This is a genomic window from Croceicoccus gelatinilyticus (assembly GCF_018398395.1).
GTDB lineage: Bacteria > Pseudomonadota > Alphaproteobacteria > Sphingomonadales > Sphingomonadaceae > Croceicoccus > Croceicoccus gelatinilyticus.
Genome location: NZ_JAHCBF010000005.1, coordinates 113,468 through 168,574 on the forward strand (window position 1 = coordinate 113,468; position 55,107 = coordinate 168,574).

At 64.1% G+C, this 55,107-nt stretch carries 56 protein-coding genes (2 of these 56 only partly in view); 21 read left to right on the forward strand and 35 right to left on the reverse strand.

The features are described 5' to 3' along the window. The 3 genes from KIH45_RS11890 to KIH45_RS11900 form a co-directional block, all read left to right on the forward strand. Positions 1-625, forward strand: partial view of a sodium:calcium antiporter gene (locus KIH45_RS11890; protein ID WP_225899882.1) — the 3' portion only. It extends 410 nt beyond the left edge of the window; only the last 625 of its 1,035 coding nucleotides appear in the window; its start codon lies off the left edge, out of view; it ends in the stop codon at positions 623-625. Between the two features lie 52 nt (positions 626-677). Next, a complete protein-coding gene (locus KIH45_RS11895; RefSeq protein ID WP_213176223.1) occupies positions 678-1,757 on the forward strand; it encodes a PA0069 family radical SAM protein in 1,080 nt (359 codons plus the stop codon). A 77-nt stretch (positions 1,758-1,834) separates the two neighbouring features. After that, the gene (locus tag KIH45_RS11900; protein ID WP_213176224.1) at positions 1,835-2,440 is read left to right on the forward strand and encodes a hypothetical protein; all 606 of its coding nucleotides are present in this window, start codon (positions 1,835-1,837) and stop codon (positions 2,438-2,440) included. Positions 2,441-2,516: 76 nt separating this feature from the next. On the opposite strand, the gene KIH45_RS11905 is transcribed toward KIH45_RS11900, so the two are convergent. The 6 genes from KIH45_RS11905 to KIH45_RS11930 form a co-directional block, all read right to left on the reverse strand. Further along, on the reverse strand, positions 2,517-3,236 hold the full coding sequence (locus KIH45_RS11905; protein ID WP_213176225.1) for a hypothetical protein: 720 nt from the start codon (positions 3,234-3,236) through the stop codon (positions 2,517-2,519). 154 nt (positions 3,237-3,390) lie between these two features. Beyond that, on the reverse strand, positions 3,391-6,873 hold the full coding sequence (gene dnaE / locus KIH45_RS11910; RefSeq protein WP_213176226.1) for a DNA polymerase III subunit alpha: 3,483 nt from the start codon (positions 6,871-6,873) through the stop codon (positions 3,391-3,393). Positions 6,874-6,996: 123 nt separating this feature from the next. Further along, positions 6,997-7,281: a hypothetical protein gene (locus KIH45_RS11915; RefSeq protein ID WP_213176227.1), complete on the reverse strand. Its 285-nt coding sequence runs from the start codon at positions 7,279-7,281 to the stop codon at positions 6,997-6,999. 76 nt (positions 7,282-7,357) lie between these two features. Beyond that, positions 7,358-7,954: a hypothetical protein gene (locus KIH45_RS11920; protein WP_213176228.1), complete on the reverse strand. Its 597-nt coding sequence runs from the start codon at positions 7,952-7,954 to the stop codon at positions 7,358-7,360. A 25-nt stretch (positions 7,955-7,979) separates the two neighbouring features. Next, positions 7,980-8,669: an ABC transporter ATP-binding protein gene (locus KIH45_RS11925; RefSeq protein ID WP_213176229.1), complete on the reverse strand. Its 690-nt coding sequence runs from the start codon at positions 8,667-8,669 to the stop codon at positions 7,980-7,982. Beyond that, positions 8,662-9,903: a lipoprotein-releasing ABC transporter permease subunit gene (locus tag KIH45_RS11930; RefSeq protein WP_213176230.1), complete on the reverse strand. Its 1,242-nt coding sequence runs from the start codon at positions 9,901-9,903 to the stop codon at positions 8,662-8,664. Before KIH45_RS11930 ends, KIH45_RS11925 begins: the two co-directional genes overlap by 8 nt. Before the next feature lie 272 nt (positions 9,904-10,175). On the opposite strand from KIH45_RS11930, the gene purF reads away from it, so the two are divergent. From purF to KIH45_RS11945, 3 genes are all read left to right on the forward strand, one after another. Next, positions 10,176-11,654: an amidophosphoribosyltransferase gene (gene purF / locus KIH45_RS11935; RefSeq protein ID WP_213176231.1), complete on the forward strand. Its 1,479-nt coding sequence runs from the start codon at positions 10,176-10,178 to the stop codon at positions 11,652-11,654. After that, a complete protein-coding gene (locus KIH45_RS11940; RefSeq protein ID WP_213176232.1) occupies positions 11,654-12,382 on the forward strand; it encodes an SDR family NAD(P)-dependent oxidoreductase in 729 nt (242 codons plus the stop codon). The genes purF and KIH45_RS11940 overlap by 1 nt, the downstream gene beginning before the upstream one ends. Positions 12,383-12,511: 129 nt before the next feature. Then, a complete protein-coding gene (locus tag KIH45_RS11945) occupies positions 12,512-12,859 on the forward strand; it encodes a PilZ domain-containing protein (protein ID WP_144098047.1) in 348 nt (115 codons plus the stop codon). Between the two features lie 25 nt (positions 12,860-12,884). On the opposite strand, the gene KIH45_RS11950 is transcribed toward KIH45_RS11945, so the two are convergent. Next, positions 12,885-14,144 carry an SAM-dependent methyltransferase gene (locus KIH45_RS11950; RefSeq protein WP_213176233.1) on the reverse strand — a complete coding sequence of 420 codons (1,260 nt, stop codon included), beginning with the start codon at positions 14,142-14,144 and terminating at the stop codon, positions 12,885-12,887. 33 nt (positions 14,145-14,177) lie between these two features. Continuing rightward, the gene (locus tag KIH45_RS11955) at positions 14,178-15,563 is read right to left on the reverse strand and encodes a cryptochrome/photolyase family protein (protein WP_213176234.1); all 1,386 of its coding nucleotides are present in this window, start codon (positions 15,561-15,563) and stop codon (positions 14,178-14,180) included. An 86-nt stretch (positions 15,564-15,649) separates the two neighbouring features. Here KIH45_RS11955 and KIH45_RS11960 point away from each other — a divergent pair, with 86 nt between their 5' ends. Further along, positions 15,650-16,357: a phosphatase PAP2 family protein gene (locus tag KIH45_RS11960; RefSeq protein WP_213176235.1), complete on the forward strand. Its 708-nt coding sequence runs from the start codon at positions 15,650-15,652 to the stop codon at positions 16,355-16,357. Here KIH45_RS11960 and KIH45_RS11965 read toward each other — a convergent pair. The 4 genes from KIH45_RS11965 to KIH45_RS11980 form a co-directional block, all read right to left on the reverse strand. Continuing rightward, complete coding sequence (locus KIH45_RS11965; RefSeq protein WP_213176236.1) at positions 16,345-17,295, reverse strand: metal-dependent hydrolase; 951 nt, start codon at positions 17,293-17,295, stop codon at positions 16,345-16,347. The genes KIH45_RS11960 and KIH45_RS11965 overlap by 13 nt on opposite strands. A 100-nt stretch (positions 17,296-17,395) precedes the next feature. Beyond that, a complete protein-coding gene (locus tag KIH45_RS11970; protein WP_213176237.1) occupies positions 17,396-18,502 on the reverse strand; it encodes an NADH:flavin oxidoreductase in 1,107 nt (368 codons plus the stop codon). 6 nt (positions 18,503-18,508) lie between these two features. Further along, positions 18,509-19,543 carry a 2-oxoacid:ferredoxin oxidoreductase subunit beta gene (locus KIH45_RS11975; protein ID WP_213176238.1) on the reverse strand — a complete coding sequence of 345 codons (1,035 nt, stop codon included), beginning with the start codon at positions 19,541-19,543 and terminating at the stop codon, positions 18,509-18,511. A gap of 12 nt (positions 19,544-19,555) precedes the next feature. Further along, positions 19,556-21,496: a 2-oxoacid:acceptor oxidoreductase subunit alpha gene (locus KIH45_RS11980; RefSeq protein ID WP_213176239.1), complete on the reverse strand. Its 1,941-nt coding sequence runs from the start codon at positions 21,494-21,496 to the stop codon at positions 19,556-19,558. Between the two features lie 183 nt (positions 21,497-21,679). Here KIH45_RS11980 and KIH45_RS11985 point away from each other — a divergent pair, with 183 nt between their 5' ends. Beyond that, a complete protein-coding gene (locus KIH45_RS11985; RefSeq protein WP_213176240.1) occupies positions 21,680-22,162 on the forward strand; it encodes an RNA pyrophosphohydrolase in 483 nt (160 codons plus the stop codon). A 17-nt stretch (positions 22,163-22,179) separates the two neighbouring features. Here KIH45_RS11985 and KIH45_RS11990 read toward each other — a convergent pair whose 3' ends face one another. The 6 genes from KIH45_RS11990 to KIH45_RS12015 form a co-directional block, all read right to left on the reverse strand. After that, the gene (locus KIH45_RS11990) at positions 22,180-22,689 is read right to left on the reverse strand and encodes a tetratricopeptide repeat protein (RefSeq protein ID WP_213176241.1); all 510 of its coding nucleotides are present in this window, start codon (positions 22,687-22,689) and stop codon (positions 22,180-22,182) included. A gap of 72 nt (positions 22,690-22,761) precedes the next feature. After that, positions 22,762-23,943, reverse strand: a complete 1,182-nt coding sequence (locus KIH45_RS11995; RefSeq protein ID WP_213176242.1) for an RsmB/NOP family class I SAM-dependent RNA methyltransferase — start codon at positions 23,941-23,943, stop codon at positions 22,762-22,764. Between the two features lie 4 nt (positions 23,944-23,947). Further along, entirely contained in the window at positions 23,948-24,241 is a 294-nt protein-coding gene (locus tag KIH45_RS12000; protein WP_213176243.1) for a hypothetical protein, read from the reverse strand. Continuing rightward, positions 24,241-25,725 (reverse strand): IMP dehydrogenase, encoded by a 1,485-nt coding sequence (gene guaB / locus KIH45_RS12005; RefSeq protein ID WP_213176244.1) that lies wholly within the window; start codon positions 25,723-25,725, stop codon positions 24,241-24,243. Before guaB ends, KIH45_RS12000 begins: the two co-directional genes overlap by 1 nt. Positions 25,726-25,795: 70 nt before the next feature. Further along, the gene (locus KIH45_RS12010; RefSeq protein WP_213176245.1) at positions 25,796-26,815 is read right to left on the reverse strand and encodes a M28 family peptidase; all 1,020 of its coding nucleotides are present in this window, start codon (positions 26,813-26,815) and stop codon (positions 25,796-25,798) included. 45 nt (positions 26,816-26,860) lie between these two features. Next, complete coding sequence (locus tag KIH45_RS12015; protein WP_213176246.1) at positions 26,861-27,646, reverse strand: 3-hydroxybutyrate dehydrogenase; 786 nt, start codon at positions 27,644-27,646, stop codon at positions 26,861-26,863. A 61-nt stretch (positions 27,647-27,707) separates the two neighbouring features. Here KIH45_RS12015 and ypfJ point away from each other — a divergent pair, with 61 nt between their 5' ends. Further along, on the forward strand, positions 27,708-28,553 hold the full coding sequence (gene ypfJ, locus KIH45_RS12020; RefSeq protein WP_213176247.1) for a KPN_02809 family neutral zinc metallopeptidase: 846 nt from the start codon (positions 27,708-27,710) through the stop codon (positions 28,551-28,553). Continuing rightward, positions 28,523-29,185 (forward strand): hypothetical protein, encoded by a 663-nt coding sequence (locus tag KIH45_RS12025; protein WP_213176248.1) that lies wholly within the window; start codon positions 28,523-28,525, stop codon positions 29,183-29,185. Before ypfJ ends, KIH45_RS12025 begins: the two co-directional genes overlap by 31 nt. Before the next feature lie 18 nt (positions 29,186-29,203). Here KIH45_RS12025 and creD read toward each other — a convergent pair whose 3' ends face one another. From creD to KIH45_RS12040, 3 genes are all read right to left on the reverse strand, one after another. After that, complete coding sequence (gene creD, locus KIH45_RS12030; RefSeq protein WP_213176249.1) at positions 29,204-30,601, reverse strand: cell envelope integrity protein CreD; 1,398 nt, start codon at positions 30,599-30,601, stop codon at positions 29,204-29,206. Positions 30,602-30,681: 80 nt separating this feature from the next. Further along, a complete protein-coding gene (locus KIH45_RS12035; RefSeq protein WP_213176250.1) occupies positions 30,682-32,322 on the reverse strand; it encodes a M56 family metallopeptidase in 1,641 nt (546 codons plus the stop codon). Further along, complete coding sequence (locus KIH45_RS12040) at positions 32,319-32,705, reverse strand: BlaI/MecI/CopY family transcriptional regulator (RefSeq protein WP_213176251.1); 387 nt, start codon at positions 32,703-32,705, stop codon at positions 32,319-32,321. Before KIH45_RS12040 ends, KIH45_RS12035 begins: the two co-directional genes overlap by 4 nt. Before the next feature lie 142 nt (positions 32,706-32,847). On the opposite strand from KIH45_RS12040, the gene KIH45_RS12045 reads away from it, so the two are divergent. Continuing rightward, positions 32,848-33,516, forward strand: a complete 669-nt coding sequence (locus KIH45_RS12045) for a peptidylprolyl isomerase (RefSeq protein ID WP_213176252.1) — start codon at positions 32,848-32,850, stop codon at positions 33,514-33,516. Between the two features lie 3 nt (positions 33,517-33,519). Here the strand turns inward: KIH45_RS12045 and KIH45_RS12050 are convergent, their stop codons facing one another. The 5 genes from KIH45_RS12050 to sdhC all read right to left on the reverse strand — a co-directional run bounded on the left by KIH45_RS12050 (position 33,520) and on the right by sdhC (position 38,177). Continuing rightward, a complete protein-coding gene (locus KIH45_RS12050; protein WP_213176253.1) occupies positions 33,520-34,929 on the reverse strand; it encodes an amidohydrolase family protein in 1,410 nt (469 codons plus the stop codon). 31 nt (positions 34,930-34,960) lie between these two features. Continuing rightward, on the reverse strand, positions 34,961-35,479 hold the full coding sequence (locus tag KIH45_RS12055; RefSeq protein ID WP_213176254.1) for a hypothetical protein: 519 nt from the start codon (positions 35,477-35,479) through the stop codon (positions 34,961-34,963). Between the two features lie 93 nt (positions 35,480-35,572). Further along, positions 35,573-37,393, reverse strand: coding sequence for a succinate dehydrogenase flavoprotein subunit (sdhA, locus tag KIH45_RS12060; protein WP_213176255.1), 1,821 nt, complete (start codon positions 37,391-37,393; stop codon positions 35,573-35,575). A 4-nt stretch (positions 37,394-37,397) separates the two neighbouring features. Further along, positions 37,398-37,775, reverse strand: coding sequence for a succinate dehydrogenase, hydrophobic membrane anchor protein (gene sdhD / locus KIH45_RS12065; protein ID WP_213176256.1), 378 nt, complete (start codon positions 37,773-37,775; stop codon positions 37,398-37,400). A 12-nt stretch (positions 37,776-37,787) separates the two neighbouring features. After that, a complete protein-coding gene (gene sdhC, locus KIH45_RS12070; protein ID WP_213176257.1) occupies positions 37,788-38,177 on the reverse strand; it encodes a succinate dehydrogenase, cytochrome b556 subunit in 390 nt (129 codons plus the stop codon). 188 nt (positions 38,178-38,365) lie between these two features. Between sdhC and KIH45_RS12075 the strand changes: the two genes are divergently transcribed. From KIH45_RS12075 to KIH45_RS12095, 5 genes are all read left to right on the forward strand, one after another. Continuing rightward, positions 38,366-39,094: an SDR family NAD(P)-dependent oxidoreductase gene (locus KIH45_RS12075; protein ID WP_213176258.1), complete on the forward strand. Its 729-nt coding sequence runs from the start codon at positions 38,366-38,368 to the stop codon at positions 39,092-39,094. Then, complete coding sequence (gene bla / locus KIH45_RS12080; RefSeq protein ID WP_213176259.1) at positions 39,084-39,977, forward strand: subclass B3 metallo-beta-lactamase; 894 nt, start codon at positions 39,084-39,086, stop codon at positions 39,975-39,977. Before KIH45_RS12075 ends, bla begins: the two co-directional genes overlap by 11 nt. After that, positions 39,974-40,879: a 50S ribosomal protein L11 methyltransferase gene (locus KIH45_RS12085; protein ID WP_213176260.1), complete on the forward strand. Its 906-nt coding sequence runs from the start codon at positions 39,974-39,976 to the stop codon at positions 40,877-40,879. Before bla ends, KIH45_RS12085 begins: the two co-directional genes overlap by 4 nt. Next, on the forward strand, positions 40,852-41,562 hold the full coding sequence (locus KIH45_RS12090; RefSeq protein WP_337925479.1) for a DUF2459 domain-containing protein: 711 nt from the start codon (positions 40,852-40,854) through the stop codon (positions 41,560-41,562). The genes KIH45_RS12085 and KIH45_RS12090 overlap by 28 nt, the downstream gene beginning before the upstream one ends. 90 nt (positions 41,563-41,652) lie before the next feature. Beyond that, entirely contained in the window at positions 41,653-41,919 is a 267-nt protein-coding gene (locus tag KIH45_RS12095) for a hypothetical protein (RefSeq protein WP_213176261.1), read from the forward strand. 4 nt (positions 41,920-41,923) lie between these two features. Here KIH45_RS12095 and KIH45_RS12100 read toward each other — a convergent pair whose 3' ends face one another. The 5 genes from KIH45_RS12100 to ligA form a co-directional block, all read right to left on the reverse strand. After that, complete coding sequence (locus tag KIH45_RS12100; protein WP_213176262.1) at positions 41,924-42,493, reverse strand: GNAT family N-acetyltransferase; 570 nt, start codon at positions 42,491-42,493, stop codon at positions 41,924-41,926. 50 nt (positions 42,494-42,543) lie between these two features. Further along, positions 42,544-43,374, reverse strand: coding sequence for a transporter family protein (locus KIH45_RS12105; protein WP_213176263.1), 831 nt, complete (start codon positions 43,372-43,374; stop codon positions 42,544-42,546). Between the two features lie 100 nt (positions 43,375-43,474). Then, positions 43,475-43,942 (reverse strand): hypothetical protein, encoded by a 468-nt coding sequence (locus tag KIH45_RS12110; RefSeq protein WP_213176264.1) that lies wholly within the window; start codon positions 43,940-43,942, stop codon positions 43,475-43,477. A 144-nt stretch (positions 43,943-44,086) separates the two neighbouring features. Then, positions 44,087-44,608 carry a hypothetical protein gene (locus tag KIH45_RS12115; RefSeq protein WP_213176265.1) on the reverse strand — a complete coding sequence of 174 codons (522 nt, stop codon included), beginning with the start codon at positions 44,606-44,608 and terminating at the stop codon, positions 44,087-44,089. A 5-nt stretch (positions 44,609-44,613) separates the two neighbouring features. Next, positions 44,614-46,707, reverse strand: coding sequence for an NAD-dependent DNA ligase LigA (gene ligA, locus KIH45_RS12120; RefSeq protein ID WP_213176266.1), 2,094 nt, complete (start codon positions 46,705-46,707; stop codon positions 44,614-44,616). 53 nt (positions 46,708-46,760) lie between these two features. On the opposite strand from ligA, the gene KIH45_RS12125 reads away from it, so the two are divergent. Together KIH45_RS12125 and KIH45_RS12130 are read left to right on the forward strand one after the other, a co-directional pair. Beyond that, entirely contained in the window at positions 46,761-47,255 is a 495-nt protein-coding gene (locus KIH45_RS12125; RefSeq protein ID WP_213176267.1) for a DUF2165 family protein, read from the forward strand. Beyond that, positions 47,255-47,953, forward strand: coding sequence for a hypothetical protein (locus tag KIH45_RS12130; protein ID WP_213176268.1), 699 nt, complete (start codon positions 47,255-47,257; stop codon positions 47,951-47,953). Before KIH45_RS12125 ends, KIH45_RS12130 begins: the two co-directional genes overlap by 1 nt. Positions 47,954-48,210: 257 nt before the next feature. On the opposite strand, the gene KIH45_RS12135 is transcribed toward KIH45_RS12130, so the two are convergent. Further along, positions 48,211-48,432 carry a tautomerase family protein gene (locus KIH45_RS12135; protein WP_213176269.1) on the reverse strand — a complete coding sequence of 74 codons (222 nt, stop codon included), beginning with the start codon at positions 48,430-48,432 and terminating at the stop codon, positions 48,211-48,213. Between the two features lie 194 nt (positions 48,433-48,626). Here KIH45_RS12135 and KIH45_RS12140 point away from each other — a divergent pair, with 194 nt between their 5' ends. After that, positions 48,627-50,192, forward strand: a complete 1,566-nt coding sequence (locus KIH45_RS12140) for a winged helix-turn-helix domain-containing protein (RefSeq protein WP_213176270.1) — start codon at positions 48,627-48,629, stop codon at positions 50,190-50,192. A 3-nt stretch (positions 50,193-50,195) separates the two neighbouring features. Here the strand turns inward: KIH45_RS12140 and recN are convergent, their stop codons facing one another. Continuing rightward, entirely contained in the window at positions 50,196-51,872 is a 1,677-nt protein-coding gene (recN, locus tag KIH45_RS12145; protein WP_213176271.1) for a DNA repair protein RecN, read from the reverse strand. A gap of 226 nt (positions 51,873-52,098) precedes the next feature. On the opposite strand from recN, the gene KIH45_RS12150 reads away from it, so the two are divergent. Both KIH45_RS12150 and KIH45_RS12155 read left to right on the forward strand, forming a co-directional pair. Next, positions 52,099-53,004: a UDP-2,3-diacylglucosamine diphosphatase gene (locus KIH45_RS12150; protein ID WP_213176477.1), complete on the forward strand. Its 906-nt coding sequence runs from the start codon at positions 52,099-52,101 to the stop codon at positions 53,002-53,004. 11 nt (positions 53,005-53,015) lie between these two features. Continuing rightward, complete coding sequence (locus tag KIH45_RS12155; RefSeq protein ID WP_213176272.1) at positions 53,016-54,101, forward strand: glycosyltransferase family 4 protein; 1,086 nt, start codon at positions 53,016-53,018, stop codon at positions 54,099-54,101. Between the two features lie 9 nt (positions 54,102-54,110). Here the strand turns inward: KIH45_RS12155 and KIH45_RS12160 are convergent, their stop codons facing one another. After that, on the reverse strand, positions 54,111-54,899 hold the full coding sequence (locus KIH45_RS12160) for a class I SAM-dependent methyltransferase (protein ID WP_213176273.1): 789 nt from the start codon (positions 54,897-54,899) through the stop codon (positions 54,111-54,113). 65 nt (positions 54,900-54,964) lie between these two features. Beyond that, positions 54,965-55,107: the 3' end of a cytochrome P450 gene (locus KIH45_RS12165; RefSeq protein WP_213176274.1), read on the reverse strand. It continues 1,066 nt past the right edge of the window; 143 of the gene's 1,209 nt are visible here — the last part of the coding sequence; its start codon lies beyond the right edge, outside the window; its stop codon occupies positions 54,965-54,967.

Here is a 55,107-nt window from a genome sequence, read left to right on the forward strand (position 1 = left end):
GGTCTTTTCGATCCACCCGATCAGCCCGCTGCTCGTCGCGATCTACCTCGTCGGCCTGCACAACGCGCACCGCATCCGGCAGGAACCGATGTGGATTCCCCGCAAGACCGAGGCGACGCGCAACGAAGACGATGACGAGTGCGAGGACGACCGATCGACCAGGATGCTCTTCGCCACGTTCGCGGCGCTTGTCGCCGTTGTTGGCGTGTGCGGCTGGGTCGTGGGCGAAGCGGGCGTCGAACTGTCGTCGCGCTATGGCATTTCGCAGGGCGTTGTCGGTGCGCTGCTGACCGCGGTGGTCACCTCGCTGCCCGAACTGGTCACGACCGTTGCTGCCGTGCGCAACGGCGCGCTGCAACTCGCCATCGGCGGGATCATCGGCGGGAACATGTTCGACGCGCTGTTCATTGCGGCCAGCGACGTCGGCTATCGTGAGGGCAGCATCTATCACGCGATCAGCGACCGTGCCGTATTCTGGATGGCGCTGGTCGTCGTGATGACGGCGATCCTGCTGCTTGGCCTTCTGAGACGCGAGAGGCAGGGACCGGCGGGCATCGGCTGGGAATCGACGCTGCTGCTGACGCTATGGCTGGGCGGTGCGGGGCTCCAGATCGCGCTGGGATAACTCGGCGCGTCGAATCGTTGCACATTGCTTTTGTTCTAGTTATGTTCCGAACATGCCGACACCACCCGCACCGCACGGGCGCGGCGCGCAATCGGGCGCGCTGTCGCGCCGCTTCAACCTTGCCGAGCGCGAGGCGGATGGCGACTGGCTGGACGATGCAGAGGCGATAGACGGCCCCGCCCCCAAGCTGCGGACAACGGTGACCGAGGAACATCCCCGCGCCGTGCTGACATTCAACAAGTCGCCCGACATTCCCTTCGACCGCTCGGTCAATGCCTACAGGGGATGCGAACATGGCTGCATCTACTGCTTTGCGCGGCCCACCCACGCCTATCACGACCTGTCGCCCGGCCTCGACTTCGAAACCAAGCTGTTCGCCAAGCCCGACGCGGCGAAGATCCTGCGCCGCACGTTCGCGAAACCCGGCTACGCGCCCGAGATCATGGCGATGGGCACGAATACCGATCCCTACCAACCGATCGAGGGTAAGTACGGTATCACGCGCGAGATCCTCGAGGTTTGCCTCGAAGCGAAGCACCCCGTCGCCATCACCACGAAATCGGCCCGCGTGTTGCGCGATATCGACCTGCTGTCCGAATTGGCAAAGCAGCAGCTTGTCGCGGTCAGCATTTCGGTCACCAGCCTCGATCCGCGGCTGTCGGGCATCCTCGAACCGCGTGCGTCCTCCCCTGCGCGCCGCGTCGATGCGCTGGCCCGGCTGGCGGCGGCGGGCGTTCCGACGCATTGCATGATCTCGCCCATCATCCCCGCGATCACCGATCACCACATGGAAGCCATCGTCGACGAGGCGGCAACGGCAGGTGTGCGCGCGGCGAACTGGATCATGCTGCGCCTGCCGCACGAAGTTGCGCCGCTGTTCCGCGAATGGCTCGACACGCATTTCCCGGACCGGGCGGGCAAGGTCATGGCCTTCGTGCAGGAAATGCGCGGCGGGCGGGACAACGATCCGGGCTTTCATTCGCGCTTTCGCCCCACAGGTGCCTGGGCCGACCTGTTCCGCCAACGCTTCGCGCTCGCCGTCAAGCGATCGGGCCTGCCGCAGCAAAGGCTGGAGCTCGACTGTTCGGCCTTCACACCGCCGCCGGTTGACGGACAATTGCGGCTTTTGTGACAATTCCTGAACGGTTTACCGGCAAGTAACCAAGTCACGCCTAAGTATTTCCCGCCATATTCAGGGGGATACTTGTCATGAAGGAAATGCTTATCGGCGGCGTAGTTGTCGCTGCTGTCGGTCTTAGCGTCTTTTTCGCGCCGGACATGAATTTCGGCACGATGGAACGCGTCGATCCGGCCAATGGCCCGCTTTATTCGCTGACGCCTGCGCAAGTATCCGAAAAGCTGACCAAGGCCCCGCTCCCCGGCAGTGCCGGTCCTTTCGGAACGCTCGACGTAAAGGTCACCAGCCGCAAAGAAGGCGTGGTGCGTTACGAGGCATCAGGTTCGCACGCCCGCATCTCCTGCAAGGCGAGCGTTCACGATGCTCGCTCAGATGCGATACAGGTACTGACATCGTGCGATCGCGCCGCGGCTGACGGCGCAGCCGCCAAGCTTGGTGTCGAAATCACCAACAATGCGTTCAACGAACTGGTCCATTCCACCCTGCAGGGCCGTGCCTATGATCGCGCGAAAGTCGAAATGCAGAACTCGGGCGCAGTGATGAAGAACCTGCCGCAGATGCAGCGCGACGCGCTCAAGATGCAGAGCGATTTCAGCAAGATGGAGCGCGAGATCGAGCAGGACCAGTTGGACCGCGAAGACCGCGCGTGGCTGGAAGGCGACGTCTCCGACTATTGAGAGACGGCAACCCAGCCGCAAACGCGAAAGCGAGGTTTCTGACCCCGGCCGCGTGTGAGTGGGGGACAGGCCGGGGTCAGAAGTCGCAGGGCTTGTCGCAATTGCCCGCCTTCGAGCAGCCGGACCGGCCAAGCCGGCGCTGCAGGATCGACAGGTTGGGCGACTTGCCCAGTGTGGTCTGCACAGGACAGGTCTCCCGCAGGACCTGATTGTCGCAGAGCCCGAAATCATACGCGACATCGACGTATAGGATGACGTCCGGCTTGGCCGAGTCATCATCCGGATCGGGCACGATGCGCACTTCTTCGAACACGAGGTCGCGAATACAGAACGCGCCGCAAGCCGAGGTTTCCTCCACGATCTTGCGGCGCACTTCGTCCAACTGCGCCTGCAAGTGCGGTCGCAGTTCGGCAAGCAGCGCGAGATGTTCCGCCGCCTGCTTGGCGACTTCCTCGATCGCGCTGTAATCTTCGATAGCGGGTTTGGGTGATCCGAAGCGGACGATACCGTCACGGAACATCAGCGAGTCCGTGTGAACTTCCAACGTCGGCATCCAGTCGCCGCCGCTGTGGCGCAAATCCTTGGGCGCAAATTCGCCCAGGCTACGCCCCTGCCCCTTCAGTGCGCCGACAAGGGCCTGGGCAAGCCGCACCCGCCATCCGCCATCGCTTTCGCACGGTTCCGGCACGGCACTGCGGGCGGCATTGATGAATTCGAGTGCGACACTGGCATAGGCCGAGCGGGGGTCTTCGGCCTTGCGGGGGTAACTGGGGTCGTCAAAATCACGATCGGCCAAAGCCGTTCTCCAACAAGAACACTTATCGCGCGACCATACCCAGATGCCGGCTATCCCAATATTATCTCAATTCCTTTGATAAAGATCAAATCGATTGGAAAATATGCATTTTAAGTAGTAAAATTGCGTCCCGTTTCGGGATTTTGCGTAGACCTCACGCAACCAGGCGCAGTGCCTTCGTCGATTTGGCCGATAGCGCGGTTTCACTAACCCCGGCAATTTCTGCAATCCGGTCAACGAGTTCGCCGTCTAGTGCGAACTTGCGGCCAAGCAGCATCGTCGCCTCGCGCCCCTCACCCAGCAGCAGACGCGCGATAACCTCGCCGGTCGCCTCGTCGGACTGCGGCAGCGCCAAAGCGAGCTCTGCCAAGGCATCGATTCGGTCGACCGTCAGGCGCAGCTCCATGCGGGCCGAACCCTTCACCGCCGAAAGCGCCCTCGCCCCGCGAACGGTGACACGCGGCGGTTCATCGGCGCTGGGCCGGTCGAGTTCGACATTGAGCAGGACGCACTCGCCCGACTTCGCCCATTCGCGGAAGCTGTCGACCAGCCCTTCCTCGAAACACGACGCGCTGAACTGACCCGACTGGTCGGAGAAGTCGCCCATGACGAAGTCCTTGCCCTTGCGGGTCTGGCGTTTGTTCGCCCCTTCGACCAGCACGGCCATGACCGCGTTCGTGCGCCCGCCTGCTCCACCTTCGGAGCCGCTGGCCATCAGGCTGGCGTAGGAACGTGCGCCCTGTGCGCTGGCGACGGCGCGCCACTGGCTGACGGGGTGCGCGGCGAAGTAGAAGCCGAAGTTCTCGCGCTCCTTCTCCATCTGGTCCTTGCGCGCCCATGCCGGTGCCTCGACCAGCCGCAGATCGGCGCTGGCGTGTTCCTCTCCGCCGAACAGGCCCGCCTGCCCGCTTTCCTTCTCGCGCACGGCGGCATCGGCCACGGCGAGCAGCATGTCGGCATTGGCGATGACCTTGGCGCGGTTGGGTTCAAGGCTGTCGAGCGCCCCCGCACAGGCCAGCCCTTCGAGCTGGCGGCGGTTCATCGAGCCTGCTGGCAGACGCTCGAACATGTCCTTGAGGCTCTCGAACTTGCCGCGAGCTTCACGCTCGGCAACGATCGCGTCCATCGCCTTTTCGCCGACGTTGCGAATGCCCGCCAGCGCATAGCGGACGCGGTGCCCCTCGTCGGTCGGTTCGACCGTGAACTCGGCCTCGCTCATGTTGATGTCGGGTCCCGCACATTCCAATCCGCCACCGGGATAGCGGCGCATGTCGTCGACAAAGACCGACAGCTTTTCCGACTGGTGCATGTCGAAGCACATCGATGCGGCGTAGAATTCGTGCGGATAATGCGCCTTCAGCCACGCGGTCTGATAGGCGAGCAGCGCGTAGGCGGCGGCGTGCGACTTGTTGAAGCCGTAGCCTGCGAACTTGTCGATCAAGTCGAACAGCTCGTTCGCCTTCTTCGCGTCGATGTCGCTGACTTCCTTGCAGCCTTCGACGAAACGCGTGCGCTGCGCGTCCATTTCGGCCTGCACCTTCTTGCCCATCGCGCGGCGCAGCAAGTCTGCATCGCCCAGCGAGTATCCGGCAAGGATCTGCGCGGCCTGCATGACCTGTTCCTGATAGACGAAGATGCCGTACGTCTCGGCCAGGATGCCTTCGAGCTTGGGGTGCGGATATTCGATTTCCGCCTGCCCGTTCTTGCGCTGGCCGAACAGGGGGATGTTGTCCATCGGGCCCGGACGGTAGAGCGAGACGAGCGCGATGATGTCTTCAAACCGCGTCGGCTTTACCGCGGCCAGCGTGCGCCGCATGCCTTCCGATTCCAGCTGGAACACGCCGACGGTATTGCCCTGCTTCAGAAGCTGGAACACGCCCGCATCGTCCCACGGCAGGCCGTCGAGATCGATCTCGATCCCGCGCCGCTTCAACAGGTCCACCGCCTTCCGCAGCACCGACAGGGTCTTCAGGCCGAGGAAGTCGAATTTAACGAGGCCCGAACTTTCGACGTGCTTCATGTCGAACTGCGTCACCGGCATATCCGAACGCGGATCACGGTAGAGCGGGACGAGTTGGGAGAGCGGACGGTCGCCAATCACCACGCCCGCCGCGTGGGTGGACGAGTTGCGCGGCAGGCCTTCCAGCTGCATCGCAAGGTCGAGCAACCGGCGCACTTCGGGGTCGCGCTTGTACTCGCCCGCGAACTCGGCAATCCCGTTCAGCGCGCGGTCCAGCGTCCACGGGTCCGCCGGAAGGTTCGGCACCATCTTGGTCAGCCGGTCGACGTGGCCATAGCTCATCTGCAGGATGCGGCCGCAATCGCGCAGCACGGCGCGGGCCTTCATCTTGCCGAAAGTGATGATCTGCGCGACGTGATCGTGGCCGTATTTCTTCTGAACGTAGCGGATCACCTCGCCGCGCCGCGTTTCGCAGAAGTCGATATCGAAGTCGGGCATCGACACGCGTTCGGGATTGAGGAAACGTTCGAACAGCAGGCCGAGCCGCAGCGGATCGAGATCGGTGATCGTCAGCGCCCAGGCGACCAGCGAGCCTGCACCCGAACCACGGCCCGGCCCCACCGGAATGCCGTTATCCTTCGCCCACTTGATGAAGTCGGCAACGATCAGGAAGTAGCCAGGGAAGCCCATGCCGACGATGATGTCGATCTCGAACTTGAGGCGGTCGAAATACTTCTGCCGCTCTTCGGGGTCCATCTCGCCATAGACTTCGAGCCGCTTTTCGAGGCCGCGCTTGGCGTCCTCGGTAATCATGCGCGCCTCGCCTTCCAGATCGCCGGCGAGGCTGGGCAGGATCGGCTTGCGATAGGGCGGCATGACGGCGCAGCGCTGGGCGACGACCATCGTGTTGGCCATCGCCTCAGGCAAGTCTTCGAAGATCTGCGCCATCATGTCTGCGGGCTTCACCCAGGCATCGGCAGGCGCGCGCGGGCGGTCGGCGGTGTCGATGTAAGTCGAGTTCGCGATGCAGAGCATGGCATCGTGCGCGGGGTGAAAGCTCGCCTCGTCGAACTGCGCGGGATTCGTGCCGACCAGCGGCAGGTCGCGCGCATAGGCCAGATCGATCAGCGCTTCCTCGCTCTCCGCTTCGTCCGGCGCGCCGGTGCGGGCGATCTCGACATAGAGGCGGCCCGGGAACAGCGCCTGCAGCCTGTCGGCATAGGCCGCGGCCTCGTCGTTCTGTCCGGCGGTGTAGAGGCGGGCCAGCGCGCCCTCGCCCGCGCCGGTCAGGCAGATCAGGCTGTCGGTGTGACCTTCCAGCGCTTCCATCTCGACATGCGGGTCGAGATGCAGCGGCCGATCGAGATGTGCGCGCGATACGAGGTGGCACAAGTTGTCCCAGCCGGTTTCGTCCTGAGCATAGAGCGCAATCCAGTCGATAGCATCACGGTTCGGTCGCTTTACGGCAAGAAACGTGCCGACAATCGGCTGCACGCCGAGGTCCTTCGCCGCGCCGGCAAAGGCAATAGAGCCGTAGAGCCCGTTGCGGTCGCAGATGGCGATGGCGGGATAGCCGCGTTCCTTGGCAAGCTTTGCCAGTTTCTTCGGATCGATCGCGCCTTCCAGCATCGTGAAACTGGAAAAGACGCGAAGCGGGACGAAGGGAGCGAAGGCCATGCCAGTAAAATAGCCAAACGGCCCGCCAAGCGCGAGGGCGTGGCGGGCCGTTTCAACAGGGGTGTCCCCTGTTTTGTCGCCCGTTCGGGGCGGGTTGTCGGTGCGTGCTGGCGGATCGCTCCGTCAGGCCTTGGGAAAGTCCTCACGCCGGGACAGCGCCTCGATCTCGCCAAGAGTGAAAGTGCGGTCGCCCGACTTCTGAATGACAAGGCCTGCCCGGTCCTTTTCCGGAAGGCTCATCACGAAGGCGATCATTTCGGCAAAAGTGCCGTCGCGGATGATGTTCAGCCCGCGCAACATGTTGCTTTCGACGCCGTCTTCACGGCGGTGGAGCGCGGCATGATCGTCCCATTCCTTTTCGGAGGGGTCATACGGTTCGCTCTGGATGGTTGAAGGATGTTCGCTCATGGGGGCCCTCCTGAGTGCAAGTGAAGTTTGTCTAAAGAACGCGCCGCACGCGTGCCTTGTTCCAGATCAAACGCGCCTATTGCGGGCAATCCCCGGCACAATCCCGGTCCTTGCGGCGATAGAGGAAATCGAACGAGGGCTCCCACACCTTTCCTTCCGCCGGTCCGTCCTTGGGCCAGAACGTGCCGCGCTGGCGTACCGAACCGTCGGGCTGGCGCGTGTATTCCATCCTGATCCAGCCATCGCGCCCCGGTCCGCCCGCGCCGGGCCACCAGCCGGTCAAGACCATCGTGCCCGGCTTTTCGGAGCCGCCGTTGAATTCAACCCTGCCGGGCGCAGAGCCGATCCATGTCTGGTGCCACTGTCCGGTCGAAGGCTCGAAACCGGACAGGCTCGAACCGCCTTCGCCCTTCAGCGGCATCCACCTTTCGCGGATGGCACAGCCCGAATGGAGGCGCTGGATCAAACTCTCGGCGATCTTTTCGTCCTTGCCGAAGGGATAGACATCCCATTCCCCCAGCCAGAAATCGAAATCGCGGAAATGGCCACCGGCACAGGCAGGTGCGGCGATACCGTCCGCCGCGTCTGCCGCCAATGCCATTGGATCGTCGGGCGAGACAGTTCCTTCGGGAGCTACCGCCGTCAGCAGGAGGATCGCTATTACTGAAGACATCCCCGTTCTCCCGACAAACCGGAGATCAGCTTAACTTGCCCTCGTGCAACCGCACAACTCTATCCATCCGCGCTGCCAGCCGCTCGTTGTGCGTCGCGATCAGCGCGGCACTGCCCTGCCCGCGCACGAGGCGCAGGAATTCCTCCAGCACGCGGTCGCTCGTCACTTCGTCGAGGTTGCCGGTAGGCTCGTCCGCCAGCACCAGTTGCGGCTTGTTCGCCAGAGCGCGGGCCACGGCCACGCGCTGCTGTTCGCCGCCCGAAAGCTGGCTGGGCCGGTGGGTCAGACGATGGCCGAGGCCGAGCGCCGAGAGAAGTTCCTCGGCCCGCGCCTCCGCCTCTGCGCGCGGCACGCCTGCCACTAGCTGGGGCAGGACGACATTCTCGCTCGCGTCGAAATCGGGCAGCAGGTGGTGGAACTGGTATACGAAGCCCAGGTGATCGCGGCGCAGCGCGGTGCGGGCATCGCCGTTCGACTTCTCCGCCTGCTTGCCGCAGATCGCGATCTCTCCGCCAAAGCCGCCTTCGAGCAGGCCGACCGCCTGCAGCATCGTCGACTTGCCCGAACCCGATGGGCCGAGCAGCGCAACGATCTCGCCGGGCATGATCGTCAGATCGATACCGCGCAGGACATCGATCGTGACGCCGCCCTGCGTGAAGGAACGGGTCAGCTGCTTCAGTTCGACGACGGGGGGCATTGTTGCGGTCTCATTCATAACGCAGCACCTGCACGGGATCGGTGCTCGCCGCCTTCAGCGCGGGATAGAGCGTGGCGAGGAACGACAGGACCAGCGCCATGCCGACGATGACGACGACTTCGCCCGGATCGGTCCGCGCGGGCAGTTCGGACAGGAAGCGGATTGAAGGGTCCCAAAGCTCCTGCCCCGTGAGCAGTTCGACAAGCTTCACCACCGACTGCCGGAATTCCAGCGCCACGAAGCCAAGGATCAGGCCTGCAATCGTGCCCAGCGCGCCGATCAGGAAGCCTGCGGTCACGAAGATCTTGAGAATGGACCGCCGCGTCGCGCCCATCGTGCGCATGATCGCGATGTCGCGCGTCTTGGCGCGCACCAGCATGATCAGGCTGGAAAGGATATTGAACACCGCGACCAGCACGATGATCGACAGCACAACGAACATCGCCACGCGTTCGACCGCCAAAGCCTCAAACAGCGATGCGTTGATCGTCTTCCAGTCGTTGACGACCGCCCTGCCCGCAAGCTTCTGCGCCAATGGTGCCAGTGTCTCACCCACCGTGTCGGGGTCTTCGGTCATGACCTCGATCATGCCGATGGTATCACCCATCAGCATCAGGGTCTGTGCGTCCTGTATCGGCATTACGACATAGGCGTTGTCGTAGTCATAGATGCCGATCTCGAAGATCGCGGCGACTTCGTAGCCGATTTCGCGCGGGACGGTGCCGAACGGGGTCGTGCGCCCTTGCGGGTTGATGACAGTGATGACGTCGCCGATGCGGATGCCAAGGTTCTGGGCAAGGCGCGAACCGATCGCGACGCGGCCCGATTCCGGCTGGAGCAGATCAAGGTTGCCCATGACCTGCTTTTCCTTGAGCTCGGTAATCGATTCCGCCGTGGACCCGCGCACAAGCACGGCCTCGACCCGGCCTTCGTAGGTACCCAGCAGCGGCTGTTCGATCAGCGGCGACGCATCGGTGACGCCCGGCGTCTCACGCACTTCCTCAAGCACGTTTTCCCAATCGTTCAGCCGCCCGCCATAGGCCTGGATCACCGCATGGCCGTTCAGCCCCACGATCTTGTCCAGAAGTTCGGCGCGAAAGCCGTTCATCACGCTCATCACGATGACGAGCGCGGCGACGCCCAGCATTACGGCCGCAAGGCTGATACCGGCGACCATGGCGATGAACGCCTCGCCCCGCCCCGGCAGCATGTAGCGCTTGGCGATGGTCCATTCGAAAGGGGAGAGAAGCAAGTTGAAGGTTCTGCCTGTTATGCGGGCGGTATACGGCAAACCTGATGCTGCCCCGCCCCTGACTTCGTCATGAACCGTTTGAGTAGGGGGCGGTTCCACGACTGGCAAGCTTTGCGAAGCTGACCGCCAGACGGCGAGACGGCAAGGCCCGCGGGAACTCGGCGGTTGTAATCGGGATGAAACATCGGCAAAGGCGCGCGTGACGCGTCGGGGCCTTTCTGCTAGGGCCGCCGCGCAAGCCAACCAAGGCAACACAGCGGAACATTATACGCATGGCGTCCACGGATTTCGGCCTCCATCCCTTCACCGACGCGGATGGTGACAAGCTGCGCGAAGAGTGCGGCGTCTTCGGCGTCATCGGCGCGCGCGACGCGGCGGCGGTCACGGCTCTGGGCCTTCATGCCCTGCAGCATCGCGGCCAGGAAGCCGCCGGCATCACCAGCTTCGACGGGACCGAATTCTTCACCCGCCGCGGCATGGGCCACGTGGCAGAGAATTTCTCGACCGGCGAGGCGCTGGCCGAACTTCCCGGCGAAATGGCCGCGGGCCACGTTCGTTATTCCACGACCGGCGGTTCGGGCCTGCGCAACGTGCAGCCGCTCTATGCCGATCTCGCCAGCGGCGGTTTCGCCATCGCGCACAACGGCAATATCTCGAACGCGATGCACCTTCGCGCCGATCTCGTCCGCAAGGGCGCGATCTTCCAGTCGACCAGCGATACCGAGGTGATCATCCACCTCGTCGCGACCAGCCGTTACCCGACGATGCTGGACCGCTTTGTCGATGCGCTGCGCCTTGTCGAAGGTGCCTATTCGCTGATCGTGATGACGAACAACGGCATGGCTGCCTGCCGCGACCCGCTGGGCATTCGTCCGCTCGTCATGGGCAAGATCGACAATGCCACCGTCTTCGCCAGCGAAACGGTTGCCCTCGACATCGTGGGCGCAAAGTTCGTGCGCGAGGTTGAACCGGGCGAACTGATCGAGGTCGACTTCGACGGTTCGGTGCGCAGCCACCGCCCGTTCGGCACGCCAGCATCACGCCCGTGCATTTTCGAACATGTCTATTTCAGCCGCCCCGATTCCATCAGCGGCGGCCGCTCGGTCTATTCGGTTCGCAAGGAAATCGGTGCGCAGCTCGCCATCGAAAGCCCGGCAGAAGCCGACCTCGTCATTCCCGTGCCCGACTCGGGCGTGCCTGCCGCCATCGGTTACGCGCAGGAATCGGGGGTACCCTTCGAACTGGGCATCATCCGTTCGCACTATGTCGGGCGTACGTTCATTCAGCCGTCGGACGGTCAGCGTACGTCCTCCGTCGCGCGCAAACACAATGCGAACCGCGCGCTGGTCGAAGGCAAGCGGATCATCCTCATCGACGATTCCATCGTGCGCGGGACAACCTCGCTCAAGATCGTGCAGATGATGCGCGAGGCAGGCGCCAGCGAAGTCCATATGCGCATCGCCAGCCCGCCGACCGAACATTCCTGCTTCTACGGCGTCGACACGCCCGAGAGGTCCAAGCTGCTGGCCGCGCAGATGGACGTCGAGGCCATGCGCGAATTCATCCAGGCCGACAGCCTTGCCTTCGTGTCGATCGACGGTCTCTACCGCGCGGTGGGCGAGGACGAGCGCAAGAAGAAGTGCCCGCAGTATTGCGACGCCTGCTTCACCGGCGACTACCCCACGCGCCTTACCGACCTTTCGGAGCGTGAGACCCCGCAGCTTCCCCTGCTCGGCGAAAAGGCCGCGTGATGACGGACAGCACTGGCGACAAGCCCCTTGCGGGCAAGCTGGCGCTCGTCACCGGGGCGAGCAAGGGCATCGGCGCTGCCACGGCGATCGAACTGGCCGCCCGCGGCGCGCACGTCATCCTGACCGCGCGCGACGACCGCAAGCTGGAACAGGTCGAGGAAGCGATCCACAAGGCTGGCGGCAGCGCGACGATCGCGCCGATGGACCTGGCGGAGCCCGACTCGGTCGCGCGACTCGCCACGGCAATCGCCGGACGCTGGGATGCGCTCGACGTTCTGGTCATCAATGCGGCCGTGTTCCTGCCCCATACGCCGGTGCAGGATCTTGATGCCAAGGCCTTCAGCAACGCGCTCACGGTTAACGTGCTGGCCACGCAAACGCTGCTCGCCGCGTTCCATCCGATGCTGAAGAAGGCCGATGCCGGCAAGGTCGTCGGCCTCACCAGCGGAGTGGGTGCGAACGCCCGTGCCTACTGGGCCGGATACGGCGTGACGAAGGCGGCTTTTGACAGCCTTCTCAAGAGCTACGCGCTGGAAAACGCGAACACGAGCCGCATCCGCACCGTGCTCGTCAGCCCCGGCGCGACCCGCACCGAAATGCGCGCCCGCGCCTATCCGGGCGAAGACCCGTCAACGGTGAAACCGCCCGAAGTGGTGGCACAATTCATTGCAAACATGCTTGGTGAAGAGCTTCCTAACGGCGAGATACTTTCCGTTAACCCCGTTTAGGAACCTCGCGCTAACCGCGTTCAGGGCACATTGGCCGAACTCAGGAACGGCCGAGTCCCGCCACAAAAGCGAAATCGGCTATGGTTGCTCCCCTTGTGGAGCGTCTCTTTTTGCAAGGGAACGTGTGCCATGACCGAATTTTTCCTCTCCGACCGCTATTTCAAGGCGTCGCAGGAAGATCGCAGCTCGCCGCGTCTTCAGCTCACCATTCCGGTGACGCTGCGCCCGGCAGGCGGACACGGCTTTTCAAGCGAGGTCCAGGACCTCTCGCTCGGCGGATTTTCGGCCCAGTGCGTCAATCGCCTCGCCGTCGGCACGCTGTGCTGGCTCAAACTTCCGGGCCTTGCCGCCCTGCAGTGCGAAGTGATCTGGTGGCAGAACAATCTGGTTGGTTGTGCCTTCCAGAACCTGCTGAGCCCGATCGTCTATGACGACATCGTCAGCCGCTATCGCAACGCGTCGGCTCGCCGGGTCTGATACGTAGTTTCGCGCAGAGGCAGAATCAGGCGTTCTTCACCAGCGTAACCTGGTGAACGTCGATCCCGCCGCCGCGGAAGCCGCCTTCGCAGTACATCAGGTAGAACCGCCAAAGTTCTACGAAGCGGTCGTCGAAACCGCGCGGCAGTTTTCCTTCCGCTGCCGCGCGGTCGAACGCATCGCGCCACAGCTTCAGCGTCTCGGCATAATCCAGGCCGAAGTCGGTCTGGTCCTCCCATGACAGCCCCCGCTCTTCGGCAAGTTGCCGGAACTCGCTGGTGCGGATCAGCAGGCCGCCGGGGAAGATGAACGCCTGGATGAAATCGGCAGAACCGGCATAGGCGTCGAACAAGTCGTCGCGGATCGAGATATACTGGATCGCGGCGCGCCCGCCCGGCTTCAGGTTGCGGGCGATGCAGTCCATGTAGGTCGGCCAGTATTCGCGGCCCAGCGCCTCGACCATCTCGACACTGGCAATCGCGTCGTAGCTACCCGCCGTATCGCGGTAGTCCTGATGCCGGAAATCAACCTTGCAGGCATCGGCAGCGTTCGCCTCGCGCGCATGAGCAAGCTGCTCGTCCGACAGACTGATCGCAGTAACATCCGCGCCGAAGTCGTTCGCCAACGTGCGCGCCAGATAGCCCCAGCCGCACCCGATCTCGAGCACCTTTGCGCCGTCCGACAGGTTCAGCCGGTTCGCCAGCGCCCGCACTTTCGCCTGTTGCGCCTGTTCGAGCGGAATGTCGGTGCCTGAAAACAGCGCGCTGGAATAGCACAGCGTCGGGTCCAGCCACGCGGCGTAGAAATCGTTGCCGAGGTCATAGTGGGCCGAGATATTGGCCTTGGCCCCGCTGATCGTATTGCGGTTCAGCCAGTGCGCCAGCCGCGATGCCATGCGCCACGGACCTTTAGCGCGCCCGACAGACCCCAGCCCTTCGGCATTTTTCATGAACAGCGCGAAGATCGGCACGGGGTCGGGACTGTCCCACTCCCCCGCTTCCCATGCACGGTACCAGCCGACCGAACCGCCGGTGACGAGCCGCACGATGGCGCGCCAGTCGCGGATGTGGATGCGGGCATCGAAACCGGGACGACGGCCACCGACCACGCGGGTCGAACCATCGGGCAGACGTGCCTCGATCCGGCCCGTTTCGAGGCCGGCATCGATCTTTTCGACCACCTTGTCGACACCGCCCGCAACAAGGCGCGCGATCAGCCCGCCGCCGTCGCCGAAACGAAAGCCGCCGTCGAGAAGATGCCGTCCGCGCGTATTTCCCTGTCCCATCAAGGCTATCTATGCGACGCGCCGCGCCGCCTTTCAACCGCCGGACTTCATCTCCTTGTAGGCAGCCAGTGCCCGCTCGCGCGCTTCCCTGTGGCCGATCAGCTTTTCGGGATAGCCATCGGGCCTGTGCGCATCGTCGGGATCGTGGATCTGGTCGTCCGGCAGATCCGCCAGTTCGGGCACCCATTCGCGGATATAGGCGGCGGCATCGAACTTCTCCGACTGGCTGAGCGGGGCCATGATGCGGCTGAACATATTGCTGTCGACGCCGGTGCCCGAAATCCACTGCCAGTTGACGCCGTTATTGCCATAGTCGGCATCGATCAGCGTGTCCCAGAACCACTTCTCGCCAAGCCGCCAATCGATCAGCAGGTGCTTCACAAGAAAGCTGGCCGCGATCATCCGCACGCGGTTGTGCATCCAGCCCGTCGTCCAGAGCTGCCGCATCCCCGCATCGACGATGGGATAGCCGGTCTGCCCCTTCTGCCAGGCGTTCAGGTCTTCCTCGATCAGGTGCCCGCGATTGGGATTGCGCCACAAGGAGTTGTCGTAATCGCGGTAGGACTGCGTCGGATAGTCGGGGAACTGGCAGATCACGTTTTGCGCATAATCACGCCACAACAATTCGCCGCGATAGGTATCGGCCCCCGCCCCCGTATGCCGCGAAAGCCGGTCCCAGACCTGCGTCGGTGAAATCTCCCCGAAATGGAGGTGCGGCGACAGGCGCGACGAGCCATCTATCGAAGGCAGGTTCCGGTCATCCTCGTAGTCCTTCACATGGTCGGTCCATTCCTCCAGCCGGTCGTGCGCGGCCTTTTCGCCGACTTCCCATGCCTCGCGAAAGCCGTCTGCCCAGTCGGGCTTTGTCGGCAGCAGGTTCCAGTCGGAAAGCTTGTCGGATTCCGGCCAGCTATCGGAGTTGGAGAACGAAGGTTCGTCCAGCACTTCGCGCGCGGGCAGGCACTGCCGCGCTGCCTTCGCGAAGGGGGTGTAGATCTTGTAGGGATCGCCCGATCCCGTCGTGACGGTGCCCGGCGGCAGCAGATAATTACCGTCGTGAAGGCAAAGCTCGACTTCTTTCGCCAGCTTCCCCTGCGCCTTGCGCCACCACGGTTCGTAATGCCGGATCGCGTGGACTTCGCAGGCGCCGGTCTCCTCCACCAGCTTCGCGATCTCCGTCGCCGCGTCTCCGCGTCGCAGGACCAATTTCGACCGGTGCCGCCCCAGCGAGGCATCGAGCGATTCCAGCGAATGATGCAGCCACCAGCGCGACGCCCCGCCCATCGCGTGATGGTCCGGCCCTTCCTCGTCAAGCACATAGACCGGGATCACCGGCCCTTCGGAAGCCGCGGCACACAGCGCGGGATGATCGGACAGGCGAAGGTCGCGGCGGTACCAGACAATGCGGGGGGCGGTCATTCAATCTCCCGGAAGCAGGACACGCCCGATTTTGTGCGGGGCGCTCCCTTCGGGAACGGGGGGCGGCGTCTGCGGGTTCCCGTTCCATGACGGTTCCACAAAAGACAGTCGTCCTGCCCGAACGCGGCTGGCGCATCGATCAGCGCAAGGCGCTAGTCGTCGCGCTGCTCTGCTGGCTGGGCTTTGCCGCTATCGCCATCGCGGTACAGACCGGCAATACGCAGGCGATCGACCGCTTCGGTCTGATGTTCTGGCGCGGGGCGGACGGCATTGTGCCGCGCGGGCCGGAAAAGCTGCTGGAAATGGTGCGCGACGTGACGGCGCTGGGCGGCGTGCTGCTGCGCAACGTGTTTGCATTGGGCGCGGTCGTCGCGCTGCTGTTCCTGAGGCTGCAGCGCGAAGCGACGCTGTTTGCCGCGACGGTCATCGTCGGCTGGCTGGTCAATAGCGGGATCAAGCAACTGGTCGGCCGCGCGCGTCCCGAAATTGTGCCGCACCTGACCGAGGCTGGCGGGATGAGCTTTCCCTCGGGCCACTCGTTCAATTCGGCGGTGGTCTATATCGCGATGGCGCTGGCCTTTGCGACGCTGTCTGCAAGGCAGTCAATTCGCCTGACCCTCATCGGCGTAGCGATGCTGGCCAGCATGGCCATCGCGTGGAGCCGCGTGTGGCTGGGCGTTCACTGGCCGACCGATGCCATTGCGGGATGGCTGGGCGGCGCGGCCTGGGCCTTTACCGCCGCCGCGCTCCTCCAACGCCCTGCCGACAGGGCCGCCGACGCCTACTCGGAATAGCACTCCTCCGCCTCTGCCGGCACGTCGACCACGACTTCGAAACGGCCGTCGAAGCGCGCATCCTTCAGCACGTCGACCATGCGTCCGTCGCGTTCTTCCCGTTCCACATAAGGCGCGCGTGACCAGAACAGAAAGGCGCGCAGTTCCGCGTTTTCGGACGCGAACATCGGCAATTGCAGCGGGTGAATGCAGGCAGGCTTGTCGGTCAGCAAAGTCTGATCGTCCGCCAGCCCCTGCCCCAGCGTCCAGCGCTGCTTCGCCTTGCCGCGATAGATCGGGCCGTCGACCTCGATAATCATGTCGCGCGCCCAGAATGCCAGCGGCACGGGGCTGGCGATCGCCTCGGCCTGCGGCGTCTGCGCGCGGGCCGTGGCGGTCACGACCATGTTGAAGTTGATATATCCCAGCACCGCGACCAGCCCCAGCAGCGCGGGCCTGCGCCAGTTTCCTGTCCCGCGCTTCTCGATCCGGCGCGAGAACACGAAGGCGAGGATCATCGCCGCCCAGATCCACACGTCGATGATGAACAGCGTGTCGCCATAGAACCAGCGGCTGGAAAACGGCTCCAGCAAACGGATGCCGTAGGAATTCATCCAGTCGAGCGCGGGGTGCGACAGGCAACCGACAAACGCCAGCAGGTAGAGCCAGCCGAAATGCACCGGCAGCCTGTCCTCGGGCCTCGTCCCGCGCTTCGCCTGCCAGCGGTCGAACCACCAGAGGAAGCCAGCCAGCAGCAGCGGAAGCAGCACCCAAGCAATCGGCCCGTGGGTCAGCCCGCGCCGCATGGCGAGGCTTTCCATGCCGTAGACGACGCAGCCCGCGTCGACGTCGGGCAGGTTAGCCCCGAAGATCAGCGCGGGCATGGCAAGGCCGGTGCGGCGCTTCAGTCCCGCCTGGCCGAGCAGCGCGCCGACGAGGCTATGTGTAAGATTGTCCATTGGCGCGCGTCATGCAGACAAAGCGCCCGCGCGGCAACGGGTAAGAAAAAGGGGAGCCTGCAGGTGGCAGGCTCCCCTCTTCATCGCGCGGACGGTCGGATCAGACCAGCTCGCCCAGCATGTCGGTTTTATACCCGTCAAGCTTGGCGATCTCGCCTTCGCGCACGCGCTTTGCCCAATCGGGGTTCGCGATCAGCGCGCGGCCGACGGCGATAAGGTCGAACTCGCCGCGGTCCAGCCGTTCTTCCAGATCGCCCAGATCGCTCGTCGCATCGGTTTCCTGTCCGGCGAACGCGCCGAAGAAGTCCTGCGACAGGCTGACCGAGCCGACCGAGATCGTCGGAACGCCCGTCAGCTTCTTGACCCAGCCTGCGAAGTTCAGGCCCTTGTCGCCGTCAAGCGCGGGGAACTCCGGCTCCCAGAAACGGCGCTGCGAACAGTGCAGCATGTCCGCGCCTGCATCGACCAGCGGCTGCGTCCACGCGGCCAGTTCGTCGGGCGTAGTGGCAAGGCGGCGGGTATAGTCCTGCTGGCTCCACTGGCTGATACGCAGGAACAGTGGCGTATCGCCGATCGCCTTGCGCACGGCGGAAACAACATCGGTGGCGAACCTGTTGCGGTCGGCCAGCGTGGCGCCACCCCATTCATCGTCGCGCTGGTTGGTGCCGTCCCAGAAGAACTGGTCGATGAGGTACCCGTGTGCGCCGTGCAGTTCGATCGCGTCGCAGCCGATCTCGACCGCCGCGCGGCAGGCATCGACGTAAGCATCGATGGTGTCGATCACGTCGTTGCGCGTCATCGCCTGCCCATAGGGCTCGCCCGGCTTGAACAGACCAGAGGGGCCTTCCGGTGTACCGGGGCGCGGCTTGTCGGGGAACTGATTGCGGACAAGTCCGGTATGCCAGATCTGCGGCGCGAACAGGCCGCCGGCGGCATGGACGGTGTCGACCACGTTCTTCCAGCCGGCCAATGCGGCTTCGCCGTGAAAGTAGGGGATGCCCGGATCGTTGCGCGCCTCGGGCCGGTCGATCACCGTGCCTTCGGACAGGATCAGCCCGACCTCGCCTTCGGCGCGCTTGCGATAGTATTCCGCCATCTCGGCGGTAGGCACGCCGTTGTCGGAAAAATTGCGGGTCATCGGGGCCATGACGATGCGGTTCGGCAGTGTCAGGCCCCGGATTGTGAACGGGGAAAAGAGTGTGCTCATGCCCCGTCAGATGGGGTCTTGCGCGGTCCCGTCAACTGTCCACGTCTGGCCCTTGGAAAGCAGCGCACCGAGGTTGCCTGCCTTGGCCGTGCGGGCCTTCGACATTTCCTCTGCGACAACAGCATCATAGGCCGGACGCGGATCATCGTAGATCACGCCGAGTGCCATCGGGAACGGGCCGAACGGCAATTCCACCAGCATGTGGGCCAGCGTGCGGTTCTTCACGTCATGAACCATGACGCCCGCTCCTTCCCAGTCGCCGTCGACGACATCGACCACCTTAAGGGTCATGTTCTCGACATCGCGGGCAAGGCCCTTGGTGCCCTTGGCGAAAAGCATCGGCTGACCGTCTTCGAGCCAGAGCTGCTGGTCCTCCGCACCCTTGGGCGCGGCGAAGTCGTTGAAGACGTCCTTGTTGTAGACGATGCAGTTCTGGAAGATCTCGACAAAGGCGGCGCCGCGGTGGGCGTGCGCTGCCTTCAGCACGTCGGGCAGGTTCTTCGACACGTCGAAGCCGCGCGCCACGAAGCGCGCGCCCGAACCCAGCGCGAAGGCGCAGGGCTGTGCCGGACGGTCGATCGAACCGCCGGGGGCCGACGGGCTCTTCGTGCCCTGGCGGCTGGTCGGCGAATACTGGCCCTTGGTGAGGCCATAGATCTCGTTGTTGAACAGCAGGATCTGCACGTCGATGTTACGGCGCAGGATGTGCATCGTGTGGTTGCCGCCGATGGACATCCCGTCGCCGTCGCCCGTCACCATCCAGACGTCGAGTTCCGGGTTCGCCAGCTTGATGCCGGTCACGAACGCGGGCGCGCGGCCGTGGATCGTGTGGAAGCCGTAGCTTTCGACGTAATAGGGGAAGCGGCTTGAACAGCCGATACCCGACACGAAAACGGTCTTGGCCGGATCGGCGTTCAGCTGCGGCAGCGTGCGCTGCACCGCCTTGAGGATCGCGTAGTCACCGCAACCGGGGCACCAGCGTACCTCCTGGTCGGTTTCCCAGTCCTTGAGCGTGGTCTGCACGGGGGTCATGTCGTTCATTGTTCGCGGACCTTAAGGATTGGCCGCTTCCGGGCTCGGAAGCTGGGTTTCGTTGACATCGACTTCGCCGCCGATCTGGCTGGGGCGCGGTTCGCCAAGGGCGTCGCAGATCGCGTCCTCGATCTCGGCGATGGCGAAAGGCTGGCCGCTGGTCTTGGTCAGCGGCTGCGCATCGACGAGATACTGGTCGCGCAGGACGGTCTTGAACTGGCCCGCGTTCATTTCGGGCACCAGCACCTTGTCGAAGCCCTTGAGCAGATCGCCAAGGTTCTTCGGCAGCGGCCAGACATTGCGGACGTGAACGTGGCTGACGTCCAGCCCGCGCTTGCGCGCACGGCGCACGGCCTGGTGGATCGGGCCATACGTCGAACCCCAACCGACGAGGACGAGCTTGCCGCTCTCGTTACCGAGGCACACGTCCTGATCGGGGATCGAGTTCGCGACGCCATCGACCTTCGACTTGCGGGCATCGGTCATCGCCTGGTGGTTGTCGGGCGAGTAATCGATGTGGCCGGTGCCCTGCGCCTTCTCGATACCGCCGATGCGGTGCATCAGGCCCGGCGTGCCCGGCTTGATCCACGGGCGAGCGCCCTTTTCGTCACGCGCGAAGGGAAGAAGCTCGTCTTCGCCCTCGGCGTTCTTCGCATTCTTTTCGGTCAGGAACTTGGCCGGGAACGGCCTGTAGTCGGCCGGGTTCGGCACCTTCCACGGCTCTGCCGCGTTGGCGATGTAACCGTCGGTCAGCAGCATGACCGGGGTCATGTACTCGACCGCGATGCGGCAGGCCTCAATCGCGCATTCGAACGCGTCGGCAGGGCTGCGAGCGGCGATGACCGGCATCGGCGCATCGCCGTTGCGGCCGTAGATCGCCTGATAGAGGTCCGACTGCTCAGTCTTGGTCGGAAGGCCCGTCGAGGGGCCGCCACGCTGCGAGTTCACGATGACGAGCGGAAGCTCGGTCATGATGGCAAGGCCCATCGCCTCACCCTTCAGCGCGATGCCCGGACCCGACGACGAGGTGACGCCAAGCTGTCCGGCATAGGACGCGCCGATCGCCGAACAGATCGCGGCGATCTCGTCCTCGGCCTGGAAGGTCTGGACGTCGAATTCCTTCAGGCGCGCGAGGTGATGCAGGATCGCGGATGCGGGCGTGATCGGATAGCCGCCGAAGAACATCGGCAGTTCGGCAAGCTGGGCACCTGCAACAAGGCCGAGACTGATCGATTCAGCGCCGGTGATCGTGCGGTAGAGGCCCGGTTCCGACGCGACGGGATCGACGTGGACCTGCTTGAGCGGGCCGGAAATCTCCGCCGTTTCGCCATAGGCGTGCCCCGCGTCCAGCGCGGCGATGTTTGCATCTGCCAGTTCAGGTGCCTTGGCGAACTTCTGCTTCAGCCAGTCGTGGATCGGTTCGCGCGGACGGTCGAACATCCAGAGCGCGAGGCCCAGCGTCCACATGTTCTTGCAGCGCAGGGCTTCCTTCTTGCCGAGGCCGAAGGGTTTCACCGCTTCCAGCGTCAGTTCGCTGATGTCGAAGGCCAGCACGTCCCACTTGGCAAGGCCGTCGCCTTCGAGCGGGTTGGCGTCATACTTCGCCTTGTCGAGGTTGCGCTTCGTGAATTCGCCCGTGTCGGCAATGATCAGCCCGCCCGGCTTCAGCGCGGCAAGATTCACCTTCAGCGCGGCCGGGTTCATCGCGACGAGGACATCGGGCGCATCGCCCGCGGTTTCGATGGCGGTCGAACCGAAGTTGATCTGGAAAGCTGAAACACCGAACAGCGTGCCCTGCGGCGCGCGGATTTCTGCCGGGAAGTCGGGGAACGTCGCCAGATCGTTACCGGCCAGCGCGGTCGACAGCGTGAACTGTCCCCCCGTCAGCTGCATCCCGTCGCCGGAGTCGCCCGCGAACCGGACGACGACAGCCTCTGGGGCGGTGGTTTTATCGGACGCCATTCACTTATCCTTGCAGTGGCTTTCGCTCACGAATAGCCGAAAATCGTTGGGGGGACCTAGGCCTCCAACTTGCGCGTTTCAATTCAGAAAAACTATTGGGGATGATAAGGCGGGCATCGCACGGCGTTGTCTTCGCACTGCAGCATAGGCCCGCAACGGCCCCCGAACGCACAAGGACCCTTGATGTCGACACCAGATCCTGCCCTTTACCGCCCCTGCGCGGGCCTGATGATCGTCAACGAACAAAGCCGCGTCTTCGTGGGCAAGCGGATCGACACAAAGGAAGGTGACTGGTGGCAGATGCCGCAGGGCGGCGTCGATCCGGGCGAAGATCTTGTCGAGGCGGCCTACCGCGAACTGCACGAGGAAACCGGCATCGCCCGCAACAAGGCGAAAATCATCGCGCGAACCGAAGAAGAGCTATTTTACGACCTGCCCGATGAGCTGAAGGGCAAGCTGTGGAAGGGCAAGTACATCGGCCAGCGCCAGTCGTGGTTCCTCATGCGGTTCACCGGCGCGGAAAGCGACATTGACCTCAACGTCCACGATCCGGCCGAGTTCAACGATTATCGCTGGACCGAGGCCGACCTGCTGCCGGACCTGATCATCCCGTTCAAGCGGGACGTCTACGCACGCGTGCTGGAACTGTTCCGCCCTCACCTTTGAAGGCGCGGGACCGCCGCTCAATTCCGGGCGGCGGGTTCCGTCGTGGTCGGCGCGGCTTCGGCCGACTTCACCTTGGGCAGCGGCCCGCGCGCGATTACGCTGGCCAGTTCGGCGGCTTCGGAACAGTTCGTGCCGCACATCGACTGCAGCTTGGCAAGGTTGCCTTCGGCCTGCGTGACGGCGCCCTTTTCGGCCATCGCAGCGCCCTCACCCGAAATCGCGGCGAGGTTGCCGGGATCGCGTTCCTGCGCCTCGCGGTAATACTTGATCGCTTGGCCCTGCATCCCCTTTGCACGAGAGACTTCGGCAAGCTGAAGATAGGCGTGCGTGCTGGCGGGGTCGATGGCCAAAGCCGCCTCAAAACGGTCTGTCGCGGCATCCAGATCGCCCGCGGCAAGCGCGGTGCGGCCGGAGTCGATAAGCTCTGCGGCCTGCGGGTTGGTGGTCGTCGGGGCTTGTCCGAAACTGCTGCTCGCACTCACTGCGACAAAAAGGGAAATCGCGGCGGCGATCGGCGTATAGCGCATCAGCAGCTCCCTGGTCCGTTCAGAACTGGCAGCGGAATATCGTTGGTTAACAACTGCCATGGTGGGCTTAACCTACCAGACCAAATCTATACGCGCGATGAAAAATCCGTCGGTGGCATCGTCATAGGGTGCCAGACGCCAGCCCTTGCCGCGCGGCGAACCGGCGGAAAGCTTGACATTACCTGCTGAGAATCGCGGATTTCGCGCAAGAAAAAGATCGAGAACCTGTGCCCCTTCGGCATCCAGAAGCGAGCAGGTGACTAAGACAATACGCCCGCCGGGACGCACGAGCCGGGCCGCGATCTCGATGATTCGCAGCTGCGTCGCGGCATATTTCGCCACTTCCGATTCGCTTAGCCGCCAGCGCGCTTCGGGATTGCGGCGCCACGTGCCGGTGCCCGAACAAGGCGCGTCGACCAGCACGGCGTCGGCCTTGCCTTCCCACGGCGCCAGCGCGTCCATCTCGCGCCCCGGATTGAGCAGCACGGTATGCGCGATCTCGGCTCCCGCACGTTCGGCGCGCGGAGCAAGGCGCGACAGGCGGTCGCGGTTGGTATCCGCCGCGATCAGCGCCCCGCCGTTCGCCATCTGGGCGGCAAGTGCCAAGGTCTTGCCCCCGGCGCCTGCGCAAAGATCGATAACGGTCTCGCCCGCTTTCGCCTCGACGACCGAACAGGCAAGCTGGCTACCGCCGTCCTGAACCTCGATCTCGCCGCTGGAAAAGGCATCCCAGCGTTCGACGGGCGTGCCGACCGGAAAGCGCAAGGCCTGCGGCGCGGCGAGCGGATCGCCCTGTTCGGGCAGTTCGATCGTATCGCGATCTGCCTTCAGCGTGTTGACGCGGATGTCGAGCGGCGCGCGTTCGAGCAGCGCGCTGGCCGCCCTGCCCGCAACGCCGCTATCGGCCAGCGCCCGTTCCAGCCATTCGGGCGCGATGCCGCCTTTTGCGATAGGCTCACCCTCAGTGATGGCGGCAGGGCCATAATCCGACCCGTCGAACAGGTCGGCGATTTCAGATTCTATTTCGGCAAGGCGCAGCATCGCCGCGCGGCCTGTTTCGGGGACGGGCCCACAAGCGCGGATCGCGGCGTATATGTGCTCGCGGATGGCGCGGCGGTCTTTCGAACCGGCATAGCGGCGCGCCTTCAGCCCCTCTGCAACGATACGGTCCGCGCTCGCCCCGTTGTTGCGTGCGGCGGTGATAATCTGGTCAAGGATCTCGATCGCGGCCTGGACGCGGGCTGCGGGGCGCATGGCTCTACTTGCCCTTCGACAGGCGGCGGCGGTTTGCCGTTACCTTGCGGCCGACGTGTTCGATCGTGCGTTCGACCGCCTTGTCGCCCACGCCGAGCGAACCGGTCATCGCCATGAACGACAGTTCGGCAGCAGCGCGCACCTTTTCGGCGACCATGCGGTTCGCCTCGCGCTGGGCGCGCGGGTCGCCCGCCATGATCATCCAGCTTCGCATGGCGATCACGTACCAGCTTTCCGCCCAGAGCCACATGGCGTCGGTGGCGAGCTTTGCCGGGTCCGTCCCGGCCTTGCGCGACATCAACCGCCGCGAGTCGGGTAGTTGGGCGCCTCGCGCGTGATGGCGACGTCGTGGACGTGGCTTTCACGCAGGCCCGCATTCGTGATGCGCACGAACTGCGCATCCTTGCGTAGCGAATCGATGCTTTCGCAGCCGGTGTAGCCCATCGCCGCCTTGATGCCGCCGACAAGCTGGTGGATCACGTCACGCGCCGGACCCTTGTAGGGAACCTGACCCTCGATACCCTCGGGCACGAGCTTCATCTGTTCCTTAACGTCCTGCTGGAAATAACGGTCCGCACTGCCGCGCGCCATCGCACCGACAGAGCCCATGCCGCGATACGACTTGTAGGCGCGGCCCTGATACAGGAACGTCTCGCCCGGCGCTTCCTCGGTTCCGGCCAGCATAGAGCCGACCATGATCGTCGAGGCACCGGCGGCAACGGCCTTCGCCGCGTCGCCCGAAGTGCGGATGCCGCCGTCGGCAATTACCGGAACGCCGTGCTTCTCGGCTTCCTCGGCGCTTTCCATCACGGCGGTAAGCTGCGGCACCCCGACGCCTGCGACGATGCGCGTGGTGCAGATCGAGCCCGGGCCGATGCCGACCTTGATGCCGTCCGCGCCTGCGTCGATCAGGGCCTTCGTCGCCTCTGCCGTGGCGACGTTGCCGGCGATGACCTGAACCGAGCTGGAGATTTTCTTCGCGCGCTCGACCGACAGGGCCACGTCCTTATTGTGGCCGTGGGCGGTATCGATGACGATGATGTCGACTTCGGCATCGACCAGCGCCTCGGTGCGGGCAAAGCCCTTGTCACCCACGGTCGAGGCCGCAGCCACGCGCAGGCGGCCCGAGCCGTCCTTGGTCGAATCCGGATAGAGAACGGCCTTCTCGATGTCCTTCACGGTGATGAGGCCGACGCACTTGTAGGCATCGTCCACCACCAGCAGCTTTTCGATCCGGCGCTGGTGCAGCAGGCGGCGGGCTTCGTCCGAACCGATCCCGGCGCTGACCGTGGCGAGGTTGTCCGCCGTCATCAGTTCCTTCACCGGCTGCGCGTCGTTGGCGGCAAAGCGCACGTCGCGGTTGGTGAGGATGCCGCACAGCTTGCCGCTGGCCTCGACCACCGGAATGCCGGAGATCGAGTTTGCCTGCATGATCGCGCGCGCCTCGCCCAGCGTGGCATCGGGCGTTATGGTGATCGGGTTCACGACCATCCCGCTTTCGAACCGCTTGACCTGGCGGACGGCGGCGCACTGTTCCTCGATCGTGAGGTTGCGGTGCAGGACGCCAAGCCCGCCCATCTGCGCCATGACGATCGCCATGTCCGCTTCGGTCACGGTGTCCATCGCGCTGGAGATGATCGGGATGTTCAGCGAAATCTCGCGGCTGACCTTGGTGCGCGTATCCGCCTGCGAGGGGACGAGCGAGCTTTCCGCAGGCCGCAGCAGGACGTCGTCGAACGTCAGGCCGAGGGGAATGTCGTTAGCGGAAAAACGTTTTGCCATGGGCCCTGCCGATAGAGATGGGGAGAGGGAGAATCGTGGCGGCCCATGTAACCACCAAGCGCCTTCGCCGCTAGGGGTCGTTTGCGCTAATTTCATCCCTTGGTGCCTGGGGCAGTGTCGCAGGGCTCGCTGCGCGCGTGATAAGGGCCACGTGAAAGGCCACCATGTCGGCTGCAGCGCCCAGTTCGACATGCTCCACCCCATCGCTCGCACGGTGATAGTCGCGGTCGAGAAAAGCGGCGAAACGCGCATCGTCGGCAAAGGCGGCGCTGACGATCACGGCGGGCACGTCGTTCACCGCAAAAGCCCAACCGTCCTGCCGTTTCAGGAAAGCCAGATTGCGCTCGTTCGGTGCGACAAGGGTGACGCCGGTATCGTTAGCGGTCTTGTCGATCAGCTCCATCAGCCCCTCCGTGCGCGGTCCTGCCAGCACCACGGCGGGTGAACTTGGCGGGGACAGCCCTTCGGTATCGAGGTTGAAGACCGCAACGAACTTGTCGAGCGGCACCGGTGGATCGGCGGTGAAATCGTATGCGCCTTTCAGCCCTGCCTCTTCCCCGCCGGATGCAAGGAAATAGATGTCGCGCACAGGCCGAGGCCCCTTGGCCAGCTGGCGCGCGATCTCGATCATCATGGCAAGACCGCTGGCATTATCGATCGCGCCGTTGCAGATCCGGTCGCCGCGATGGCGACGGCATTCGCGCCCCTGCCCAAGATGATCCCAATGCGCGACCAGGAGAACCGCGCCGAAACGTGGGCCCGTACCGGGAAGCCTGCCGATGATGTTATGGGTCTGGACCGTCTTCTTGCGCCGTCCCTCGAATGAAAACGGCTTGCGCCAATCGTGCCCCGGATCATGCGTACCCGATTCCAGCCCTGCCGCTTCCAGTTGCGCCTGAAGGTAGTCGAGCGTCAGCGCCTCGCCCTCGGTACCGACCTCGCGCCCGCCGTAACGGTCGGAGGCGAGTTCGGCGACATGGGTATGAAGCGCCTGTTCGAGCGGGGAAAGCTCCCGCGCCGGAAGCACCTCGCGCGGCGGCTCGGGGGCGTGGGCACAGGCGGCCAGCAGCGCAAATGCGCCGACCGCCATCGCCCGCAAAAACCCTCTAACCCCCATCGCAGTCCGTTCTTTTCCTTATTGAGCAGTCCAGCCGCCGTCGGCAGAGATATTGGTGCCGGTGATGTTGTCGGCAACGTCGCGGCACAGGAACAGGGCCAGCGCGGCCAGATCGTCGGGCTGCGTGAACTTCTTGGTCGGTTCGCGCTCCAGCAGGACTTCGTTGATCACGTCCTCGCGGCTCATGTTCCGGGCTTTCATGGTGTCAGGAATCTGATCCTCGACCAGTGGGGTCCAGACATAGCCGGGCGAGAGGCAGTTCACCGTGATGTTCTCCTGCGCCAGTTCCAGCGCGAGAGTCTTCGTCAGGCCCGCAAGACCGTGCTTGGCCGATACGTATGCCGACTTGAAGGGCGATGCCGTCAGTGAATGGGCGCTGGCCGTCATGATGATGCGGCCCCAGCCCTTTTCCTTCATCTTGGGAACGGCAAGACGGCAGGTGTGGAACGAGGAACCGAGGTTCAGCGCGATGATCTTGTCCCACTTGTCGACCGGGAATTCCTCGATCGGAGCAACGTGCTGCATCCCTGCGTTATTGATCAGGATATCGACCGCGCCGAACTTTTCGAACGCGCCCTGCATCAGCTCTTCGCAGCCTTCGGCAGTGGTCAGGTCGGTGTTGATGTAGATCGCCTCGGCCCCGCTCTTTTCGGCGAGGTCCTTCCTCTCCTTTTCGATCTCGTCGGCATCACCGAAACCGTTGATGACGACGTTCGCGCCTTCGGCCGCCAGCGCCTTGGCATAGGCAAGGCCGATGCCGGAGGTTGAGCCGGTGATGAGGGCGGTTTTACCGGAAAGGAACATTCGCGTCTCCTTGCGCATTGTCAGGACGGGGCCCTAATGCCCGCTATATGGAGGGCAAACGATGCGGCTCAACGATTTTTCCAAGAATATTCGCGTACGTGACCAGCGCGGCATGGGTGGCACCGGCGGAAAGCTGGGTTGCGGCGCTGTCGTAATCGCCATTTTGGGCGCGGTGGTCTTCGGTATCGACCCGATGACGACATTGGGCGTGGTCGATCAGGTTCAGCAGACACAGGGTGGTTCGCCGCAGGCCAGCGGCCGCACGGTCGAGGAAAGCTGCAACGTCAACGCCTATAGCCTTGAAACATGCTCGGCCCTCTCTTCGCTGGACGAAACGTGGGCACCGCTTTTCGCAGAGGCCGGTATCCGCTTCGAACAGCCGACGCTCAATTTCTATGACGGTCGCGGCCAGTCGGGCTGCGGCGCGGCTCAGGCGGCGATGGGGCCGTTCTACTGCCCTTCGGACCAGGGCATCTACATCGACACCAGTTTCTACGACCAGCTTGACCAACAGCTTGGCGCAGGCGGCGACTTTGCGCGCGCCTATGTCATCGGTCACGAATACGGGCACCACATCCAGACGCTGACCGGCACCTCGAACATGGTTCGCCAGGCACAACAGCAGAACCGGTCGCAAGCCAACCAGCTACAGGTCCGCATGGAACTGCAGGCGGATTGCTATGCCGGTGTCTGGGCGGCAAAGAACCCGCAACTGATCGAACCGGGCGATATCGAGGAAGGCCTTCGCGCCGCCAGCGCCATCGGCGACGATGCGTTGACGCAGGGCCGTGTCTCGCCCGACAATTTCACGCATGGCACCAGCCAGCAGCGCATGCAGTGGCTGCAAAAGGGCCTGCGTACCGGAGATGAAGACCAATGCGACACTTTCGCCGACTTGCGGGGCTGAGCGCGCTGACGCTCGCCCTCGCCCCGCTTGCGGGGGCCAGCGCGCAAAGTCCGGTCGATCCGAACGTGAAGGCAGAGGATATCCCGATGCAGCCGCTTCGGGACCTCAACATCGATAGCGAAGACGTACCCCCGCTTTTGTTCGACATCGGGAACGATCCCTATGCGACGGGCGGACTTACCTCTTGCCATCACATTGAACAGGCGATCGCCGACATCGACCTGATGCTGGGCGCGGATATCGACGATCCGCAGGAACGGTCCGATCTTCAGAAAGGTGCGAACAGCGCAGGCCGCATCGCCAGTTCGGTTGTCGGCGGGATCATACCGTTTCGCGGCATCGTGCGCGAAATTTCAGGTGCGAAAGGCAAGGAACGCCGCCTGCGCGTCATGGTCAACGCCGCAATGGTGCGGCGCGGATTCCTGAAAGGCATCGGCCTTGCGCGCGGCTGTGCTTATCCGGCGCGGCCCATCGTCGACGTTGAAACCGGCAAGGCCAGCGCGGACCTGCCCGAATTTCCCGAGCCCGGCACTTACGAAGCGCCTTTCGTGCGCGAAAAAGTGCCGGAAGGCGAAACGCCCCCCGGCACTCCGAAACGCAGGTCCACCCCGCGGGTGCAGGACGTCGATTAAGACGCCCCGCACGCTGCGTCAGGGACGGAACTCCTCGCCGCTGCTACGTCCAATGCCCTGCCAGTCGACATTGCGGGTCGCGTACATCGTCCCCGCCAGCGCGAAGAACAGCAGGACCGAACCGATCAGCAGGCTCAGCGCCTCGAGGCTGAGCAGCACGAAGAGCAGCGCGTAGAGCCCGACAAGCAGCGCGCCAATAAACTTCGCCCGCTTCCAGCTTTTCAGCACCGCAGCGCTATAGGCGGTGACAAGCCCGATGATCGCGATGCTGGCCACCGCGTAGGCCGCGGCGAAGCCGATTACTTCGGCAAACGCCAGCAGCAGCACGAAGAACAGCACCAGACCCGCACCCGTCAGCAGGTATTCGGGCGCCGAGACGCTGGCCCCTGCGACGATGTCGAACATCAGGAAGGCGAGGAAAGTGAAGCCGATGATCAGGAAGCCGTACTTCACCGACCGGTCGATCTGGCTGTAGAGATCGACCGGTTCGACCAACCCGACCGAAGCCGCCATGCTGGGCCCGACGCCGCCGCGCTCGTAGACCGGCACGATGTCAGGACCGCCGATCAGAGGCGCACCGGGATTGGTATTGGACAGCAGGTCTTCGCCCAGCGCCAGATCGCTAACTGCAAAAGTCGCGGTGAAACCGTCGTCGCGCACGTCGCTGGTCGCGGGCAGGAAGCTGCCCGAAAAGCTGGGATGCGGCCACGGTGAGGTCACGCTCCACTCGGTATCCGCCCCGCGCGGGACAAGGCTCAGCGTTTCGCTGCCGCGAAGGCCGTATGACCAGTCGACGTCGAGCGTTCCGGTGCCGTCCCAGTCGACGAAGGTGAAGAAGCCCGAATTACCGCTGGCCTGAAGCCCCGCACCCGGCTTCGTCGTCAGCGCCTTGCCGTTCGCTACGACGCGGCTGTCGTTCTGAAGCCCGCGCGCATCGGAAATGCCGAAGTGCAGTTCGGCGCGGTCGAACTTCATGTTCTCGGTCTCGATCCCGCGCCGGTCGAGGTCGTCGGGCATGGCAAAGCTCGCCTTGCCCGACAGGCTGGCGTCGTAGATCACAGATTCGTAGATCGACTTCTTCTTGCGCTCAGGCTCGATCGCGGTGGCGACGTCATGGCTCTTGGGCGAGAGGTAGAGGTTGCGCGTCACGCGCTTGACCTGACGGACTTCCTGCCCGTTGGTCACCGTCGTCTCGACGCTGTTTTCTTCATAGGGGATGACTAGCACCGGCCCCGTCACGATCTGCGGACCGCCCCACCCCTGCGTTATCGTCGCGCGCGCGGTGCGGGACTGGTCCTGCCGGTCCCAGACCAGCGCGTAGACCATGAACAAGGGCACCGCGAGCGCTGCGGCCAGCAGCACGGTGCCCAAAAACTTGATTCCAGGCGATCTTTGTCGCCTGACCGGATTTTCCATGATGTAACTCCCCAGTTCAACGCTGCGACGAAACGTGGCTCTACAGCGATGAACCGAGTGTTAATTGGATCGAGAGAGCCTTACCCCTTGCGGCGGGCAGCTTTCATTTCCTCAATCTCTGCGTCGATTTCGGACAATGCCTCGGCCTTGTCCTCGGCGCTCAGGTCCACAGATGAGGCAATGGTCGAGCGGACCTGCGTCAGCGTGTTGATGATCATGTCATGCGGCACGCCGGTGCAGATGTGGCTGACATTCTCACCCTTGTCTTGGTTCTTCCCGACCTCGCAGCTGCTGTCGATCACCATCTTGCGAACGACGCGCTTCTTCGCCTTCCCGTCACCTTCGACCTGGCTCATGCGGATGACGTGGACCTTGCCGTCCTTCGACACCTCGTGCTCGACTTCGGCCATGTCCTTCATGACCATCATGTGGACGCGGCGCTCGGTTTCTGCGGCTTGGCGCTCGACTTCGGCGGCGTGGCGTTCGACTTCGGCCATCTTGCGCTCGATCTCGATTTCCATGCGTTCGCTATCGCGCTCCGCCCGCTCGGCTTCGAGCTCGGCCAGTTCGACCTCGCGCTCGATCTCCGCTTCCATCTGCGCCAGCTCTTCCTCGGTCATGTCCTCGTCGGTCTCGACCTCGATCTGGCCGTCCTCGTCCTTCACGACCCAGACGCGCTTCTGCACATCGGGTTCAGCCACCGCGCTCGATGCGGGCACATCGGTCGTCTCGACCGCGCTCTCGCCCTCGGCATAGGAAACCGATGCGGTCAGCGGCAGGGCGACAAGGCCGGCGGCCCCGACAAGCAGGAGACCGGTACGATGGCGGCGGGTAGTCGTGTTCATGCCGAGGCTCCTCAGGCGGTGGACAATGGCTTTTTCGCCCAGCACCGGACCGATTTCGCGGAAACCGGCCATGGGGGCAGCAAGTGCAAGGTTCTGGTCGCGGCTGCAGGCGGCAATGACTTCGCCGTAACGGGCGCGGTCTTCCTGCGGGCGTCCGGTCATGACGCGGGCATCGCAGGCCGCTTCCTGGTCGCGGCGCATCGCGCGCCAGCCCAGCCATGCGACAGGGTTGAACCAGTGGAGCGCCAGCACGGGCTGCGCGGCAAGGTTCGCCAGCAGGTCGTGCCCGCGGTGGTGGGCCAGTTCATGCGCAATGGCGAGATCGCGGGCAGTCAGGTCCTCGTTCGCCATGAAGCCCGGCGGCAGGGCGATGACCCGCTCACGCACGCCGAAGGCAACGGGCGCGGCAACCGCGGCGGTTTCGACAAGGCGGACAGGCCCAGCATCGCCCACGGGCACCGCGCTTTCCAGCAAGTGCCGCGTCATCGCGCGATAACACCCGATGCGCCACGCAAGGAACGCCACCGCGCCGATCAGCCAGAAGGCGATACCGATGTTGAGCAAGAGGTCATAGGGAATGGTCGAAGTCGCGATTTCGGGCGTGCTTTCGACTACGGGGCCTTCGACCGTCTCGAACACGATCGGCGCGCCCTCGATGGCAGGCGCAGCCTCAACCGGCTTCATCCACGCGGGCAGCACGACCGGCGGCAGCACGAAGCGCGCCAGCGGCACCAGCCACAGCGCATAGGCGATGCGCGGCCCAAAAGCCTTGGCAACCGGCCTGCGCAAGATCAGCACCGCGGCGATCAGCACCCCCGTATAAAGGAAGGTATCGACAGCCCAGGAGATGACCGTCCCCGTCACGTCCCCCATCATTTTCTCAGCTCCCTCAGCAGAACTTCGATTTCCTCGATATCGGCATCGCTCAGCGCCTCGGCCTCAGCCAGATGCGCGAAGAGCGAGGCGGCCTTGCCGCCGAACAGGCGATCGACCAGGCGGCGCGATTCGTGGCCGACGAAATCGGCCCGCGCGATCACCGGCGAATAGAGAAAGCGGCGGCCATCAGGCTGAGCCGCGATGGCGTTCTTGCCAACGAGCCGCGACAGCAGCGTCTTGACCGTCGCAAGGCTCCACCCTCGCTCCTCGCCCACGCTGTCGGCCACTTCGGCGGCGGTCAGCGGCGAGCGGGTCCACAGCGCCTCCATCACGGCCTGTTCGGCGTCTGAGATGCGGTCGGGATTGGCGGCTTGCTTGGTCATGTCTCGCGTTCGTTCGGCCTAAATTACGATTACAGGCGTAGTCGAAACGATTACGACTGTAAACAATGACGCCGTCCCGTTCGACGAACGACATACCGACACCGACGAATGACGTTCAGCTTTGGCGGTGTAAGGTGCAGGCATGAAACGTCGATTCGTGATCCGCTCGCTCTGGACGGCGCCCGTGGCCGCCCTCGCCCTCACCGCCCTTCCCGCCTTCGCGCAAGAGGCCGCCGAACCGGCAGAGCCCGAAGTGGCCGAGACGTTCGAGACGACGACGGTCGCGATGGAGACGACGGCAGGCACGATCGTGCTGGTGCTTGAAACGGAGCGCGCACCGGTCACCAGCGCGAATTTCCTCAAGTACGCCGACGAGGGGCGCTTCGACGGGACGGTGTTTTACCGCACGATGCGGCTGGACTGGGGCGACAAGGTTGCAGGCCTGATCCAAGGCGGCACGCAATACGACCCCAAGCGTATCCTGCCGCCCATCGCGCATGAGCCGACCAGCAAGACGGGCCTGTCGCATACCGAGGGTGCGATCTCGATGGCGCGGTATGAGCCGGGCAGCGCGACGGGCGATTTCTCGATCATGGCGACGGACATGACCGGCCTCGACGCAAAGCCCGACAGCGACAATCCCGACCAGCAGTCAGGCTTTGCGGTGTTCGGCCACGTTGTCGAAGGTATGGACGTGGTGAAAGCGATCCACGCCGCGCCGACCGATCCCGACAAGGGCGAAGGGTTCCTGAAGGGCCAGATGCTGGCCGATCCGATCAAGATCGTCAGCGTGAAGCGCGTTGCCGAATAGGCGTTAGCGCCCCGTAGGCTCTCCGTCCCAGACAGCGGCCTTGGCGGCGACGTCCTCGCGCATCGCGGCGAGCGCTTCGCGGTCGTAGATGCGCCCTGCCGCGACGACCATCGCGATGCGGCGGGTGTTTGCGATATCCTCCAGCGGGCTGGCGTCGAGCACCAGCAGGTCCGCCGCCTGCCCTTTCGCTATCAGGCCCTGCCCCAGTGCCCCGACCATTTCGGCAGGGGTGCGCGTCGCGGCGCGGATAACTTCGCCTTCGCTTAGCCCCGCGCCCACCAGCGCTACGAGTTCGTCGTGAAGCGCGTGGCCCGGCACGAAATAGGGCTTAACCGTGTCAGTCCCCGCGATGATCCGCACGCCTGCTTCGTGGAGCAGGCCGATGGCTTCTTTCTCCACCCGCGCGCTCGGCAAGGCGCTTGGCCAGAGCGGGCGGTCGAGTCGCGGCTTCCACGCGACGAGATAGGGTGGCGGAATGAAGCGCAGCGCGGGATTCGCCAGCGCCGCCTCGGTATCGGTTTTCAGCGAGTTGAAATGCGGCCCGAGGTTCAGCGTGGGCGACAGGTAGCTGCCGTGTTCCAACATCAGCGCGGCCAGTTCCGCCGCCTTGTCGCGACTCAACCGCCCCTCCAGATCGGTCCAGAGAAGGTAGCCATCGGCGTTCTTCTCCGGCTCGTGATCGGCAAGCGCGATGGCGATCTCCTCGGCGTGCTCGATAACCCGCTGGCCCGAACGGATAGCGCGCTCCACGCCGATCGAGAGCGGGACATGGCCGTCGACCGGCAGGCCGACCTTGCTCGCCTCGTCGATTATCGCGTCGTAGTTTTCGGGCGTGAGGTTCGAATAGACTTTCACGAAGTCCGCACCCTCGCGCTTTAGGCGGCGGACCTGTTCGCGCGCTTCCTCAGGCGAATGGACCAGCCCGATGTGCGACCAACCCGCACCGGAATTGTCGAGTACGGTCGCGGCGCTCCAGATGCGCGGGCCGGCCATCTCGCCGCTTTCGATCTTCTCTCGCCAGTCGAAGATGCGGCGCTGATGCTCCCACCCGCCGCCGAGGTCGCGGATAGTCGTGATGCCGTGGACGATCATCAGGCGCGGATGATCGATGCCGAGGTAACGGCTGTGCACGTGGGCATCCCAAAGGCCGGGGATGACCGTCTTGCCCGCAAGGTCGTGGACCGTCGCACCATCAGGCACGGCCATGTCTGCAGGACCGATCGCGACGATTACGCCATCATCGATCAGGATGGTGCGATCGGGCAGGATCGTCGCGAAATCGGCGTCCAGCACATCGACACCGACCAGCGCCGCCATCCCCTGCTCCGGCGGCTTCGCCTGAGCTGTAAAGCCAAAGGCACAGCCGGCGATAACCGCCAGCGCGCCGCGAACGAGTTTGCGAAGATCCCCCATGGCGCGAAAGCTACGCCAACGTCGCTATCCGTCAAGTGCGGGCGGCAGCGATGCGGCTGTCGATCTCGGCCATCAGTGCTTGGAAGTCGCCCTTGTGCGGAAAAACGTGGCCCGACAGCTGGAGCTTTTTGCCCGACTTTGCCTTCAGCGTGATCGCGTCGTCATGCATGATGCGAAAGCGCTTCACGCTCTCGACCTCGTCCCAGCGCATCGCCGTGTCCCCGCGCATCGCGAAGCCCGCAACGACAAGGCGCTGCGGCTCGAGCCGGACATGTGGCTGGTTCCCGCGCACGAGGCCGAGCAGGATGAAAAGCCCCACTCCGAACCCGACGACCGATCCGGCCAGGAACCCTGCGCGCCAGAGCCAGATCGGCAGGTCGTAGCCGGTGTCGTATCCTTTCACGACCAGCCCGGTCTCTTCCGAATAGACGAGGCCGTAGAGGAAGAACCCGCCGATCCCGAAAGCGACGAGGATAACGACGATGACCTGGTAGAGCGGCTGGTGCATGGCCAGCTTCAACGATCCGTCGGGACGTGGTTCGAACGGCATTCCTGCTCTCCCCCAAAGCGAGCGATCGGCCCAAACGAAAAGGGCCCGGCTGCAACCAGCCGGGCCCCTTTGTAACACCATTTCGGTGAAAGCTTAGTACACGCGCTTCTTCGGCTTGATGTACTCGACATCGTCGGTGAGCGTGAATTCGTGGACCGGTCGATAGTCGATCTTCACCGCACCGCCCTTGCCGCCCCAGCCTTCGAACCAAGTCGCGGTGTGCTTCATCCACTCGGCGTCGTTGCGCTCGGGGAAATCCTCGTGCGCGTGGGCGCCGCGGCTTTCCTTGCGGTTGTGGGCCGAATGCATGGTCACGGTCGCCTGGCTGATCAGGTTGTCCAGTTCCAGCGTTTCGATCAGGTCCGAGTTCCAGATCAGCGACTTGTCGGCAACCGAGATGTCTTCCATCCGGGCATAGACGTTGGTCAGCTTTTCCTTGCCTTCGGCCATCGATTCGTCGGTGCGGAACACGGCGGCGTGGGCCGACATCGTGCGCTGCATCTCGGTGCGGATTTCCGCCGTGGGCGAACCGCCCTTCGAGTGGCGGAAGTGATCCAGACGCGACAGGGCGAAGTCCGCGCTGTCCTTCGGCAGGTTGTCGTGCGCCGTACCCGGCTTGATGTTTTCCTTGAGGTGGTGGCCGGTTGCGCGGCCGAACACGACAAGGTCGATCAGCGAGTTGGAGCCAAGACGGTTCGCGCCGTGGACCGACACGCAGGCCGCTTCGCCGACTGCGTAGAGGCCCGGGACGACCGTTTCCGGATCGCCGTCGGCACCGATGGTGACGACCTGGCCGTGGTAGTTACAGGGGATGCCGCCCATGTTGTAGTGGACGGTCGGAACCACCGGCAGCGGCTGACGGGTAAGGTCGACGCCTGCGAAGATCTTGCCGCTTTCCGTGATGCCGGGAAGACGTTCTGCAAGCACCTTCGGGTCGATGTGGTCGAGGTGCAGGAAGATGTGGTCGCTTTCCGCGCCCACTCCGCGGCCTTCGCGGATTTCAAGCGCCATCGAGCGCGAGACGACGTCGCGCGAGGCGAGGTCCTTGGCCGACGGGGCATAGCGTTCCATGAAACGCTCACCTTCCGAGTTCGTCAGGTAGCCGCCTTCGCCGCGTGCGCCTTCGGTGATCAGCACGCCCGCGCCGTAGATGCCGGTCGGGTGGAACTGCACGAATTCCATGTCCTGCAGCGGCAGGCCTGCGCGCAGCACCATGCCGCCACCGTCGCCGGTGCAGGTGTGGGCCGAAGTCGCGGTGTAGTAGCAACGGCCATAGCCGCCCGTTGCCAGCACGACCGAGTGCGCACGGAAGCGGTGGATCGAACCGTCGTCGAGGCAGATGGCGATGACGCCCTTGCACTCGCCGTTCACCATGATGAGGTCGATTGCGAAGTATTCGATGTAGAAGTCGGCGTCGTACTTCAGCGACTGCTGGTACAATGCGTGAAGCATGGCGTGACCGGTACGGTCGGCGGCGGCGCAAGTGCGCTGCACCGGCGGGCCTTCGCCCATGTTCTGCATGTGGCCACCGAAGGGACGCTGGTAGATCGTGCCTTCGGGGTTGCGCGAGAACGGAACGCCTGCGTGTTCGAGCTCGATCACGGCCTGCGGCGCTTCGCGGACCATGTATTCGATCGCGTCCTGGTCACCCAGCCAGTCCGACCCCTTCACGGTGTCGTACATGTGCCAGGTCCAGTGGTCCGGCGTGTTGTTGCCGAGCGAGGCGGCGATGCCGCCCTGTGCTGCAACGGTGTGCGAACGCGTCGGGAAGACCTTGGTGATGCAGGCCGTCTTCAGGCCGGCTTCGGCGCTGCCCATCGTGGCGCGCAGGCCCGAACCGCCGGCACCCACGACGACGGTGTCATAGGTGTGGTCGATGATCTTGTAGGCAGGCTGTGTGCTTGCTTCGGCCATGTGATCAGGCTCCCAGCGCGATGCGAATGACGGAAACGACGCCGAAGACACCGGCGGCGAGGAAAACGAGGTTCAGCAGCACGATCGCGGCAAAGCGGTTGGCGCCGTGGACATAGTCCTCGATCATGACCTGCATGCCGAGGCGCGCGTGCCAGAAGGTGGAGATGATCATCAGGACCATCGCGGTCGCGGCCAATGGCGAAGCGAGCCAAGTGCTGACCGTCGAGAAGCTGTAGTCGGGCAGCATGATAAGGCTGAACACGAACCACAGGACGAGAACGAGGTTGCCGATCGCGGTGAAGCGCTGGACCAGCCAGTGATGCGCGCCGTGCTTGGCCGAGCCGAGGCCGCGAACCTGGCCGATGCGAGTTCCGTTACCCATTTAAGTCTCTCCTCAGACCAGCAGGATCACGGCCCAGAAGGCCGCCGTCAGCAGGACGCCGACGAGGATCGAGATGATCGACCAGGAATTGTTGCTGTCCACCTCGAAGCCCGCGCCGGCGTCCAGCACGAGGTGGCGAATGCCGCTCGACAGGTGGTTGAAGAAGGCCCACGAGATGCCGATCAGCACGATCATGCCGTACCAGGTATCCGCGTGGCGCATGAAGGAAACGTAGCTCTCCGGCCCGCCGGCAATCGCGCCGAGGAACCAGAGCAGGACCAGCAGGCCCGCGACCGCAAGGCCATTGCCAGAAACGCGATGCAGGATGGAGACGGCCATGGCCGGACCCCATTTCCAGATCGAGAGGTGCGGAGAGAGAGGCCTGTTCGCTGCCTTCGCCATATTACGTGTCCCCGTAGTCTTCGTGCCATAGCGTCCGGTTAAAGAGGGCCGGTCGCAAAAGGCGTGCTGCGGGCGCGAATGGCAGGCAGCGCGCCGAAGGGCAAGAGGGCATTTACAGTCTTTTTGTCTAGGTATGGTGCCTTTCCCCCGCTTGCAGCGCCCTCGCCCCGGTCTTAATCGAGCCGTTTATGGACAAGGATGCACTCAAGGGGCGCACGGCGCTCGTCACAGGAAGCACGCGCGGCATCGGGGCTGCGATAGCATCGCAGCTTGAAAGCCGGGGCGTTCGCGTGATCCGGCAAGGCACGAAACCGGCCGATGGCACGATCGGCGCGGACCTTTCGGATACGGCCGGCGCCCCCGCCCTGTGGGACGAGGCTTTGGCCATGGCGGATGGCCAGATCGACATGCTCATCAATAACGCAGGCGTGTTCGAGGCGAGCCCGATCGCGCTTGAAGACGATGCCTGGCTGGAAAACTGGCAGCGCAGCCAACAGATCAACCTCACCGCCGCGGCGCAGTTGTCGCGGGTGGCGGTCCTCCACTGGGAGGCACGCGGCAGCGGCGGGCGGCTGGTGCAAGTGGCAAGCCGCGCGGCCTATCGCGGCGATTCTCCCGATCACTGGCACTATGCCGCGGCAAAGGGCGGCATGGTGGCGATGGGAAAGACGATCGCGCGCCACTACGCGCACGAACGCATCTACTGCTTCACGATCTGTCCCGGCTTTGTCGATACCGCGATGGCGGGCGACTATCTGGCGACGCGCGGCGGACCTGCTCTCCTGGCCGACATCCCGCTGGGCCGCGTGGCCGAGCCGGAGGAGATCGGCCGGATCGCCACGTTCTGTGCGCTAGACGCACCTGCCAGCATGACCGGCGCCGTCATCGACGCGAATGGAGCGAGCTTTGTCCGCTAAGACCTTCCTCTATGCGTTGCCCACGCTGGCCCTTGCGTCATGCGCTGCGACGAGTGCCGCGCCCGTGGCAAACGCGCCATCCACATCCGAATGGGTCGCGGCTTGCGAGGACTGGGACGAATGGGACAAGCCCGGCCCGCCCTTCCGCATCCACGGCGACACTTATTACGTCGGCACTTGCGGCATTTCGGCGATCCTCGTCACCGGCGATGACGGGCATGCGCTGATAGATACCGGCACCGTGGCGGGCACAGCCCACGTGCTGGATAACATCCGCAAGCTGGGCTTCGACCCTGCCGATATAGCGCTGCTGCTGGTCAGCCATGAACACTTCGACCACGTCGCCGGAACCGCCATGGTGCAGGACCTAAGCGGCGCGCGCCTTGTCGCCACTGGCCCTGCTGCCGACGTGCTTGGGACCGGCCTGCCGTCCGAAGAGGACCCGCAGTTCGGCGTCATCGATCCCTTCCCCGCCGCGCGCGTCGACGAGACCATCGGCGCGGTCGAGTTCGTGAAGCAGGGCAAGTTGTCCTTCATGCAGATGCCCACCCCCGGCCATACGCCCGGCGCATCGTCGTGGCAGTGGATTTCCGGCGAGGACGGCGATTGCGTCACAATCGTCTATGCCGATTCCATGTCGCCCATCAGCGCGGACGGATACAGGTTCTCCGAACACCGCGAACTGCTCGACGATTATCGCCGCGGCATCGAATATCTCGCCGACAGCGACTGCGACCTGCTGCTAACCCCGCACCCTTCGGCAAGCGGGATGCGCAAGCGGCTGGAAAGTGGCAATCTTCTGGATAAGAACGCCTGCCGGACTTATGCCGAAGGGATCGGCAAGCGCCTCGATGCGCGTCTTGCCAAGGAGGCTGCCGAGTGAGCTGGAAGATCGTCGCCCATGGATCGAAGGAGCTGATCCAGGCCGCCCTCGTCGCGCACGAGGACGTGCTCGACTGGGACTACGAAGTTGTGCTGACCGGCAGCGAGATCGCCGAGGACAAGCCCGACGACTGGGTGCTGGAGGCATACTATCCGCGCAAACCGACGAAGGCCGACAAGCAGGCGCTGGCCGACCTGTTCGTCGATAGCGCGCCTGATCTGGCGGCCGAGAAGCTGCCCGACGCCGACTGGGTCAGCCTGTCGCAAGCCGACGTGACCCCGATCCGCGCGGGCCGTTTCCACGTCCACACACCCGACTTCCCCGCCGACGACAGCGAGGGCGTGACCGATTTCTGCATTCCGGCCAGCCAAGCTTTCGGCACCGGCCAGCATGAGACGACGGCAGGTTGCCTTGCCATGCTGACCGAGATGAAGGCGCAAGGGATCACCGTACGCAACCATGCCGATATCGGCACCGGCACGGGTCTGCTCGCCTTTGCCGCGCGCGATCTCTGGCCTCAGGCGCAGGGCATCGCCAGCGACATCGATCCGGTCTGCGTCGGCGTGGTCGAGGACAATGCCGCGATGAACGGCGTTCCTCTGGGCGACGGTCCGGGCCGGATCGTGATGACCGTGGCGGCCGGGACGGACAATCCTCTGATCCGGCACCGCGCGCCTTATGACCTGCTCATCGCCAACATCCTTGCCGGGCCGCTGGTCGAACTCGCACCCGATTTCGCCAAGGCCGTCGCGCCGGGTGGCAACCTGCTCTTGGCGGGACTTCTGACGACGCAAGAAGAAGCTGTACGCCGCGCGCACTTCCGCGCCGGTTTCCGCCTTGCCCGCCGTATGACGAACGGCGACTGGTCGATCTTGTGGCTACGCCGGCGAAACGCGCGCTGAAGCTGGCAAGAGCGGTCTTCGGCTGGCTGGCGCTGGCCGTGGGCTGCTATTTCCTTGCCGGTTGGGTGGGGTCGTCGATCCCTGCCAACCGCGACTTCGTAGAGGCCCCGAACGGCGTCGAAATCATCGTCGCCACCAACGGAGTGCACACCTCGATCGCGGTCCCGCTGCGCAGCGAGGACATGGACTGGACCCGCGTGTTCCCGCCGTCCGAAACCGCCAATCCGTTCCGTCCCTATACCCACGTCGCGATCAGCTGGGGCGAGCGGGCGGTCTTCCTCGACACGCCGACGTGGGGCGATCTCTCACCGCTAACAGTGCTGCGGGTCATGAGCGTCGGCGGTGATGCGCTCTACCACGTAGAACACTGGGTCCGGCCCGCCCCCTCGCCCGATTTCCGAACGATCCGGATCACTCACAGACAGTACCGCGCCCTCGTCCGCGCCCTGCTGCGCAATCTGCCCGAACGCACGGCGGACCGCGCGGTCTATGCCGGATATACCGATCAGGACGTCTTCTACGACGCGCGCGGGACTTACACGGTCTACAAGACCTGCAACGAATGGACGGGCGAGACGCTGCGCATGGCAGGCATCGAAACCGGCGCATGGACGCCCTTTGCCGGAAGCGTGATGAAGTGGGTTCCGCCTTACCGACAGCCCGGTTCACCGCCCATTCAATAGGCCCGGGCGAAAATCCGCCCCATGCGCTACGCCCTCGTCCCGATTCTCGCCCTCCTCGCCCTGCCCGCCTCTGCGCAGGAGGAGATGCCCGTGCGAGACCGTGAAGCGCCGCGCGACTGCGTCCTGCCGCAGCAGATCGCGCCGTCGTTCAACAACACCCCCGCCGCGATGGAGCAGTCGCGCATCGCCGCAAACACCGTCCGCAAAGCCCACCGCGCCCGCGGCGGCGCGATGGCGCCGATCTGCGGCAGCGAACACGATCCGCGCTCGCTCGAAGTGGTGGAGCAGGAAGACTTGCCGGTCAGCGAAGAACCGATGGCGCACGACGCCCCCGAAGCGGACAGCGCCGAGACCTGACCGCCTAGAGCGCCAGCCGCACCAGGTGCTGGTATTCGCTGAAATCGCCCGCCATCTCGAAACCGTGCTTCAGGTACATCGACAGCGGCCCGTGGTAATTGCTGGCCGCAGTTTGGGGCGACTTGGCAGGCTTCGCCTCCACCCATGACAGGCCCTGCGCGCGGAAATCATCCAGCGCGGTCTCCAGCAACTGCCGCGCCACGCCCTTGCCCCGCGCACTCGGCGCGACGAGGAAGCAGGTGATCATGCCTGTCGCGTCACCCGCCTCGCCCGGCACATCCTCTCCACGAAACGCGCAGTAGCCGTCCTTGCGCCCGGCATTGAGCCAGCCGACCGGACGCTGCCCGTCCAGCGCGATCCAGCCGCGCATCGTGCCGTCCGCGATGAGGTCGCACGCGCCCGCGCGGTTCTCTGCCGCCGGTACGTTCTCCCAGTCTCCGCCATCGTGGTCGTAGTGGTAGAACCGGCAATAGCATCCGCTCCACCCCGGATTGTCGGCAAAACCTTCGCCGTCGAACAGTTCGAGGAACAGGTGCGCCCTGTCAGGCGTCAGCGGCACGATTTCGACCGTCATGGGCATCGCTCTCCTTGGTGCGGAAATCGGCGATGCCCATCCGGCCCGCCTCAGTCCGCGCCGATTCGGTACAGCACCTGCACGCCTGCGCCAACGTCGGGGCTGCCTTCCGAAAAGCCGGTATAGCCATAGCCTTGAAGCAGGAGCGACGGATTGACCTTGAAGGTCGCCGACGCGGTCGCCTCGCTGCGGTCGGGCGAAGTATCGAGCGCGCCTTCGCGCCACTCGTACCCAAGACCCAGCGTCAGCCCCTCGCCCGCAACGGCATAGACGCCGCCGCCTGCCAGCCAGACATCGTCGAGCTGGTAGAGGTCGTTCGATCCGTTGAACCGGCGCCCGCCGTTCAGCGCGACCGAGACATTGCCAAAGCTGTGCAGCACTTCGCCCATCGCGGTGAAGTCGGTCGTGCCGGTGCCGAGATACTTGGCCTCCGACGCGGTGGGCAGCTTGACCTTGCCGATCACGTCGAACCACGTCCGGTCGCCGATGGGCAGGGTATAGCCAGCCGAAAGGTTCACGTCGCCGATGCCGCTGCGGGTATCGCTGACGACCGTGTCCCCGGTGCCGCCACCCGCATTGCCATTGCCATTACCGTTGCCGTTGCCGTTGCCGCGCGTAACACCGCCGTCGCCGGGGATGACACCTTCGGGGCCAGTGACACGGACATAGGGCACAGAGGCCCGAGCCCAGAAGCCGTCGCCCTGATATTTCACGCCGACCGGCACGGCCAGCATGTCGGTATCGATCACGTCGCCGTAGTCGCCGGTCGAATAGTCGGCACCAAGGCTGAACTGCCAGTATTCGTCCGCGCTCGCCTGCACGGAGCACAGCGAGACCGCCAGCGCCGCGCAGCCCGCGGCGCGCTTGAGAAAGACCTTCATGGATCCCTTCTTTCAGTTTGTTTCATAACGGAAAGTAGGAAAGGGACACGACCACCCATGGCAGCCGCGCCCCTCCCCCTCATGAGCAAAGTGCGGTTGCTCAGGGACGACCGGGCTTTTCGGGCTTTTCCGGTTTCTCGGGCTTTTCCGGGCGTTCGGGACGCTCGGGCTTTTCGGCCTTGGCGATGCGCTCTGCCTTTTCGGGGCGGAAGTGCTCGACCGTGGTGATCTTGTTGCCGTCCGCATCGACCGTCTTGGTCAGCGTGTTGACGTTGCCGCTCGGCGTCGTGACGGTCTGAGTATAGGCGGTGCCGACGACGTTCATGACCGGATCGCCGTTTTCGTCGGTCACCGGTTCGCCGTTTTCATCGAGAGCCTGTTCGAGAATGTCGCCCTCTTCGCGAAGCACCTGTGCGCCGTTGCCCCCGGCGGTCGGCTCCATCGGCTTGCCGGCTTCCTCGACTTCGACGTCCTCGGGCGTGTCGCCACTCTCGGCATCCTGCGCGTAGGCGGTCATGGCCGAAACGGCCAGAATCGCGGATGCACCCGCGAGCATGATCTTTTTCATGATGATGTCCTCATGTCCCCGCATGTCCCTGACATGCGCCATTTTTCCCCTGATGAGGACAGGGTGGGTGCCCCCGCATTAATCCCTTATTAAAGCGGGGGCTTAACGCGGAATTCACCACGAGTTCAGCGACGGGACGTGCGCCTATAGCTGCGAGTTGATTGGACGAATTGGCCCGTCAATTTTGAGTCGTATCTCAAGCTTTCCGGCGACAGAATTCAAAGCGCGGATTTGATCGATCCAATCCCAAATCATTTGAACTGTGATCTTATCGGAAGTGTGCTCTGCCTTACGCGGCTTACGCTTAAACTCACGGGAGCCGTCCTCAAATGTCCCGCCATAATAACCGTGCACGACATTGTGACGAACTTTGATTGCGGTTGGTAGATGGCCAACGATACTCTTTAGATCGCTTTCAATATCGGTGTCTTTGAACTCAGCACACAGTTTATCAAGGTGCTTCATCCATTCAGTGTAGTGAACATCGAGCCATTTATCGCGGGCTGCGAAGTAGGCCTCATCCGATATTCTTCCTGGCGGCTTTTCCTCAAGCATCGCCATCAATCTGATTAAATTTCGTTCTGTCTGATTCCACTCGATGACAAACTGGCCAATTGAAAAGGGTATTGAGAGCATCCCAAAGAGCGATGCAAATTCCTTTTGCATCACACTTAACCCGCCGCCTTCACGATCTCGGCCCAGGCGGCCTCGTCGATGACTTCGATGCCGAGGTCCGCTGCCTTCTTGAGCTTCGATCCGGCACCCGGTCCGGCGACAACGAGGTCGGTCTTGGCCGACACCGATCCCGCCGCCTTCGCGCCCAGCCTTTCGGCCTGCGCCTTGGCTTCGTCGCGGCTCATCGTTTCAAGCTTGCCGGTGAAGACCACCGTCTTGCCCGCGACTTCGCTGTCCTTCGTTTCGACGACATAATCGGGCGGCGAAATCTCTGAGAGAAGATCGTCCCAGACCTGCCGGTTGTGGTCTTCGTGGAAGAAGTCGCCCAGCGCCTCGACCACGACAGGGCCGACCCCGTCGATCGCGGTCAGTTCAGTCACCGCCTCGCTCGCCACGTCGACTTCGCCGTTTCGCGCCCGCTCTGCCACATCGCGCAGGGCAGGAAGGGTGGTGAAGTGCTTCAGGAGATCGCGCGCCGTCACTGCGCCGACGTGCCGGATGCCCAGCCCGAACAGCAGGCGCGCCGCATCTGGCTCACGCTTGGCCTCTATCGCGGCCAGCAGGTTCTCGACCGACTTCTCCTTCCACCCTTCGAGCGCGAGGATATCCTCTTTGCGCTGTTTCAGGCGGAAGATGTCGGCAGGGCTTTCCAACCAGCCCTTTGCGAAGAATTCATCGATGGTCTTCTCGCCGAGTCCCTCGATGTCGAGCGCGCCGCGGCTGACGAAGTGCTTCAGACGCTCGGTCCGTTGGGCCGGACAGATCAGCCCGCCGGTGCAGCGCACGTCGACTTCGCCTTCTTCGGCCACGGCTTCGGAGTGGCAGATCGGGCAGTGATCGGGGAAGTGGAAGGCGTCGCGGTCTTCCTCGCGGGTCAGGTTCTCGACCACTTGCGGGATGACGTCGCCGGCGCGCTGGATCACGACGCGGTCGCCGATGCGCACGCCCAGACGTTCGATCTCGTCACGGTTGTGGAGGGTGACGTTCGAGACGACCACGCCGCCCACCGTCACCGGCTTCAACCGGCCCACCGGCGTCAGCTTGCCGGTGCGCCCGACCTGGATGTCGATGCCTTCCAGCGTGGTCTCGGCCTGTTCAGCCGGAAACTTGTGCGCCATCGCCCAGCGCGGAGCCTTGGCCACGAAGCCCAGCCGCTGCTGATAGTCCAGCCGGTCGACCTTGTAGACCACGCCGTCGATGTCATAGCGCATGTCCGCCCGCATCGCGCCGATCTGGCGATAGTGCGCCAGCATCTGGTCCAGCGTGCGGCACCGGATCAGCGCGGCGGAAATCGGCACGCCCCAGTTGGCGATGGCCTGCATGACCTCGAACTGGCTGCTTCCCGGCACCTCGCTCGCCGCGCCCCAGCCGTGGGCGTAGAAGCGCAAGGGGCGCCTCGCGGTAACGCTCGCGTCCTTCTGGCGCAGCGATCCGGCGGCGGCATTGCGCGGGTTGGCGAAGATCTTGCCGCCGTCTGCCTCCTGCGCCTCGTTCAGCGCGAGGAAGTCGGCCTTGGCCATGAAGACCTCGCCGCGGATCTCGAATACCTCGGGCACCGTGCCGCTCAATTCCTGCGGAATGTCGGCGATTTGCGCGACATTGGGGGTCACGTCCTCGCCCACCTGCCCGTCGCCGCGCGTCGCGGCGCGGACCAACTTGCCATGCTCGTAGCGAAGCGAGCACGAGAGCCCGTCGATCTTGTCCTCGGCCGTGAACACGACCGGCTCGTCCGCAGCCAGCGACAGGAAACGCCTCACCCGCGCGACGAAATCGGCCACTTCCTCGTCCGAAAACGCGTTGTCGAGGCTCATCATCCGAACCTCATGGCGAACCTTGGAAAGCGGCGAGGCAGCGACTTCGTGGCCGACAGCCTTCGACGGGCTGTCATCGCGAACCAGATGCGGGAAAACCCCCTCTATCGCGGCATTACGGCGGACGAGCGCGTCGTATTCCGCGTCCGAAATTTCCGGCGCGTCTTCTGCGTGGTAGAGCTTGTTATGCTTCCTGATCTGGCGCGCCAGCCGCATCAGTTCGTTCGCGGCATCCGCTTCGCTCATCTCGGCAGGATCGGTCACGCTTTTCCCCGTCATGTATTTTCATGGTATCTAGCCGCCGGGGCGCGGAAATACAGGGGGACACCTGAATGACCGACAGGATTTTGAAGGCGGTGGTCAGCGCCGTTATCGGGCTGATGGCGCTGCTCTATGTGGCGCACAACATCGCAAACGTCGGCGCGGCCTACGATTTCTTCGTCTACACGACCAGCCACGCCGGACAGGAAGCCTATCCGGTCACGCTTTTGCCCGTGCCGCCATCGTTCCTGATCGTCGTCGCCATGGTGCTGGTTTTCGCGCTGGAGGCAGCCGCAGGCGTGCTCGGCCTCTACGGCGCATGGGTACTGTTCGGCCTGCGCCACCACGATGCGGCGAAGTTCGAAGCGGGCAAGAAATGGTCGAAGATCGCGATGGGCTGCGCGGTCCTGAACTGGTGGGGCCTGTTCCAGGGCATCGCGGTCGCGGGGTACCAGTTGTGGCAGATGGAATACGGCAGTGGCCCCGACCACGGATCGTGGGTATTCGGCGCGATGGCGATGATGAGCCTGATCTACATCTCGATGCGCGAGGAGAACATTCCGTAATGCTTCTGCGACTTCCTCTGATGCTGTTTCTATTTCTGGCGTCGGCAACCGCGCATGCGTGCATAGACATGCCGCGTCCCGACCTTCGCACAATTCGCGATGCTCAGCTCGTAGCAGTGGGCGAAGTTACCGGTTTTACGACTTATGATCCGGTCAAGGACCGAACATTTGACGAATATGTGGTGATGGAAGTGGTCATCGATAAAGTTCTCAAAGGCGAAGCAGATTCAACGATCCGTCTCGTCTGGACAAACTCTTTGAATGCCAGAGCGCCCATAGGTGTTGGCAAACAAACGATACTCTTCGCAGCTTATCCCGTCAGAAAGCCTGAGGAACGGTTCCGCGATCCAGACCGCGAATTGTGGAATCAGGCGGAATGGGGTGTTGCTCGCCAGTCCTGCTCGGCCGCTTACATCGATGCATGGTCGTTACAACGGGAAACTGCGTGGCGAGAAGTTCTCGACGGTGATGGTAGTTACTTGGTCGATCCGTCCGTTCCGGATGGACCGGATATGGACTTGGAATTCGAGCTTCGCAGCACTGAACAACTGCGGAGGGACTTGCTTCTGGCAAAGCTCGCTAAAATCGCGATCCCGCTCAGCGCACTCGTCTTGCTCATCGCACTTATCATCTGGAACCGCAGGCGAAAGACAACAGAAACGACAGCATCGCAAGCTGCGTCAGACACGCAAGAATGATCTGGGCTCACTGGGAAAGCTCTTACAAAAAGAGTATAATCGCGCCCAGTTCGCGACTCCTTGCGAACGCATGAGCCGCGGATCCTGTGCAATGCAATCAGGAGGGCGTCATGCAACTGCCTCATGCAGACTACAACTTGCGCTGGATGGTCCTGATCGGCGGGATGACGATCCTGCTGTTCTCGTTCCTCGTCACGGCTTGAAAAACGACGATGCACGGGAGGGGCCATTGGCCGCCGTCCCGTGCATCCCGCAAGTCACGCCGCCTGCTTCTGCATCGCGTGAATGTCGGCTGCTGCCAGCGGCTGGCCGCCGATGGCCCAGTGGCCGCCTTCGACTTCGAGAACGCGGACCCAGGTCACGCCGCGCATCACTTCGCCTTCGATGGCGACGATGGCGTCGGTCACGTCCTTGATCATCTGCTGCTTCTGTTCACCATCGAAAACGCCGTCGATCAGGTGGATATCAACGAGAGGCATATTCAATTCCTTTCCGGTTTTTGAGTGACGCCGATCATCCGGCGACAACAACTGGATACCCCGCCCTTCCCGCCCCTGCTTGGAGCCTGCGTGGAGATTGCGTGGAGATTTGCCCCCGAACATGGAGAAACGCGCCTCTCGACGTTCCGGCGCATCGCGATTAGGCTTTGCGCCATTGCGGGGGGACGCATGCGATGACGGTCTATGCCTTTGACGGGTTCGAGGTGGACGCCGCGCAGTTCGAGCTGCGCGATAACGGCGTGCCAGTGCCGATGGAGCCGCAGGTCTTCCGCATACTCCTGTTCCTGATCGAGGCGCGCGACAGGCTGGTCACGCGTGACGACCTGTTCGAAACGATCTGGAAGGGGCGCATCGTGTCGGACACCGCGCTGTCCAGCCGGATCAAGTCGGTCCGCAAGGCGCTGGGCGACGACGGCGCGAACCAGCGATACGTGCGCACGATGCGCGGCGAAGGCTTCCGCTTCGTAGGGCAAATCGAACAGAGCTCGCCCGTCCCTGCGCCCGTCGAACCGGTAAAGACGACCGTCTCGACCGTCATGTCGCGGCCCCTAGTCGGCGTCTTCCCCTTCAGCTGCGACCACGAGGAAGCCGAATACCTCGTCGATGGGCTGGCCGATACGCTGATCGCCGAACTGGCCGCGTGGCGCTGGTTTCCGGTCCTGTCGCGCCATGCCTCTTTCGCGATGGGCCGCGCGGGCGGCGACCTGTTGCAGCAGGCCCGCGTGCTGAACGTGCGCTATGCCGTGTGCGGGTCGATCTCCAGCAAGGGCGGCAAGGCGCGGCTTGCCATCGACCTGCTCGACGTGCCGAGCGGGGAGACATTGCTGACCGAACTGTTCGAGGACGATCTGGCCAGCCTCCTTGCCGTCCAGTCCGAGATCGCGGCGCGCATCCTGCACCTCATCGCGCCCGAGGTCGAAGGGGCCGAGCGCCGCCGCATCGTCCGTGCGCCCCCGTCGGACCTGTCGGCATGGGACCTGACGCTGAAGGCGCTCTGGGCGCTGAACCGCCCTTCGCCTGATACGCTGGCCCATGCGTTGCAGGACATAGAAAGCTCGATCAGTCTTGACCCCGGCTCGGCCATGCCGTGGAGCCTGAAGGCGCAGGCCTATTTCGAGATGGGGCTGAACGGCTGGCTGGTCGGCAACGTCACGATGGCGCGCGGCTGTTTCAACGAGATGCTGGACGCGGCGCGCAATTCGATCGACCTCGACCCGCGCGGCTGGATGGGCCACTCGCTGGCAAGCGCGGGCGAACTCTTCGCAGCCGGTGCCTATGTCCCCGCCCGCCGCCACGCGGACGAGGCACTGCGGCTCAACCCCAGCGCGGGGATGGCGCACCATTTCTCCGGCTGCATCGTCGGGTTTGGCGGCGATCCGGCAGAGGCCATCGCGATCCAGGAACTGGTCTATTCGGTCGACCCGTCATACCGCCACGCCACGGTGATCGAGGCGGACCTTGGCCTCTGGCGCTTCCTGCTGGGCGATTACGAGCAGGCGCTGGCGCACCTCGACACCTCGCTCGGCCACAATCCCGCAAACCAGCGCGCCTTGCAGCGGCGGGTTGCCGTGCGGTCGAGCCTTGGCGACGTGGCGGGCGCGCGGGCCGATGCGGCGATGCTGGCGAAAGTCGGCGCGACGCCGACGCGCGAACAGGTCAGGGCCAGCTATCCGTTTCAGGACAGTGCACATGGCGACAAATTGGTCGAAGCGTTGTTCGCCAACGCCTTCGCGGATTAGGGGTCAGACCCCTTCGAGCAGCCTTTCGGCCTGCGCCCGCGCTTCGGGCGTGATTTCCGCGCCAGAAAGCATCCGCGCGATCTCTTCCTGACGGCCACCGGCATCCAGTTGGCCAACCGAAGTGCGGGTCACGGTCCCCTCGCTCGACTTGGCGATCATGAAGTGCACGTTGCCGCGCGCCGCGACTTGCGGGCTATGCGTGACGGCCAGCAGTTGTCCGTTTTCGCCATTGGCACTGGCAAGCCGCGCAAGGCGTTCGCCAATCGCGCTTGCCACCGCGCCGCCGACGCCGCGGTCGATCTCGTCGAAGATGATGACGGCTGCCCCGCCCTCTTCCGCCAAGGCCACTTTCAGCGCGAGGATGAAGCGCGACAGTTCGCCGCCCGACGCGATCTTGGCGAGCGGGGCGAATGGCGCCCCTGGGTTGGTCGAGATCACGAACTCGACCGCGTCCATGCCGTGAGGGCCCCACTTGTCCTCGTCGGTGCGGGTGACCAGCGTCTTGAACTTCGCCGCGTCCAATTTGAGCGGCGCAAGCTCTGCCGCCACCGCATTGTCGAGCCGCTTGGCCGCCTCCACCCGCTGCGCCGAAAGCGTTTCGGCCAGCGCGCGGTAGTGCGACCCCTTTTCGAACGCATCGGCCTGCAGCGCCTTTATGCGTCCTTCACCGCCCTCGATCGCGTCGAGCTTGCCGCGCAGTTCGGCCAGCTTTGCCGGCAAATCATCGACCTGGCAGCCATGCTTGCGCGCCTCGGCCCGCAGGTCGAACAGGCGGGTCTCCACCTCATCCAGCCGCGCCGGATCGAAGCTCAATGCCTCAAGCGCGCGATCGACCGCGGCCTCGGCCTCGCCGCCCTCGATCAGGCAGCGGTCCAGCGCGGATAGCGCATCGCCCAGCGCCTCGTGCTCGGGCGCAATGCGGTCCAGCCTGCGCGCAGCGGCACGAAGCTGCGCCAGCGCGCTGTCGGATCCGGCGAAAAGGTGCTGCAGGCTGGCAAGGTCTTCGGAAAGTCGCTCACCCTTCTGCATGTCGGCCCGCTGTCCGGCGAGGTCTGACTCCTCACCCTCCTGCGGGGCAAGCCGTTCAAGCTCGGCCAGATGCGCCTCGACCAGCTCGCGCTCTGCCGCCGCGCTTTGGGCGGCCTCGCGCGCCTCTGCCAGCGCGGCTTCGGACGCCTGCCACTTGCGCCATGCACTGGAGACACCCGCCTCGTCCGCAGCGGCATAGCGCGTCAGCAGTGCGCGGTGGCCGCGCGGGTTAACCAGCCCGCGATCGTCGTGTTGCCCGTGCAGTTCGACCAGGAAAGGCGCCAGCGCTCGCAACGTCGCGACGCCCACCGGCTGCCCGTTCACGAATGCCTTCGACCCGCCATCGGCCTTCAACTGTCGGCGAATGACGAGAGCCTCGCCCGCCTCCATCTCGACGCCCGCATCGTCCAGCGCCTCGATGATGCCCGCAGGCATTTCGGCAAATTCGAACGTCGCGGTTGCGCTGGCCTTGTCCTCGCCCGCGCGGACCAGCCCGCTGTCGGCGCGGTTGCCCAGAACCAGCCCCAACGCGTCGAGCAGGATCGATTTCCCCGCCCCCGTCTCACCCGTCAGCACGCCCAGTCCGCGCGCGAACGCAAGGTCGAGCGCCTCGATCAGAACGATGTTCCGGATGGACAGGTTGGTTAGCATGTTCGCTCTATGTCCTACTTGGCCGCGCCGCGCCAGTCAGCCCCGCGCGCGATTTCGCCCACAGAAGCGCACAGCCCGTCCCCGCCTTATCCACAGACTTGCGCACCGGCTTGTAACCAGCCCGTCACACGGACGCCGAACCGCAACACGCACCTGCGAAAAGGGAGACAGTACAGGGCAGGAAATGGGGGTTTGAGCAATGAAAGTCGATCCCGTGAAGAACATGATGTTCACGCATCTAGGTCAGGAAACCGCCGCTTTCGCGGTGCCCGGACGGGTCCCGGAATGGCTCGATCTTCCCGAACCGCGCGGATTCGTTCCCAAGCGCAAATTCCGCACCGTCTTCATCTCCGACACGCATCTCGGCACCAAGGGATGCAATGCGGAGATGCTGCTCGACTTCCTCCACTCGATCGAGTGCGAGACGCTCTACCTCGTCGGCGACATAGTCGATGGCTGGCGGCTGAAGAAGGGCTGGTACTGGCCCGACGCGCATAGCGAAGTCGTCCGCCGCATCCTCAAGATGGCGCATCGCGGCACGCGGGTCATCCTCGTCGCGGGCAACCATGACGAGATGCTGCGCTCCTACGCCGGAATGCACTTCGGCGGTATCGAGATCGCGTTCGAGGCGATCCACGTTACCGCCGACGGCCGCCGTCTTCTGGTGACGCATGGCGATGCCTTCGACGGCGTCGTGCTCTATCACCGCTGGCTCGCCTTCTTGGGTGACCAGGCATACGAACTGCTGCTGCGCGCGAACATCTGGTTCAACAAGGCGCGCAAGGCCTTCAAGCTGCCGTACTGGTCGCTTTCGGCCTACCTCAAGCACCGCGTGAAGAACGTCGTTCAGTTCGTCTGCGACTTCGAGGAAGCTGTCGCCCACGCCGCGCGCGATCGCGGGGTCGAGGGCGTGGTCTGCGGCCACATTCACTGCGCGGAAATCCGCCAGATCGGCCAGATCGAATACATGAACGACGGCGACTGGGTCGAAAGCTGCACCGCGCTGACCGAGGACGCTTTCGGCAATTTCGAGATCCTGCACTGGGCCAATGAAATGCGCCAGCGCGAGGGCAAGGGCACGTTCGAACCGGCGGAAGTCGCCGCCCCCGCTCCTGCAAAGCAACCGGCCTGAGGGACTCGATGATGTTCGAGAGCACCGTCTTCCCCCGCCGCATCTGCATCGCCAGCGATGCGTGGAAACCGCAACTGAACGGCGTAGTCCGCACGCTGGCCGAAACCGTGTCGCGCCTGACCGAACGTGGCCATGCGGTCGAAATGATCACGCCCGACCAGTTCACCAGCCTCCCGATGCCGTTCTACGGCGAAATCAGGTTGGCCCTCGCGCCGCATCGCGGCGTGGCCAAGAAGCTGGCGAAGTTCGGCCCCGACATCGTCCACATCGCCACCGAAGGCCCGATCGGCTGGGCCACGCGGCGCTGGTGCCTGAAGCATGGCGTGCCGTTCACCACCGCCTTCCACACGCGCTTTCCCGACTATGTCTCGGTTCGCACCGGCCTTTCAGCGGAGCGGTTCTGGCCGCTGATGCAGCGCTTTCACGCGCCGAGCCGCGCGGTTCTGGCCGCAACTCCCAGCCTGCGGCACGAACTGGTCGGGCGCGGTATCGGCCCTGTCGTGCCGTGGTCGCGCGGGATCGACAGCAGCACTTTTCGCGCCGATGCGGTGCCGGACGAACGGATTGCCGCCCTTCCCGGCCCTGTCCTGCTTTATGTGGGCCGCGTCGCACCCGAAAAGGGCCTCGACGATTTCCTTTCCTGCGACCATCCGGGCAGCAAGGTCGTCGTCGGTGACGGTCCGGCGCTGTCGGCGCTGAAGGCCCGCTATCCTAAGGCGCATTTTTTGGGTCGCATCACCGGCAAGGCGCTCGCCAGTGCCTATGCCGCTGCCGACTGTTTCGTCTTTCCCAGCCGTAGCGACACCTTCGGGCTCGTCATGGTCGAAGCGCTGGCCTGCGGCGTTCCGGTGGCGGGTTACCCCGTGCAGGGTCCGATCGACATCGTCGGTCCGGTGGGACGCGGCGGATCGAACGAATTGCTCGACACCGTGGGGGCGGTTGACGAGAACCTGTCTGACGCCATCGCCCGCGCGCTTAGCGCCCGTCGCGCGGACTGCGCGCGATACGGCACGGAATTTAGCTGGGACGCCGCGACCGACCAGTTCGTTTCCGCGCTGGCCGGCGCGCTGGAGGACGAGGCGCTAAACGCCGCCTAACCGAACGCCTTACGCCGGCTTGCGGAATTTCAGCACGAACTGGTCCGTCCGGCCCTTGAGAGCATCGTCAAAGACATTGAGATCGCGCGCATCGTCCGGGTTCGCGAGCCCATCGCTTTGCCCGACGAATTCGAAGCCCGCTTCCTCGATCTCTGTCTTCACGAATTCCGCGTCGATCCGGTGCGTCGTATCGGTCGCGCTTGCCCCGCTGCCCTCTGGCGCGGAATGGTCGAGCACGATGTAGGTGCCGCCCGGCTTCAGAAGGTCCAGTACCATGGCGTTGTAGTCCGTGGGGTCGAAATCGGGCAGGTTGTGGAAGTCGTGATAATTGCGGGACGTCCAGACAAGATCGACCGTGCCTGCCATTCCTTCGGGCACAGGCCCCGCGACCGGAAAATGTGTAGCGGTGATGCGCGGGTCGCCCAGTTCGGCGGCCAGTTCTTCAGCCCCTTCGATCGGCTTCCACGGCTTGTCCGCCATCTCGTCGGGCGCATAGAGCACGACTTTGCCTTCGGGCCCCGTTGCCAGTGCGAAGATACGAGTGAAATAGCCGCCGCCGGGCAGCATCTCGAAAACTGTCTGACCGGACGTCAGACCTGCGAATTCCAGCATTTCCGCAGGCTTGCGCAGCGCGTCGGCGGCGCGGTCGTCCTCTGTGCGCGAGGTATCGTCGAGAAACGCATAATCGCTGGCCGCCTCGGTGGTGGCCGCAGCCTCGGGGGCAGTGTCACCCGAGGCCCCGCAGGCGGTAAGCGAAAGGACCAGGACGGAGGCAACGGAAAGGGCGGCGCGTTTCATCAAGACTTCTCCGGAAAACTTCGAGAGAGGACCCTGACGGCCCCGCCGTCCCTTTTCAACTGCATTCAGGACCAGAGCAGATGCAGTTCTGTAAAGGCGCCGACATTGCCGCCGCGCATCTTTGCAGGCTTGTCGGGGTCCAGCCGGAATTCGGGCACGGCGGAGAGCCATTCTTCGAGGAAAATGATCGCCTCCATCCGCGCGAGCC

Excerpts from the sequence above, each read along its gene's own strand:
- KIH45_RS11895 (WP_213176223.1), top strand. The coding sequence starts at position 678 with ATGCCGACACCACCCGCACCGCACGGGCGCGGCGCGCAATCGGGCGCG.
- KIH45_RS11900 (WP_213176224.1), top strand. The coding sequence starts at position 1,835 with ATGAAGGAAATGCTTATCGGCGGCGTAGTTGTCGCTGCTGTCGGTCTT.
- dnaE (WP_213176226.1), bottom strand. The coding sequence starts at position 6,873 with ATGGCCTTCGCTCCCTTCGTCCCGCTTCGCGTCTTTTCCAGTTTCACG.
- KIH45_RS11915 (WP_213176227.1), bottom strand. The coding sequence starts at position 7,281 with ATGAGCGAACATCCTTCAACCATCCAGAGCGAACCGTATGACCCCTCC.
- KIH45_RS11920 (WP_213176228.1), bottom strand. The coding sequence starts at position 7,954 with ATGTCTTCAGTAATAGCGATCCTCCTGCTGACGGCGGTAGCTCCCGAA.
- KIH45_RS11925 (WP_213176229.1), bottom strand. The coding sequence starts at position 8,669 with ATGAATGAGACCGCAACAATGCCCCCCGTCGTCGAACTGAAGCAGCTG.
- purF (WP_213176231.1), top strand. The coding sequence starts at position 10,176 with ATGGCGTCCACGGATTTCGGCCTCCATCCCTTCACCGACGCGGATGGT.
- KIH45_RS11940 (WP_213176232.1), top strand. The coding sequence starts at position 11,654 with ATGACGGACAGCACTGGCGACAAGCCCCTTGCGGGCAAGCTGGCGCTC.
- KIH45_RS11945 (WP_144098047.1), top strand. The coding sequence starts at position 12,512 with ATGACCGAATTTTTCCTCTCCGACCGCTATTTCAAGGCGTCGCAGGAA.
- KIH45_RS11950 (WP_213176233.1), bottom strand. The coding sequence starts at position 14,144 with ATGGGACAGGGAAATACGCGCGGACGGCATCTTCTCGACGGCGGCTTT.
- KIH45_RS11955 (WP_213176234.1), bottom strand. The coding sequence starts at position 15,563 with ATGACCGCCCCCCGCATTGTCTGGTACCGCCGCGACCTTCGCCTGTCC.
- KIH45_RS11960 (WP_213176235.1), top strand. The coding sequence starts at position 15,650 with ATGACGGTTCCACAAAAGACAGTCGTCCTGCCCGAACGCGGCTGGCGC.
- KIH45_RS11965 (WP_213176236.1), bottom strand. The coding sequence starts at position 17,295 with ATGGACAATCTTACACATAGCCTCGTCGGCGCGCTGCTCGGCCAGGCG.
- KIH45_RS11970 (WP_213176237.1), bottom strand. The coding sequence starts at position 18,502 with ATGAGCACACTCTTTTCCCCGTTCACAATCCGGGGCCTGACACTGCCG.
- KIH45_RS11975 (WP_213176238.1), bottom strand. The coding sequence starts at position 19,543 with ATGAACGACATGACCCCCGTGCAGACCACGCTCAAGGACTGGGAAACC.
- KIH45_RS11980 (WP_213176239.1), bottom strand. The coding sequence starts at position 21,496 with ATGGCGTCCGATAAAACCACCGCCCCAGAGGCTGTCGTCGTCCGGTTC.
- KIH45_RS11985 (WP_213176240.1), top strand. The coding sequence starts at position 21,680 with ATGTCGACACCAGATCCTGCCCTTTACCGCCCCTGCGCGGGCCTGATG.
- KIH45_RS11990 (WP_213176241.1), bottom strand. The coding sequence starts at position 22,689 with ATGCGCTATACGCCGATCGCCGCCGCGATTTCCCTTTTTGTCGCAGTG.
- KIH45_RS11995 (WP_213176242.1), bottom strand. The coding sequence starts at position 23,943 with ATGCGCCCCGCAGCCCGCGTCCAGGCCGCGATCGAGATCCTTGACCAG.
- KIH45_RS12000 (WP_213176243.1), bottom strand. The coding sequence starts at position 24,241 with ATGTCGCGCAAGGCCGGGACGGACCCGGCAAAGCTCGCCACCGACGCC.
- guaB (WP_213176244.1), bottom strand. The coding sequence starts at position 25,725 with ATGGCAAAACGTTTTTCCGCTAACGACATTCCCCTCGGCCTGACGTTC.
- KIH45_RS12010 (WP_213176245.1), bottom strand. The coding sequence starts at position 26,815 with ATGGCGGTCGGCGCATTTGCGCTGCTGGCCGCCTGTGCCCACGCCCCC.
- KIH45_RS12015 (WP_213176246.1), bottom strand. The coding sequence starts at position 27,646 with ATGTTCCTTTCCGGTAAAACCGCCCTCATCACCGGCTCAACCTCCGGC.
- ypfJ (WP_213176247.1), top strand. The coding sequence starts at position 27,708 with ATGCGGCTCAACGATTTTTCCAAGAATATTCGCGTACGTGACCAGCGC.
- KIH45_RS12025 (WP_213176248.1), top strand. The coding sequence starts at position 28,523 with ATGCGACACTTTCGCCGACTTGCGGGGCTGAGCGCGCTGACGCTCGCC.
- creD (WP_213176249.1), bottom strand. The coding sequence starts at position 30,601 with ATGGAAAATCCGGTCAGGCGACAAAGATCGCCTGGAATCAAGTTTTTG.
- KIH45_RS12035 (WP_213176250.1), bottom strand. The coding sequence starts at position 32,322 with ATGATGGGGGACGTGACGGGGACGGTCATCTCCTGGGCTGTCGATACC.
- KIH45_RS12040 (WP_213176251.1), bottom strand. The coding sequence starts at position 32,705 with ATGACCAAGCAAGCCGCCAATCCCGACCGCATCTCAGACGCCGAACAG.
- KIH45_RS12045 (WP_213176252.1), top strand. The coding sequence starts at position 32,848 with ATGAAACGTCGATTCGTGATCCGCTCGCTCTGGACGGCGCCCGTGGCC.
- KIH45_RS12050 (WP_213176253.1), bottom strand. The coding sequence starts at position 34,929 with ATGGGGGATCTTCGCAAACTCGTTCGCGGCGCGCTGGCGGTTATCGCC.
- KIH45_RS12055 (WP_213176254.1), bottom strand. The coding sequence starts at position 35,479 with ATGCCGTTCGAACCACGTCCCGACGGATCGTTGAAGCTGGCCATGCAC.
- sdhA (WP_213176255.1), bottom strand. The coding sequence starts at position 37,393 with ATGGCCGAAGCAAGCACACAGCCTGCCTACAAGATCATCGACCACACC.
- sdhD (WP_213176256.1), bottom strand. The coding sequence starts at position 37,775 with ATGGGTAACGGAACTCGCATCGGCCAGGTTCGCGGCCTCGGCTCGGCC.
- sdhC (WP_213176257.1), bottom strand. The coding sequence starts at position 38,177 with ATGGCGAAGGCAGCGAACAGGCCTCTCTCTCCGCACCTCTCGATCTGG.
- KIH45_RS12075 (WP_213176258.1), top strand. The coding sequence starts at position 38,366 with ATGGACAAGGATGCACTCAAGGGGCGCACGGCGCTCGTCACAGGAAGC.
- KIH45_RS12100 (WP_213176262.1), bottom strand. The coding sequence starts at position 42,493 with ATGACGGTCGAAATCGTGCCGCTGACGCCTGACAGGGCGCACCTGTTC.
- KIH45_RS12105 (WP_213176263.1), bottom strand. The coding sequence starts at position 43,374 with ATGAAGGTCTTTCTCAAGCGCGCCGCGGGCTGCGCGGCGCTGGCGGTC.
- KIH45_RS12110 (WP_213176264.1), bottom strand. The coding sequence starts at position 43,942 with ATGAAAAAGATCATGCTCGCGGGTGCATCCGCGATTCTGGCCGTTTCG.
- KIH45_RS12115 (WP_213176265.1), bottom strand. The coding sequence starts at position 44,608 with ATGCAAAAGGAATTTGCATCGCTCTTTGGGATGCTCTCAATACCCTTT.
- ligA (WP_213176266.1), bottom strand. The coding sequence starts at position 46,707 with ATGACGGGGAAAAGCGTGACCGATCCTGCCGAGATGAGCGAAGCGGAT.
- KIH45_RS12125 (WP_213176267.1), top strand. The coding sequence starts at position 46,761 with ATGACCGACAGGATTTTGAAGGCGGTGGTCAGCGCCGTTATCGGGCTG.
- KIH45_RS12130 (WP_213176268.1), top strand. The coding sequence starts at position 47,255 with ATGCTTCTGCGACTTCCTCTGATGCTGTTTCTATTTCTGGCGTCGGCA.
- KIH45_RS12135 (WP_213176269.1), bottom strand. The coding sequence starts at position 48,432 with ATGCCTCTCGTTGATATCCACCTGATCGACGGCGTTTTCGATGGTGAA.
- KIH45_RS12140 (WP_213176270.1), top strand. The coding sequence starts at position 48,627 with ATGACGGTCTATGCCTTTGACGGGTTCGAGGTGGACGCCGCGCAGTTC.
- recN (WP_213176271.1), bottom strand. The coding sequence starts at position 51,872 with ATGCTAACCAACCTGTCCATCCGGAACATCGTTCTGATCGAGGCGCTC.
- KIH45_RS12150 (WP_213176477.1), top strand. The coding sequence starts at position 52,099 with ATGTTCACGCATCTAGGTCAGGAAACCGCCGCTTTCGCGGTGCCCGGA.
- KIH45_RS12155 (WP_213176272.1), top strand. The coding sequence starts at position 53,016 with ATGTTCGAGAGCACCGTCTTCCCCCGCCGCATCTGCATCGCCAGCGAT.
- KIH45_RS12160 (WP_213176273.1), bottom strand. The coding sequence starts at position 54,899 with ATGAAACGCGCCGCCCTTTCCGTTGCCTCCGTCCTGGTCCTTTCGCTT.